Source organism: Rahnella inusitata (genome assembly GCF_965118895.1).
GTDB lineage: Bacteria > Pseudomonadota > Gammaproteobacteria > Enterobacterales > Enterobacteriaceae > Rahnella > Rahnella inusitata_A.
This window is the reverse complement of the sequence record NZ_CBCPJJ010000027.1, coordinates 56,637-102,650: the sequence shown is the minus strand read 5'-3', so window position 1 is coordinate 102,650 and position 46,014 is coordinate 56,637. Positions and strand designations below refer to the sequence as shown.

General features: G+C 53.8%; 33 protein-coding genes. 21 read left to right on the top strand and 12 right to left on the bottom strand.

Going from position 1 to position 46,014, the window contains the following annotated elements:
* The 5 genes from ACMHLI_RS21955 to ACMHLI_RS21935 all read left to right on the top strand — a co-directional run.
* Positions 1-958: type VI secretion system Vgr family protein (locus ACMHLI_RS21955; protein ID WP_413531315.1), on the top strand; the 958-nt coding region annotated here is incomplete at its 5' end.
* Between the two features lie 22 nt (positions 959-980).
* Positions 981-2,270 carry a DUF4123 domain-containing protein gene (locus ACMHLI_RS21950; protein WP_413531314.1) on the top strand — a complete coding sequence of 430 codons (1,290 nt, stop codon included), beginning with the start codon at positions 981-983 and terminating at the stop codon, positions 2,268-2,270.
* Positions 2,270-2,959 (top strand): hypothetical protein, encoded by a 690-nt coding sequence (locus ACMHLI_RS21945; RefSeq protein WP_413531313.1) that lies wholly within the window; start codon positions 2,270-2,272, stop codon positions 2,957-2,959. Before ACMHLI_RS21950 ends, ACMHLI_RS21945 begins: the two co-directional genes overlap by 1 nt.
* A complete protein-coding gene (locus ACMHLI_RS21940; protein WP_413531312.1) occupies positions 2,940-3,404 on the top strand; it encodes a hypothetical protein in 465 nt (154 codons plus the stop codon). The genes ACMHLI_RS21945 and ACMHLI_RS21940 overlap by 20 nt, the downstream gene beginning before the upstream one ends.
* 82 nt (positions 3,405-3,486) lie before the next feature.
* On the top strand, positions 3,487-3,756 hold the full coding sequence (locus ACMHLI_RS21935; protein ID WP_413531311.1) for a PAAR domain-containing protein: 270 nt from the start codon (positions 3,487-3,489) through the stop codon (positions 3,754-3,756).
* A 288-nt stretch (positions 3,757-4,044) separates the two neighbouring features.
* Here the strand turns inward: ACMHLI_RS21935 and ACMHLI_RS21930 are convergent, their stop codons facing one another.
* Genes ACMHLI_RS21930 through ACMHLI_RS21920 form a run of 3 tightly spaced genes read right to left on the bottom strand, consistent with a single transcriptional unit; the run spans position 4,045 to position 7,778 of the window.
* On the bottom strand, positions 4,045-6,534 hold the full coding sequence (locus ACMHLI_RS21930; protein WP_413531310.1) for a fimbria/pilus outer membrane usher protein: 2,490 nt from the start codon (positions 6,532-6,534) through the stop codon (positions 4,045-4,047).
* A 10-nt stretch (positions 6,535-6,544) separates the two neighbouring features.
* Complete coding sequence (locus ACMHLI_RS21925) at positions 6,545-7,243, bottom strand: molecular chaperone (RefSeq protein WP_413531309.1); 699 nt, start codon at positions 7,241-7,243, stop codon at positions 6,545-6,547.
* Between the two features lie 49 nt (positions 7,244-7,292).
* Complete coding sequence (locus ACMHLI_RS21920) at positions 7,293-7,778, bottom strand: hypothetical protein (protein ID WP_413531308.1); 486 nt, start codon at positions 7,776-7,778, stop codon at positions 7,293-7,295.
* Positions 7,779-8,512: 734 nt separating this feature from the next.
* Between ACMHLI_RS21920 and pqqU the strand changes: the two genes are divergently transcribed.
* The 3 genes from pqqU (at position 8,513) to ACMHLI_RS21905 (ending at position 24,229) form a co-directional block, all read left to right on the top strand.
* Positions 8,513-10,666 (top strand): TonB-dependent receptor PqqU, encoded by a 2,154-nt coding sequence (gene pqqU / locus ACMHLI_RS21915; RefSeq protein WP_413531307.1) that lies wholly within the window; start codon positions 8,513-8,515, stop codon positions 10,664-10,666.
* 186 nt (positions 10,667-10,852) lie between these two features.
* Positions 10,853-13,252 carry a glucose/quinate/shikimate family membrane-bound PQQ-dependent dehydrogenase gene (locus tag ACMHLI_RS21910; RefSeq protein WP_413531306.1) on the top strand — a complete coding sequence of 800 codons (2,400 nt, stop codon included), beginning with the start codon at positions 10,853-10,855 and terminating at the stop codon, positions 13,250-13,252.
* Positions 13,253-13,921: 669 nt separating this feature from the next.
* Positions 13,922-24,229 carry an autotransporter outer membrane beta-barrel domain-containing protein gene (locus tag ACMHLI_RS21905; RefSeq protein ID WP_413531305.1) on the top strand — a complete coding sequence of 3,436 codons (10,308 nt, stop codon included), beginning with the start codon at positions 13,922-13,924 and terminating at the stop codon, positions 24,227-24,229.
* Positions 24,230-24,325: 96 nt separating this feature from the next.
* On the opposite strand, the gene ACMHLI_RS21900 is transcribed toward ACMHLI_RS21905, so the two are convergent.
* The gene (locus ACMHLI_RS21900; RefSeq protein WP_413531304.1) at positions 24,326-25,738 is read right to left on the bottom strand and encodes an MFS transporter; all 1,413 of its coding nucleotides are present in this window, start codon (positions 25,736-25,738) and stop codon (positions 24,326-24,328) included.
* A gap of 134 nt (positions 25,739-25,872) precedes the next feature.
* On the opposite strand from ACMHLI_RS21900, the gene ACMHLI_RS21895 reads away from it, so the two are divergent.
* Positions 25,873-26,811: a LysR family transcriptional regulator gene (locus ACMHLI_RS21895; protein WP_413531303.1), complete on the top strand. Its 939-nt coding sequence runs from the start codon at positions 25,873-25,875 to the stop codon at positions 26,809-26,811.
* 9 nt (positions 26,812-26,820) lie between these two features.
* On the opposite strand, the gene exoX is transcribed toward ACMHLI_RS21895, so the two are convergent.
* Complete coding sequence (exoX, locus tag ACMHLI_RS21890) at positions 26,821-27,483, bottom strand: exodeoxyribonuclease X (RefSeq protein ID WP_413531302.1); 663 nt, start codon at positions 27,481-27,483, stop codon at positions 26,821-26,823.
* A gap of 402 nt (positions 27,484-27,885) precedes the next feature.
* Between exoX and ACMHLI_RS21885 the strand changes: the two genes are divergently transcribed.
* From ACMHLI_RS21885 to ACMHLI_RS21860, 6 genes are read left to right on the top strand one after another with little or no spacing between them, the layout of a single operon-like run.
* Positions 27,886-29,040, top strand: coding sequence for a mandelate racemase family protein (locus ACMHLI_RS21885; RefSeq protein ID WP_413531301.1), 1,155 nt, complete (start codon positions 27,886-27,888; stop codon positions 29,038-29,040).
* Between the two features lie 52 nt (positions 29,041-29,092).
* Positions 29,093-30,739 carry an ABC transporter substrate-binding protein gene (locus tag ACMHLI_RS21880; protein WP_413531300.1) on the top strand — a complete coding sequence of 549 codons (1,647 nt, stop codon included), beginning with the start codon at positions 29,093-29,095 and terminating at the stop codon, positions 30,737-30,739.
* Positions 30,736-31,779 carry an ABC transporter permease gene (locus ACMHLI_RS21875; RefSeq protein WP_413531299.1) on the top strand — a complete coding sequence of 348 codons (1,044 nt, stop codon included), beginning with the start codon at positions 30,736-30,738 and terminating at the stop codon, positions 31,777-31,779. The genes ACMHLI_RS21880 and ACMHLI_RS21875 overlap by 4 nt, the downstream gene beginning before the upstream one ends.
* The gene (locus tag ACMHLI_RS21870; protein WP_413531298.1) at positions 31,776-32,681 is read left to right on the top strand and encodes an ABC transporter permease; all 906 of its coding nucleotides are present in this window, start codon (positions 31,776-31,778) and stop codon (positions 32,679-32,681) included. Before ACMHLI_RS21875 ends, ACMHLI_RS21870 begins: the two co-directional genes overlap by 4 nt.
* Entirely contained in the window at positions 32,653-33,519 is an 867-nt protein-coding gene (locus ACMHLI_RS21865; RefSeq protein ID WP_413531297.1) for an ABC transporter ATP-binding protein, read from the top strand. Before ACMHLI_RS21870 ends, ACMHLI_RS21865 begins: the two co-directional genes overlap by 29 nt.
* Positions 33,520-33,544: 25 nt before the next feature.
* Positions 33,545-34,315 carry an ABC transporter ATP-binding protein gene (locus tag ACMHLI_RS21860; RefSeq protein WP_413531319.1) on the top strand — a complete coding sequence of 257 codons (771 nt, stop codon included), beginning with the start codon at positions 33,545-33,547 and terminating at the stop codon, positions 34,313-34,315.
* A 54-nt stretch (positions 34,316-34,369) separates the two neighbouring features.
* On the opposite strand, the gene ACMHLI_RS21855 is transcribed toward ACMHLI_RS21860, so the two are convergent.
* The 6 genes from ACMHLI_RS21855 to ACMHLI_RS21830 form a co-directional block, all read right to left on the bottom strand.
* On the bottom strand, positions 34,370-34,849 hold the full coding sequence (locus ACMHLI_RS21855) for a tellurium resistance protein TerW (protein WP_413531296.1): 480 nt from the start codon (positions 34,847-34,849) through the stop codon (positions 34,370-34,372).
* 161 nt (positions 34,850-35,010) lie between these two features.
* On the bottom strand, positions 35,011-35,967 hold the full coding sequence (locus ACMHLI_RS21850) for an HpcH/HpaI aldolase/citrate lyase family protein (protein ID WP_413531295.1): 957 nt from the start codon (positions 35,965-35,967) through the stop codon (positions 35,011-35,013).
* A complete protein-coding gene (locus tag ACMHLI_RS21845) occupies positions 35,967-37,046 on the bottom strand; it encodes a cysteine protease StiP family protein (RefSeq protein WP_413531294.1) in 1,080 nt (359 codons plus the stop codon). The genes ACMHLI_RS21850 and ACMHLI_RS21845 overlap by 1 nt, the downstream gene beginning before the upstream one ends.
* Before the next feature lies 1 nt (position 37,047).
* Positions 37,048-37,821 (bottom strand): hypothetical protein, encoded by a 774-nt coding sequence (locus ACMHLI_RS21840; protein ID WP_413531293.1) that lies wholly within the window; start codon positions 37,819-37,821, stop codon positions 37,048-37,050.
* On the bottom strand, positions 37,818-38,966 hold the full coding sequence (locus ACMHLI_RS21835; RefSeq protein ID WP_413531292.1) for a phosphoribosyltransferase domain-containing protein: 1,149 nt from the start codon (positions 38,964-38,966) through the stop codon (positions 37,818-37,820). Before ACMHLI_RS21835 ends, ACMHLI_RS21840 begins: the two co-directional genes overlap by 4 nt.
* Entirely contained in the window at positions 38,963-40,051 is a 1,089-nt protein-coding gene (locus tag ACMHLI_RS21830) for an ATP-grasp domain-containing protein (RefSeq protein WP_413531291.1), read from the bottom strand. Before ACMHLI_RS21830 ends, ACMHLI_RS21835 begins: the two co-directional genes overlap by 4 nt.
* A 322-nt stretch (positions 40,052-40,373) precedes the next feature.
* Here ACMHLI_RS21830 and ACMHLI_RS21825 point away from each other — a divergent pair, with 322 nt between their 5' ends.
* The 6 genes from ACMHLI_RS21825 to ACMHLI_RS21800 all read left to right on the top strand — a co-directional run bounded on the left by ACMHLI_RS21825 (position 40,374) and on the right by ACMHLI_RS21800 (position 44,979).
* On the top strand, positions 40,374-40,964 hold the full coding sequence (locus ACMHLI_RS21825; protein WP_413531290.1) for a TerD family protein: 591 nt from the start codon (positions 40,374-40,376) through the stop codon (positions 40,962-40,964).
* Positions 40,964-42,124 (top strand): TerD family protein, encoded by a 1,161-nt coding sequence (locus tag ACMHLI_RS21820; protein ID WP_413531289.1) that lies wholly within the window; start codon positions 40,964-40,966, stop codon positions 42,122-42,124. Before ACMHLI_RS21825 ends, ACMHLI_RS21820 begins: the two co-directional genes overlap by 1 nt.
* A 43-nt stretch (positions 42,125-42,167) precedes the next feature.
* The gene (locus ACMHLI_RS21815) at positions 42,168-42,623 is read left to right on the top strand and encodes a tellurite resistance TerB family protein (protein WP_056779881.1); all 456 of its coding nucleotides are present in this window, start codon (positions 42,168-42,170) and stop codon (positions 42,621-42,623) included.
* Positions 42,624-42,651: 28 nt separating this feature from the next.
* Complete coding sequence (locus tag ACMHLI_RS21810) at positions 42,652-43,695, top strand: TerC/Alx family metal homeostasis membrane protein (RefSeq protein WP_413531288.1); 1,044 nt, start codon at positions 42,652-42,654, stop codon at positions 43,693-43,695.
* Between the two features lie 50 nt (positions 43,696-43,745).
* Positions 43,746-44,324 (top strand): TerD family protein, encoded by a 579-nt coding sequence (locus tag ACMHLI_RS21805; RefSeq protein ID WP_112163966.1) that lies wholly within the window; start codon positions 43,746-43,748, stop codon positions 44,322-44,324.
* 79 nt (positions 44,325-44,403) lie between these two features.
* A complete protein-coding gene (locus tag ACMHLI_RS21800; RefSeq protein WP_413531287.1) occupies positions 44,404-44,979 on the top strand; it encodes a TerD family protein in 576 nt (191 codons plus the stop codon).
* Positions 44,980-45,187: 208 nt separating this feature from the next.
* Here ACMHLI_RS21800 and ACMHLI_RS21795 read toward each other — a convergent pair whose 3' ends face one another.
* Positions 45,188-45,859, bottom strand: coding sequence for an oligogalacturonate-specific porin KdgM family protein (locus tag ACMHLI_RS21795; RefSeq protein ID WP_413531286.1), 672 nt, complete (start codon positions 45,857-45,859; stop codon positions 45,188-45,190).
* Positions 45,860-46,014: the final 155 nt, after the last annotated feature.

Sequence of the window (46,014 nt, the reverse complement as noted above, 5' to 3'; positions counted from 1 at the left end):
CATCGACGGCCCGCAAATCGCCATCGTCACCGGCCCGCCGGGGGAAGAAATCTTCTGCGACGAGCACGGTCGCGTGCGGGTGAAGTTCGCGTGGGATCGCTATAACAAAGCTGACAACTACAGCTCCTGCTGGATCCGCGTTTCACAGGCGTGGGCGGGCACCGGCTTTGGCAATATCGCCATCCCGCGCGTCGGGCAGGAAGTGATCGTCGATTTCCTCAACGGCGACCCGGATCAGCCAATCATCACCGGCCGCACCTACCACGCCAGCAACCGCTCCCCCGGAAGCCTTCCGGGCACCAAAACGCAGATGGCGATCCGCTCGCAGACGTACAAAGGCAACGGCTACAACGAGCTGATGTTCGAGGACGCAACCCGGCAGGAACTTCTGTCGATGCATGCGCAGAAGGATATGCGCGTCACCATACTTCATGACCTGACGGCTTCGATAAAAAATGATGAAAAACGCCGTATTGACGGCAAACGGACAACGCATGTCGTTAAAGATGAGCATGTTTATGTTGAGGGGGAGAAACGCGATCATTTTGTCAAAGACTATTCCTTGTCACTGGATCAGCAGTTTCATCTGAAAGTTGGCGATGCAATGCTGGCTGAGGCAGGTAAAGAATTTCACTTCAAATCGGGCTCAAAAATTGTTCTTGAAAGCGGTTGTGAAATCACGCTGAAAGCGGGCAGTACTTTTATTAAACTGGATCCTTCGGGGGTTACTCTCAGCCCGATGTTGAACGTTGGTGCAGGGATACCCGGCAGGGGCAGCGGCTGGGCTGGCCAATTCCCAGACCAGCTGACGGGAAACCATGACGCATCGCCGGCGTCCGCTCCTCCGCCCTTCAGTCCGTTAATAATGTCAGATAACCAGCGTCAGTCTTTGCAAAATGAAGAACCGTTTTGTGAGGAATGTGAAAAATGCAAACAACAGGGAGGGTGTTCGATCTGATTGATCGTCCGCATAAACTCACATGGAAAAATCATACACACGACTCAGTATCAACGACTGGCTTAACCTTCATCCCGGCACACATCGGCTTTATGCCGTGTTGTCGGGGCCTGGAATATCTGAGGCTCTCGCACAGTTTTATAAACGAGATGGGCGTTCAACGCCTGAAGGACTTTGGCTCAACACGCCGTGGCAGGAGTGGCACAGCGTAATGCCGTATCTGGTGCCATTGCGTGCTGACAGCCTGTTTCTCAACTGGGTCGCCGAAACGTCAGTTACTCACTGGGGATGGCTGGCATTGTCTTCATATCCTCAGCAACAGTTGGCCGGACAACTTAAAAGCATGACTAAAGTGAATCTGCACGGGGAGAAAGACGTTTTTTTCAGGTTTTGGAATGGTGATTATCTCTCTTCCGTTCTGATGTCCTCAACGGCGGAGCAACAAAGAGATCTGATGCAAGGTTTTGCCTCAATATGGACCTGCAAAACCGCAATTGATTTACCATCCTGTACTGAAATTCACCCAGTGACTTCCCCTGTCACACTGACGCTGACGCTGACACAACTGAATTCGCTATATCAACAAAAACAATCCCAGCGCTGGCAAATGTTAAGGGACTATTTTGTACAACGTTATCCTAAACGTAGCCGAAGTTTGGGAGAGCAACAAACTCAGTTATTTATCACGCTCATGCTGGATAACAGCGGTAAATACGGAATAACCCGCAACGATCAAACCAGACAATATCTCGACCTGGCACTCATGCTGGGTAGCTATTTTGATAGCGATCCGATGCTGGCGCCTTGGGCAAATGTACGACTAAAGAATGCTGCGGAGGATGTCACCAGCCTTGATTTACTGAGAGACGATTTAGCACCAGCTTTGCAAAAGAGTATGGGAAATGACCTGTCAGTTTATTTGATGCGTTTAAACGATCTTGCCGGTCGTGACGTCGATAATCTTACGGTAATTACTCACGAGGCAGATATTCCAAATGTCGTCAGGGGTTACTATCCAGAACGTCATGAGCAATTAGCCGAAGGTACACTCCAGCGATTATATCATAACTCACTCCCACTTTATTACCAATTTGGATTCTTCAACCTTACAAGCCATAGTATATTACTCTCATTGCAGTTGTTCTTAGGCTATCAGGTGTTTAGCGATCCGTTATATCCGTGGGTAACGAATTTAGTTACGGAAAAAGAAAGGGTGGCAGAAAATAACCGGTTACGTGAACTTTTATCTTATGCAAAAAAGAGAATAAACAAGGAGATTGTAATGGTCAATAAATCATTGGAGAAGAAATAATGTGCGCTACAGATGGAATTATTTACCCTGGCTTTCCTTACAAAAATAAAGATGATAACTCTATTATTTTACCTGATATTGAGGAGCAGATGGGTCATATAACTACAGAGTGTCTAAGGACATTGGTTGTATTCATCGGTGGTGCTGCAGATGATGACTATCAGCCCATGTTAAAAGGTGTGTTCTCAAGGTATGCTCAGGATTATGGTCAAGGTAAAGAACGTAAACAAGATGTTTGCTATTCCGAGCATGGTGGAGGGAACGTCCCGCCTGTAATGCAAAAGTGGCACGATGCAAATCAGAAAATTGTATTGGTCGGCCACAGCTGGGGAGGTGACCGGGTAATCTGTTTGGCAGAAGACAATACAAGTATCCCCATTGAATTGCTGGTAACGCTTGACCCTGTTTCAAGAGGTAAGAGCGGTAAACAAACAAAACCCGTAAATGTTAAACGCTGGATGAATATATATGTAGATTATAAATTTGCTGATTACAGTAGCCCGAATGATATTGCACGAGCTGGTGGGGCCTGGGAAGAATGTTCATGTGCTGATATGAACAAAGCAATTAATGTTGGAGAGATTCAAAATGAGAGTGGAAGAAAAATAATTTCAAAGATAAACGATTACGGACATGCAGATGCAGATGTAATGTTTAGTGAAGTGATTGGTGACGTCAATGTTATGTAAGAAAATTCATATCTTAGTTTGCTCTATGGCATTATCTGGTTGTATGTACGGTGATATGAATAAAAGGTCAATTGAACATTTTAGTGATGATGCAGAAATGTATTGTAAAGCAACAACAGGTAGGGAATGTGAAAATTATAGTAAATGCTATGAAAATGTATACTCGAGCTACCCAGTAAAATTCCTTAGAAACAATTTATTAATGTATTCTGTGATAAAAAAAGAGAATAATGCCAGCAGCCACAAGAATCTAATGGCGGATGTGCACGATAAGTTTGTAAGGTTAGAAAGGGAAGGACGAACCGACTTGAGTAAAGAATACAGTTACATGCTCTATGCTCACAACTATTGTGCGATTATCATGACGGGTGAAAAGTATGATATTTCAAAATACGAGCCATACATAAAAGAAGAAATTAGGCGGAAGTTTCAAAGCAATTTATAAGAAGAAGGAGTGGCGAGTAGAAAAATATGCCAAAATTCGAACAGATACCTTGAAATATTTAAATATAATCAGGAGTTAAACTATGCCATATTTACCCGTAATCCTTAAAGGTGACAAAACCACCCATGGTGGTACCGTTTTAGAAGGATTTGAGCAGGTAACATGTTTGGAGATTCCCGTGGCAGGCATCGGGCATAAGGTTGCCTGCCCGATGTGCAAAGGAATATTTCCCATCATGGAGGGAACGCCGCAGATTTCATTCAGTGGTGTAGCTGTAGCTGTCGCTGTTGAAGGGATGGAAACCGCCTGTGGCGCAAAGTTAATGGCTTCACAGCGGATTTTCACCGCATAAATATGTTAATGGCTGATAATTGCGCCGCCATAATTGTGGCCGACCAGAATCGTCAGACCATTTTGCATCGCCAGAATACGTTTGCTCGCAGCCTGAGAAGCGAAACGATAATGCATGGCAAATACCTCGTGGAGTCGGAAATAACATCAGGGTGTACAGCCACGATGCGCGCCGGGCTCTGACAGCAGCGTGACGTACTGATGACATAAACGACATTGATTGCCTGTTGTTTCGGTACTCCTCATGTTGAAGCTCGGTATCAATGCGGCACGCGCGGGTGAATTACCATTACCGGCATTCAGTCTTTTGCACATACAACCCGCTATGGACGGTGGCGTCTTTTTTGTTGAATTTCACCCTGCATTGATTTGTATCGCTAATTCTGACCGTAAGTATTTGCCCGTCTTTGACGCCGCTGACATACATTTCGCCGTCACTGTTAGCGATGCTGTTGGCGTCGGTGGTCAGCGTTGAGCCAAAGGGCAAAGGTTTCCCGTGCCGCGTGAGTTCGAAAAGCACCCGATAACCCACGCGGGTTTGGAACTCGGCTAAAGCCAGCGCACCGTGGGTTGGGATCACCGTTTTTTGCGTATCCAGTATTTCGGTGTGATCACCAAAAGAACCGGCGTCCAGATGCACGTTGCTTTGGCGATATGCCTGCGCGGTGGGAACGATAGCGTGACCACTTCGATCGGTCACCACGTCCCGCCGGTTTTTGATTTTAATCCCGGAACTGCCCTCGGTTTTAACCAACACGGCGGAGGTGGTTTCAGAAAGTGTGTTTGGCGCGAGGGTGATGCCATAAGGATGTGCCACTACGGCACTTTTCCAGCGCCATTGATAACTCTGACTTTCATTATTCAAGTTGCTGTAACCCAACATGCCTTGCCCGACCGGTGAGGAATAGGTCGCGCTGATGGCCTGACTCTGGGTGTGACGCCCGCTGGTGGTGCGGTCAACGCTCTGAGAAACGTTGTAATCCAGCGGAAAGTCTTTGGCAGAACCTGTCACACGACTGGTCAGCGAATTATTGCCACGGCTGGACTGCGTGTAACTGTTGTAAAGCCTTGCTGAAGGAGCATTTTTCGAGAAAATGCTGAACGGAATACTGACCGTGGCGCCCATAATATTTTCTGTCACTTGCGTATAGCGGTTCTCACTGCGGTTCGCACTGAGCGTCAGTGAGGAACCCAGGACTTGTGTGTTCCAGCTTGCTGAGTAACTCAACCGGTTGCTCTGCTTATTGTAATATTTCTTGTCATAAGCGCTAAGCCGCAACGTACCCCAGTCAGCCAGATTTTGCGTGGCGGAAAGAGAGGTAGTGCTTTTTACCGAATTCTTTTTAGATGTCGTGGAATACTTGTTGATGTCGTCGAAGCTGTAAAAACCAGTGGTGTAGTTTGCCCGCGTCAGGCTCAGTTGAGTCTGAGTCGGCAACAGGTACTTCTGATAACTCAGCTGCGTAAAATAGCCTTGCTTGCCGCTGCCATCGGCGAGCACAGATTTTGCGCCGCCAACCAGCGGCGTCAGCGATCCCAGATTCCCTAAGTTAAGGCCCATGCCAAGCGCGGCGTGTTGATAGTCTTCACTCAGCAAAGCACCGCCCAGTACAGTCGCGGTGTTACTCGCGCCATATATCAGTTCACCCTGCACGAAACGTTTTCGCGTATCACGATGAGTCACGTCGCGGGAACTGCCGTCTGACCAGGTATCCGTATCATTATCATGCTGCCCGATGCTCAGGCTGTATTTCATATTTCCGGGGCGCAGCAACGTGGCCGATGTGGAGACCGGAACGGTGAAGGTACGCACGGTGCCATCTTCTTCCGTCACACTGACTTCCAGCTCTCCGGCATTGGACACGTTGACATCGCGAAGAACAAAATCTCCCGGTGGCACGAAGGTCTGGTAAATCATGCGGTTGTTCTGACTCACCTGAACGGTGGCATTGCTTAATGCGGTGCCCTGAATTTGCGGCCCAAAACCATTCTCCCGGGAAGATTGCATTGCGGAGACCGATTCCAGTTTGGCGCCGATAAAGCGAAAACTGTCGATGACCAGCCCTGTGGTTTCCGTTTCCCCTGCACTGAATCGTGATAGCAGGCTCTGAATGTCGCGGCTGATCCAGGTTTTATCGGAAGTAAAATCCGAAGAGTTTGCGGTTTTCTGATAGTAGCTTTGGTTGCGCAGTCGCCATGCACCCAGATTTACGCCGTTAGTCAGATTTACGTACTGGTTTTCACTGTCACGCCCGTTCTGGCGTTTGGTCTGATAACCACTGGCATTGATGTTAGTGAAAACCATCGGGATCCCATGATCCCATTCCTGCGGCAACGTTTCGCCTTTCGGCAGCAAATAATCAGCGGGCACGGTAATGTTGAGGCGTCCGGCCAGCACATTGGCTTCCACACGGGTTCCCGGCAGCGTCTTAGTGATGTCTGTTACAGGCTGATCGTCTGTCAGGTTTTTAATGGCTGGCAAGGTGTGGGTTCTGAGCTTCATTTGCTGCAGCAACTGCCGGGTCAACTGCGGGATAAATTGTTCCCCTTGCTGGAGGAATACCACGTTCTGGTGCGTGACAAATTTCCGGTTCACATAAATGTTGACCGGATAACTGCCTGGAATTTGCTTTCCCGCGCTCATGCGTAAGTTACTATCCAGATGACGTTTTTCCTCTTCGCTGATCTTCAGACTGTTGAGATCGAAGAATGCGTCATCTGCCCATGCCAGCGGGGAGGTCAGCGTGCAGGCCATCCATAGTCCCGTTCTAATCTTCACACTTCAGTTCTCAGGGAAGCTGAACGGAGCGCGGCGTGAGCAGGGCTCCACGATCGCCGATGGCCGTCAGCGTGACATTGCGTAGCGTGACGTTGTAGGGCAGCGTGACGGTTCCTGAGGGTGGAACCGTCCCCATAGCAGACAGATCGTTTGCACTGAGACGGGCACCGTTGAGCGAGATCTGACCGATATTGACGTAATAGGGGGTAGGATTCGTTAACGTCAGATACTTACCGTCGGTTTTGATCTGTAATTTTTGATATGCCAAAGCAGCATCGTGATCGCTAAGTGATGCAGGGCGGTAGATAAATTTAATGATGCTCCGATTATTCACCACGAGTTTGGCACCTTCTGCATCCGTTTGTGATGGGATGCTTAAGATATTCAACCGAAACAGCGTTTCTTTGTCCTGAGCAAAGCTTTGTCTACCGGAATTAATTACCCGTAAGTTTGCTGAGCTGTTTTGTGTCATCTTGAATAGCGGAGGTGTCAGTAAAAAAGGTGATGGCGTCAGTTTGTTGTTATTAACGTCAGACAGCCAGGTCTGAACAAGGAATGATTGATTTGATGCCGTATTTCTCATAGTAAGCGTGGCTTCTTTCTGTCCTTCCTTGAATATAATACGGCTGGAGGATAATTGTACAGCGGCACTCACGCTCATGGATGAGCATAATAATAGCGCGGTAAGAATACTATTACGTTTCTTCATTATGTCATCAACCGGGGAAATAAAGGCATATTTCCCCGGTTATCCCTCATCAGTTGTAGGAGTGGGCTAACGTCAGCGTGAAGGTATGATCTTCGACCGCATTGGTGTGGGTGATACCTGCCTGAGGTGTGATTTGATAAAACAGAGTGGCAGTGGAACTGCCGCCAGCATCAGCCGTGCTGCCGGTCAGTGCAACTGTTTCACTGGACGGGTCAGCGTAGGTTCCCTCTGTGGATCCAACAGCCATGCTAAGTGCCGCTGAGCTGGTAGTCAGAGATTCGACGGAAACCAGAGGTGTTTCACCTGCGGCGCAGTTCTCAAGCGTCAGTTCCAGTGAATCACTGACCGAGGCCGCGCTGATGAAATCATTGTAACTCATTGCCTCACGCTGATGAGTCAGGCTGTCGGTTGCGACTGAGCACATGCTGGCGGTAATTTCCTGGGTGATATTCAGCGTATCTGCCGCTAAGACAGGGGCTGACATCATTGCGGTGGTCGCCAATAGCGGTGTGAACATGACAGCGAGCTTTTTCATATAAATACTTTCCTTTACTAAGGTATCTAAGACTACGTGTATAAAAATAAGACCTGGTGTGGTCGCTTAAAATATATTCATGCATGATTTTATTTTCGACATAATGAGTATGCCAGTGAATATCTGCGTGAAATTTACTGATCACCTGCAAGAAGTTTTAATTAATCTATAAATGAATATCAGTATTATTATCAGCGTGGTGGTGATAATTAATTCCCCTTTCAGACTTCGGGGGAAGAATAACAATATTAACCCTGTGGCGCATCCAAAATAGATTATCTTCTTTTTTGTTTACCTTTCATTACTTAACTTAAGGCATTTCTCTCAAATGATGTTTTGTAGTTAACTTTGTTGTTACGAGACGTAGTTATTTTCGTTTATGTCCCTGGGGAATATTCTCAATCTCCTTATAAAGTGGCGAAAAGCCTTAACATATACGATGCTCAATAAGTGCGCACTGCTTGTAGCGGTCAGGATGACTGACCCTGAGCAGGGATATCGGAAGATGAAAATCCGTTTCAATGCACCATGCGTGCGGAATTTTGTTAAAAAATTACATTCGTAAAGTTACGTATGTACTAACAGGAAGAAAATAACTATAGTTAGCACCTTCCTGATTCACCATCAGATTGATGGTTTTTTGTCTACTCCTAAAGTCTAAAAGTGAGATGTGCGTCGTATTTTAGCGCGACCCTTAAGCTCCCACTTTTAGCTAACAAGAAAGAACGCCTAAAGTGAACGCCAAAACCTCTGCTTTTATCATCACCTTTTTGTCATTTTGTAGCCCTGTTTCAGTCAGTTACGCACTGTCAGCCACCGATACGCCGAAAAGCGACACCGACGACACTTCAGACTCGTCTTCACTGATGATCATCAAAAAACAGGGTGCAACCGGCCTGTCCGAGCTGGACACCCCGGCGGCGGTAAGCGTTATCGACGGTGAGGATTTCCGTAACAGTAAAGCGCAGGTCAATCTCTCCGAAAGCCTCGGCAGCGTGCCTGGCTTACAGGTGCAGAACCGTCAGAACTATGCGCAGGATTTACAACTTTCCGTTCGTGGCTTCGGCAGCCGTTCGATGTACGGCGTGCGCGGCGTGCGAATTTATGTTGATGGTATTCCGGCCACTATGCCGGACGGGCAGGGGCAGACGTCGAATATCGATCTGAACTCGGTTGAGCGCGTTGAAGTTCTGCGCGGGCCGTTCTCGGCACTATACGGTAACGCCTCCGGCGGCGTAGTTAACGTTGATACCCAAACCGGCACGCAGCCAGCTACCCTTGAAGCGGGCACCTATTTCGGCAGCTACGGATCCTTTCGTAACAGCGTTAAAGCCAGTGGTGCAACCGGTGACGGTACCCACGCGGGCGATGTGAATTACCTGATCTCCGGTTCGCGCTTCACCACCGACGGTTACCGCGATCACAGCGGTACGCAGAAAAACCTCGGTAACGGCAAACTGGGCGTACGTATTGATGACGCCAGTACCCTGACGCTGATGTTCAACAGCGTCTCCGTTGATGCTAACGATCCGGGCGGCCTGACAGAATCCGAATGGCACGATAATCCGAAACAGGCGACGCGCGCCGATCAGTACAACGCCCGTAAGAGCCTCGATCAGACACAAGTCGGTCTGCGCTACCAGCGTCAGATGACCGAAAATGACGAATTCAGCCTGATGACTTATCACGGCGAACGTCACACCACGCAATACCAGACCATTCCGGCCACGGCGCAGAAAAATCCTCTTAACGCGGGCGGCGTGATCGTGCTTGAACGTAAATACTCCGGTGTCGATACCCGCTGGAAACATGATGACCAGATCGGCTCCGTGCCGTTCTCGGTCACCGGCGGTGTGGATTATGAAACCATGACCGAGCGCCGTTTCGGTTACGAGAACTTCAACGACCAGGGTGATTTGGGCGTGAAGGGCAACGAGCGCCGTAACGAAAAGAACGTGATGTGGAACCTCGACCCGTATCTGCAAACCACGTGGAATCTGACGCCGCGCTGGACGCTGGACGTCGGCGCGCGCTACAGCACGGTTAACTTCGATTCCACGGATTACTACATCACCGGTACTAACCCGGATGACAGCGGTTCGCGCCGTTATCACAAGCTGCTGCCGATGGCGTCTTTGAACTACGCGGTGACACCGGCGCTGAACACTTATATCTCTGCCGGTAAAGGTTTTGAAACGCCGACAATTAATGAACTTTCTTACCGCACCGATGGCAACTCTGGCCTGAACCTTGGCCTGCAACCGTCAACCAGCAACACCGTCGAGCTTGGCAGCAAATGGCGCGTCGGCAATGGGCTGGTGACCGCCGCCGTCTTCCAGACCGATACCGACGATGAGCTGATCGTCGCGCAAAGCGCCGGTGGACGTTCGAGTTATACCAACGCCGGAAAAACCCGTCGTCGCGGGCTGGAACTGTCATTAGATCAACAGATTGAAGAGAACTGGCGTGTGAAAATGGCCTGGACCCTGCTCGATGCGACCTTCCGCAATGAGACCTGTGGATCCGGCGACTGTACGCCTGCGGGCAATCGCCTTCCGGGTATCGCCCGTAACATGGGCTACGCTTCATTAGAGTGGGCACCGGTTGATGGCTGGCACGCCGGGGCGGATGTCCGTTACATGAGCGATATTGAAGTGAATGACGAAAACAGCGAACAGGCTGCCGCGTATACCGTGGCAAGCGTGAACGCGGGTTATCGCTTCAACTGGGACAAAGTGACGCTCGACCTGTTCACCCGCGTCGACAACCTGTTTGACAGAAATTATGTCGGATCGGTCATCGTTAATGAAGGGAACGGACGTTACTTCGAACCAGCGCCGGGCAGAAACTACGGTGGCGGCGCGACGCTGTCTTACAGCTTCCAGTAAGTTCGTATTCGTAAAGTACAGGATTTTCAGTCAGTAAAAGTAAAGCACCACGCGACGCTGCCAACGGCCTGCAATTATCAAAGCCCGGCAGCGTACGCACGGAATGACACCCGGTGAAAACCGGATGTTCTTGAAGATTTAGCTCACCCTAAATCGACGATTATAAAATCAGTAAGGTCATCAACTATGGAAACGAAAGCCTCGTTATCACGCATCGTCGTAATAATTACCGCTTTGTTCGCCGCGTTAAGCGGGATTTATCTTCTTGTCGGCGGTATCTGGCTGGCAAAATTAGGTGGTTCTCTTTATTACATAATTGCCGGTGTGATATCGCTGGTTACTGCGTGGCTGCTGTTCCGCCGTCGCTCTTCTGCATTACTGCTTTATGCAATCTTCCTGTTTGGCACCACGGTGTGGGCCGTCTGGGAAGTGGGCACAGACTTCTGGGCACTGACGCCGCGTTTAGACGTCACCTTCTTCCTGGGTCTGTGGATTTTATTGCCGGTTGTTTACAACCAGATGCTGGCCAAAAACGCCTTCGCACGCGGTGCACTGGCGCTGTCACTGGTCTTCACCGTGGCGGTACTTGGTTACTCCATCTTCAACGATCCGCAGGTGATCAACGGCACGATTAAAGCCGCTGACTCTGCGCCGGCGAAATCTGATTCCGGCATTCCTGACGGTGACTGGCCTGCCTATGGCCGTACTCAGGGCGGTACCCGTTACTCGCCGCTCAGCCAGATCAACGATCAAAACGTCAGTAAGCTCGACGTGGCATGGACTTTCCGTACCGGCGACCTGAAAACGGCCAACGATCCGGGTGAAATCACTGACGAAGTGACGCCAATTAAAATCGGCGACATGCTGTACCTGTGTACGCCGCACCAGAAGCTGTTTGCTCTGGATGCCGCGACCGGTAAAGAGAAGTGGAAATTCGATCCGCAGCTCAAGCCGAACCCGACCTTCCAGCACGTGACCTGTCGTGGTGTGTCTTATCATGAGACCACACCTGCCGCAGAAGGCAATGCAGCGAACGGCGCAGCACCTGCTGTGTGCGCACGCCGCATCATTTTGCCGGTCAACGATGGCCGTCTGTTTGCGCTGGACGCTGAAACCGGCGCACGTTGCCCGGCATTTGGTAACAACGGTGAACTGAACCTGCAAAGCAATATGCCTAATGCAGTGCCGGGCCACTACGAACCGACTTCACCGCCAATCATCACCAAATCTGTGATCATTGTGGCCGGTGCGGTCACCGATAACTTCTCTACCCGCGAGCCTTCCGGTGTTATCCGTGGCTTCGACGTCGAGAGCGGTAAACTGCTGTGGGCCTTCGATCCGGGTGCGGCTGAGCCAAACAAACTGCCAGCAGACGGTGAGCACTTCACACCAAACTCCCCGAACTCATGGGCGCCTGCGGCTTATGATGACAAACTGGATCTGGTATATCTGCCAATCGGCGTCGCGACACCGGATATCTGGGGCGGCAACCGTACTCCAGAAATGGAACGTTTTGCGAGTGGCCTGCTGGCGCTGAATGCCTCCACCGGTAAACTGGCCTGGTTCTACCAGACCGTCCATCACGATCTGTGGGATATGGACGTTCCGGCGCAGCCAACGCTTGCGGATATCACTGATAAATCCGGCAACAAAGTTCCTGCGATTTATGTACCGACCAAAACCGGTAACATCTTCGTGCTCGACCGCCGTGACGGTAAGCTTATCGTTGATGCGCCAGAGAAGCCTGTGCCACAAGGCGCGGCGAAGGGCGACCATGTTTCTCCAACTCAGCCATTCTCAAAACTGACGTTCCGTCCGGAAGCCAAACTGACGGGCAAAGACATGTGGGGCGCAACGATTTACGACCAGCTGATGTGTCGTGTGATCTTCCACAAACTGCGTTATGAAGGCACCTTCACACCGCCATCCGAGCAGGGCACTCTGGTCTTCCCAGGTAACCTCGGGATGTTCGAGTGGGGCGGTATCTCCGTGGATACCGATCGTCAGGTAGCTATCGCTAACCCGATCGCACTGCCGTTCGTGTCTAAATTGATCCCGCGTGGGCCGGGTAACCCAATCGAGCCAGACGCTAACGATAAAGGCGGTTCCGGTTCTGAGTCAGGTATCCAGCATCAGTACGGCGTGCCATTTGCCGTGACGCTGAATCCGTTCCTGTCTCCGCTGGGCTTCCCATGTAAACAGCCTTCATGGGGTTACATCTCCGGCGTTGATCTGAAAACCAACGACATCGTGTGGAAAAAACGTATCGGCACCGTGCGCGACAGCTCACCGCTTCCGTTACCGTTCAAAATGGGTATGCCAATGCTTGGCGCACCGATTTCCACTGCCGGTAACGTGTTCTTCATCGCAGCAACCGCAGATAACTACCTGCGCGCGTTCAACATGAGCAACGGTGACAAACTTTGGGAAGCAAGACTGCCAGCGGGCGGCCAGGCAACCCCAATGACTTACTCTGTGAATGGCAAGCAGTACGTTGTTATCGCAGCCGGTGGTCACGGTTCGTTCGGCACCAAACTGGGCGATTACATCATCGCTTACGCACTGCCAGACGCTGACGCTAAATAACTCACCGTCACACGTTCTGACATATGCTCTGCAATCTGAGGCCGCGAAAGCGGCCTTTTTTTTTACGTATCTATTACAAGAGAGAGATTCTGAACTCTGAGGTTCAGTGCTCTTAATCCCTTCCAAGCTGAATGAGTTATCGCGCTTAACATTTCACTGGCCGCCATTTGTGCTGATGATTTTTTGCACAACCCCGTCCTGACTGGAAAATCTCCGGGTAAACGCAGTTTTGTGTCAGATTTATATAAGTATTTTATAAAAATGACATTAATAATATTAATATATAAAAATCATTTCGTTCCTCATTATATTATTTTTATATTAATTTATTTCCGCCAATTGAACGGTATGCGTATTTTTGACTGGCAATCTTTCACACATTAGCTATAACTCTTAAGGCAAATTACTTAAGAAAGTTCTTAGGTATTCATTAATCCTCGTGACATTTCTGCATGGCTTTCCGGTATCTGCGTTGTTGCCGATGAATTCTGCACCTGGCTTGCCAAGGTGTGGGGATATATTTCATTGCGTGAATAAAATCATATCTCATGGAAAATAACTGAACTTATACAGGGCGAGAAAATTATGCTAAGGACACAAAATGACGTTCTATCAAATAAGAAAAAACGTGAGCTTAAAGATTATTCCTTAAACAAATTGTATATCGCCATGAAGATCATCTTATTTTCCTCTGCCTTCGGGATGCAAAATGTCTATGCCGTAGATTTGCCCTCGGCGGATGCAGGGTGTGCTGGCGGCGGAACGACCTGTAATGTGACCAGCGCGCTCGGCACCGACTTTGATATTACCAGTAATATCACCTCGCCGACCGACGCTGTCAGCGCCGATGCTACGGTGACGGGCAGCACCTTCACCCTGGAAAGCGGGGTGAGTGTCACGGGAGGAACTAGCGGTTCAGGGTTTAATTTTGATACCGGCAGCAGCGCCAACACCATCACCAACAGTGGCACTATTCAGGGCGGTAACGGCATCAGTTTCAACAACGGCGCAGATTTCACCATTATTAATAATGGCCTGATTAACAGCAACGGTGGCGCATCGTCCTATGCCTTGAACAATTTTGGCAGCGGTCTGACCCTGACGAATAATGAAACTGGGACTCTTTCTGCCACGAATACCGTTATTTTGGGGAGCGCCAACTCTGCGGGTGGGGCAACAATCAATAATGCCGGGACAATAACGTCTGGTGCCGGGACTTCAGGAACGGCCATCTCACTTTTTGGCGACAATAATACCCTTAATTTTCACACCAGCTCTCTTATCACCGGCGGGATTACGCTCGAGAGCGGGCAAACCAATAACATCTTAAATTTATTAGACGGAACGGCAGCGAGTGCCGTTTTTAATAACAGCGTGACTGACGGCGGAATTAACTTACTCAATGTTGATGCTAACGATAAAGAATGGGACATCACCGGGCCGCTGACGGTCGCTGGTGCGATTCATGTACTGAGCGGGAATGTCGTTATCACCGGCGACGTAGCTAATACCGGTTCGGGCGGCACTACACTGGATACCGGATCGTCGTTGTCGATTGGCGACGGGGGCACCGAGGGCTCTCTGACTGACGACGTCATCAACAACGGCACTCTGACCTTTAATCGCAGCGATGATGTAGGGTTCAATGACAATATCAGCGGCACCGGTGTGGTGATACAGGCAGGAGAGGGTCAGACCAATCTGGCGGGGAGTGGCACCTGGAGTGGCGGAACACAGGTCATCTCCGGCACGCTGAACGGAATGTCTGCCGACAATGCGCTTGGCACTGGCCCGATAAGTGTGACCAATGGCGCTGTCCTGCAACTGGGTGACGCCTCGACTTTTTTCACTGATTACAATTTCTCCGCGAGCGCACTCACGCTCGAGGCTTCAACCCTGCGCATGAACGGTACGCAGGCCACACCCCTCAACGGTGCTGTAACGTACAACTTCGATAATCTGACTACGCCAATTTCCCTTTCAGATTCGTCGCTGGATTTCGAGCAATCAGCCGCTGCGAACATCGTTTTTAACGGCGACGTCAACGCCATCGCTACCAGTTCGCTGAACTACAATGCAGATACCGGCGCTCACTCGCTGGCAATGAACGGTAGTCTCACCGGTTCGGGCACGTTCAGCGTAAATATGTCTGAGGGCACGCCAGATTCACTTGGCCTCTCGTTTAACGGTGCGGCGAATAATTACACGGGTACGATAAGCCTGAACGGTGATGCCTACACCGTAGACGTCAATACCCTGTTGGGACAGGCTTCCTGGACGCTGACAGGCGCACAAACGTTGAACTTTAACGGTAATAATGCGCACGCCGCCACCGCGATAATCACTGTCGACAACAGTGTTGTGAATATCACCGATGCGGACACGAGCTTACAGATTGGTGCGGGGACGATGAATGGCGTGATTGGTGGACTGGGGAGTCTGTCGAAAAGCAGCACCGGCACTTTGGCGCTCAATGCTGTGAATACCTACACGGGTACGACCGAAATCACCAGCGGCACAATCAATCTCGGCGTTATTGATGCTATTGCTGCCAGTTCCTCGGTAACAATGGATAGCTCCACCATTCTTGGTTTTAAGAATTACGACCAGACATTACAGAATCTCAACGGGACGGGAACCATCAACCTGGGAACCGGCAGTCTGACCTCGCTTAACAGTACGGATACTGCGTTCAGCGGCAAAATTAGCGGCACCGGTGATCTGATTAAAACCGGTGCCAGCGCACTGACGCTTTCCGGCAACGCCAATTCGGTCGGCGCAACGACAGTGGAGGCGGGTAATCTGCACCTGGCTCAAAACGGCGCTTACGCCACAACCAGTCTGACGGTGAATACCGGCGCAACGGCGCAACTCGACCAGAGTGCGCAAATCACTTCTACGGGCGCGGCGGATATTGAGGGCACGCTGAATGTCGCGCTTGGCGGCACGACCCCAAAAATCACCGCCGATAGCGCTACGCTCGGTTCAGGTTCTGCGCTGGAAGTGAGCGGCTTTAGCCCGGTGGCGGCGACCAAAGCCAGTGATCTGAATGGTGCGCGTACGGTGGTACTGCAAACCACGAACGGGATCACTGGCGATTTTGGCACGGTGACAGGCGTAACCGGCAGCGGCGTAGACTATTACTTTAACGACGCTAAACTCTCTGCCGATGGCAAAAACTATAGTCTGGGCAGCGAACTGGCCTGGACGTCCGGCACCTCGCAGGCGACGGGGAATTTCACCCTGACCGCAGCGGGAGACGCGTTTAACGTCGATGTGGCGCTGGGCGATGAAACTGCCAACGGCTCAACCTGGGACGGTAAATCCCTGACCAAACTGGGCGCGGGAAACCTGACGCTGTCGCAGGCCAATACCTACACAGGCACCACTGATATTGAAGCGGGCACGCTGACTGCGGGCATCGAGAATGCGTTTGCCACCAGCAGTTCGGTGAATGTGGCTACCGGCAGCACGCTTGCGCTCAACAATTTTAACCAGACTGCACAGGATCTCACCGGCGCGGGCGCTGTCACGCTCGGCACCGGCAACCTGACCGTGCAGAACAACAACGACACAGCATTCGACGGCGCGATCAGCGGCACTGGCGGACTCACCAAAACCGGCGCCGGTACGCTGACGCTGAGCAACACCGGTAACAGTGTAGGCGCGGCAGAGGTCGCTGCCGGTATTTTACATCTCACTCAAACCGGCACCTTCAACGCCGCCAGCTTGCTGGTTGATGCCGGTGCCACGGCGCAACTCGACAGCGCGTCGCAGGTCGTCACTACTGGAAACGCCACCGTGAACGGCACGCTGGACGTCACCCTCGGCGGCACCGGCCCGATGCTGACGGCCTCTGATGCCACGCTGGGTGACAGTTCGGTGCTCAATGTCGCCGGCTTTACGCCGGGCACGGCCAGCAAAGCCAGCGATCTCAGCGGCGCACGCACTGTGATCATTGATACCACCGGCGGCATCACCGGAGATTTCAGTTCGGTGACCGGCATTACGCCAAGCGATGTCGATTACATTATCAACGATGCGCGTAAATCCACCGACGGCAACAGCTACAGCGTGGGCAGTGAACTGACGTGGAACGCAGGAACGACGCTTTCCAACGGTAATTTCACTCTGACCAGCGCCTCTGACGCGTTTGACGTAGATGTCTCACTGGCGGACCAAGCAGCCAGCAGCACCGGCTGGGACGGTACGTCGTTAACTAAACTCGGCGCAGGCAACCTCACCCTGTCTGCCGCCAATAGCTACACTGGCCCGACCAGCATTCAGGCGGGGACGCTGACCACCGGCATTGAAAACGCCATTGCCACCAGTGACAGTGTCACCGTTGCCAGCGGTGCGACGCTGGCGCTGAACAATTTCAATCAACGGGTGCAGGATTTGAGCGGTGCCGGGATCATTGCGCTCGGCACGGGGACGCTGACGACGCAAAACAACAGTGACACGGCGTTTGACGGGACGGTCACCGGCACCGGCGGTCTGACCAAAAGCGGCACCGGAACACTGACGCTTTCTGCGACCGGCAACTCGGTCGGTGCAACTGACGTCAACGCGGGAACGTTGCATCTGACCCAAAACGGCATGTTTAACGCGACGAGTCTGAGTATCGACAGCGGCGCAACCCTCAGGCTGGATGCGAATTCGCAGATGACCGCCAGCGGCAGTGCGCTTATCGACGGTACGCTGGATGTGACGTTGGGCGGCACCGCACCACTGCTCACCGCCGCCGATGCCACCCTCAACACCACCGACTCTGTACTGAATATTTCCGGGTATAGCAGCGGTCCGGTCGCGAAAGCCAGCGATCTGGAGGGGGCGCGGACGGTGGTCATTCACACCACCGGTGGCATTACCGGCGATTTCAGTGCAGTGACTGGCGTAGGTGCGGGTGACGCGGATTACATTGTGAATGATGCGAAAAAATCCGCCGACGGTCTGGATTACAGCATCGGCAGCGCGCTTGCGTGGAATGCCGCAGCCCCGCTTTCATCGGGAAAATTCACCCTGACCAATGCCAGCGATGCTTTTGACGTCGACGTGGTTTTAGCCGATCAGGCGGCGAATGGCAGCGCCTGGGACGGACAGTCACTTGACAAGCTCGGTCAGGGAACATTGACGCTGTCAGCGGCTAACACTTACACCGGCGCTACACGCCTGCTGGCGGGAACGTTAAAAACGGGTGTTGAGAATGCCTTTGCTGACAGTTCATCCCTGCTTGTCGGGGTAGGCACCACGTTTGATCTGAACAACTTCAATCAGCAAGTACACAATATCGCCGGCGGAGGGAATATTGCGCTGGGAACCGCCACCTTAACGATGGATATGGAAGATAACCTCGGGCTGGGCGCGGTCATCAGTGGTACTGGTGGCATTGTGAAAGAGGGAGCAGGATCGCTGACGCTCACAGGTGACAGCACCTATACCGGAGGCACGCAAATTAATGCCGGGAAATTGACAATTACGTCTGACAATTCGCTAGGTTCAGCAACCAGTAACGTGGCTATCAATAATAATGCCACGTTTGATATCAGTAAGGCGGGCGAATTAACCAATAGCATCACGCTGGGCAGTGGCGGCGGAACCATTATCGGTACGTCGGGAATCAACCTCAGCGGGCTGATCGACGGGACCGGCCAATTGACGACCAGGGGGATTATCGATCTCACCGCAGAGAATACTTACAGCGGGGGGACGACGATTAGCAATGGTGCGACCCTGTCTTTGGGTCGAAACACCACGACGGGCAGCATAGTAGGTGATGTTACCAACAACGGGACACTGGCCTTCACCCGCACTAATGATTTCACCGTTGATGGCATTATCAGTGGCACCGGAAAGGTCGATGCACTCGGTGCGGGCACCGCGACGTTAACCGGCGCAAATACCTACACCGGCAGCACCAATGTTTACGGCGCACTGCGAGTGACCGGGGGGGGATCGCTGGGCAGCGGGGCCGTGGCTATCGCCGCACCGGGTTCTTTGCACATTGATGCGCCGACGGCTGGCAGCTATAGCTTCACCAATGTACTCACGGGTGACGGGACCTTACAGGCTACTCTGACGGCGGCCACCGACACCTTCGCTTTTTCTTCTGCGACCGGCAACGCCTTCACCGGCACGGTCGCTTTAGGTCAGGGCCAGTTTACGCTCGACGGTGATAACACCTCGGCGCTGACTAACGCAACGCTGCAACTTGATACCGGCAACACGACTACCGTTGCAGCGGCAGATCAAAACATCGGCAATTTAACCCTGAACGGCGGCACCATGGCGTGGAGCGGGCAAACTCCACCGCAATCGCCAGTAGGGATCGTCAACGTGACTGACCTGACGATTAACAGCGGCACCGTGCAGGTAGACATTCCGGTAACCAGCGGTGTGCCTAACCCGGCACCTGCGCCGGGGTTGAACCTGCTGGCCCAGGACGACGGTGAGATCCAATCTCAGCTGGTCGCTGCCAGTGGTTCAGTGACCGGCGACGCCTCTTCCCTGGGGCTTGTCGACAGCAGCGGTCAGGCGATCAGTAATCCGCAGACGCTGGCGATCACCGAAGGCACGACCACGGTGGCGAACGGCAGCTATGATTTCATGCTCTCCACCGGCAGCGGTAACGACGGGTTGTATGTTGGGTACGGCCTGAAAGGGCTGGATCTGCTGAGCGGTCAGACGCTGCATCTGGCAACGGACAGCAACTCGGCATCCAACGGCGCGGTGCTTAATGCACAACTGACCGGCAGCGGTAATCTTGACGTCAATGGCAGCGCCTCTGCCGGTCAGACGCTGACCCTAAGCAACGCCACCAACAGTTACACCGGCACCACCACGGTCAGCGGCGGTACGCTGGTGGCGGGCAGTGATAATGCCCTCGGCGCGACGTCTGAGCTGGCATTGCAGGATACCACCGGCTTTGATCTCAACGGTAAAACGCAGACTGTCGGCACGCTGAGCGGCGCAAGCGGGTCCACGCTCAACGTCAATGGCGGCAACCTGACGCTGAGTCTGGGCGGCCAGAGTGAGGGTACGCTGACCGGCGCAGGGAATCTGACGGTGAGCGACGGCACCCTGACCGTCAACGGCGCGAACAGCGGCCTGAGCGCCGCAGTTGTCCTCAATAATACCGCGCAGGCACTGCTCAGTGACGTGGCGGCTCTTGGTACCGGCAGCATCAGCCTCAGCGGCGCAACCACCGGTGTTCAGCTTGACGCCGCAACCGGCACGCTGGCGAACGCCCTGAGCGGAACTGGCGTGGTCGGGTTACAGGGAGCCTCGGCGGTGACGCTTTCCGGCGATAACAGTGGTTTTGGCGGCAGCTTTACGGTCGATAACACGAGCAGCCTGACGGCAGGCACGGCGCAAAACCTGGGGACGGCCGCTGTCAGCAACGACGGCGCGCTGGTACTCGACAGTGCCACCGACTGGACATTCACCAACGTAGTCAGCGGCAGCGGTACGCTTGAAAAAGCGGGCAGCGGCAACGTGTCTATTGGCAGCAACAACACCTACACCGGCGGCACGACGGTCAGCGCAGGTACGCTGACGCTGACCAACGCACAGGGTGCAGGTACGGGCACGGCAACCATCGCCGCGCCGGGCACGCTGGCAGTCAATGTCAGCGGGGGTAATTTCAGTAATGCGGTCGATAACAGCGGATTACTGAGCGTAAGCGGAGCCGGTAGCGAGCTGAGCAGCACCATCACCGGCAGCGGCACCAACCGGATTTCAGCCACCGATCTGACCCTCAGCGGGGATAACAGCGGATTTACAGGCGTGTGGGATCTGGCCTCCGGCAGCTCTTCCACCGTTGCCGCCGCGCAAAATCTTGGCGCGGGCAGCGTGCTGCTTAACGGTACGCTCAACGTGACACCGGCCAGCGGCGATTTCGCCTTTGACAATGCGCTGACCGGGCAAGGTGCGATGAATGTCGCGATGGCGACGGCGGCGGACCGCTTCTCCTTAAGCGCGGGCAGCGGCAATGCCTTTGCCGGGCAGGTGAATCTCGGTCAGGGCACGTTTGTCCTGTCCGGTACGGATACGCAGGCATTGACCAGTGCTACGCTGCAAAATCAGTCAGCCAATATCGTGGTGGGCGCGGGAACGCAAGCCATCGGTAATCTGGCGCTGAACGGCGGCAGTACGACGTTTGATGTGCTGACTAACACGCTGATTACCACCAATCAGCTGGCGCTGAACGGCGGAGAAGTGCGGGTCGGCGGGCTGGAAACCCTGCCGGATCCGGCGAACACCGTCGGTGAACCTTTATTACAGCAGGATGACATCATCGGAGATCCGCTAATCCTCTCGCAGGGCAATACCGGTTCTTCTGCCAATCTGACCCTGACCGATGCCGCAGGTAATGTGCTGGCCCCGACCACCGCCGATGTGACGCAGTTTGGCAATGTGGTGGGACTCGGGACATATAACTACGGCCTGACAGGCAGCAATCTGCAAGGGCAGACCGGCTTGTTCCTTTACTCTGGCCTGGTGAAACTCGATTTACTGGCAGGCCAGCAGGTTTCTCTGGTGCAGAACTCCAGCGCACCGCTGGGGGGTAACGAAATGCACGCGCTGATCACCGGTGCCGGTGGGCTGAATGTGGATGTGGCGACAACGGCCACCCTCAACAACCCGCGTAATGATTACACTGGCCGGACGACGGTCACCAACGGCACGTTGCGTCTGGGCTTTGATCACACGCTGGGCAATACGTCGTCATTGGATCTGCTCGGCACCAGTCAGGTTGATCTGAACGGTAAAACGCAAAGTATCGGTGCACTCAACAGCATGGCGGACACCGTGGTGGATCTTAACGGCGGTACGCTGACCATCACTGACAGCCAGCGTGCGGCGGGCGACACCAACGGCGGCACTATAACCGGTCGCCTGACCGGCGGCGGTCAGCTGATTGTTGACCCGAGCGTGCTCAATATCGATGGCGCTAACCCGAATCTGTCAGCCTCAACGCTTATTACCGGCGGCTCCCAAGTCCGTCTCAACAATGTGCAGGGTCTGGGTACCGGCAGCATCACCATGGACGCGGCGGATGACCTGCTGACTTTCGATACCTTCAACGGCCAGACCGCCAGCGGCGCGCTTAACAATGCGCTGCTCGGTGCGGGCTCTGTGCAGCTCGGCAGCACTGAAGTCATCAGCCTAGCGGCGGATAACAGCACCTTCAGCGGTAACTTCACTATTGGCAATGACGCCACGCTGATCGCCTCTGAAAATGCCAATCTCGGCACGGCAAGCATCACCGATAATGGCTTATTGCAGATCGACAACGCCGCCGACATGACGCTCTCCAATAGCGTCACCGGCACTGGCGGATTGTTGAAAACGGGCGCAGGCGCGTTGACGGTTTACCAGCCTGCGTACTCCGGCACGACGGAGATTAACAGCGGCGCGCTGATCGTTGGCAACGGCACGCAGGCCGGGGCAAAACTGGGAGCGGACGGTGCCGGTGAAGTCAGCGTGGCATCGGGCGCAACGCTTTCGGGGGACGGGACGGTGAGCGGCAATGTTACCAACAGCGGTACCGTGGCCGCCCTTAACAGCCTCTCGGCCTACGGCTCGGCGGCAGCCAGCGTGTTCAACCTCAGTGGTAATCTGACCAACAACGGCTTGCTGCAACTGGCGGGCGGCACGGTAGGTAATACCTTAGCGGTCGGCGGAAATTACATCGGTGGCGGGGTGCTGGCGCTGCAAACCGTGCTCGGTGGCGATAACTCGGTGACCGATAAACTGGTGGTGGCGGGGGATACTTCCGGCACTACGCAGGTGACGGTGAAAAATGCCGGAGGCAGCGGGGCGCAGACCAACACCGGGATTCAGGTGGTGGATGTCGGCGGGCAATCGAACGGCGTGTTCAGTCTCAATGGTCGTGCGGTGGCCGGGGCGTATGAATATCATCTGGTGAAAAGCACCACCAACGGCGACTGGTATCTGCAATCTGGCACTGATACACCGACGCCACCGCAGCCACCAGAACCGCCAACGCCTCCGACGCCGCCCTCGAACAGCTTCCGTCCTGAGCCGGGCGCCTATCTGGCGAACCAGCGTGCGGCACAAAACATGTTCCTGCACACACTTTATGATCGTTCCGGCGCAGCGCGCAGCAGTCAGGACACCGACATGGCGAAAGGTTGGGTGCGTCTGGGCGGTGATTACACCAAACAGAAAAGTAACGGCGGTCTGTACAATGAGAAAACCCATACCACGCTGGTACAGCTGGGCAGCGATTTGTATCAGCTCGACGGTGCAAACGGTGACCAGATTAACGCCGGTGTGATGGCGGGCTACGGCCACTCGAGCAGCAATACCAGCGTTAAAAACAGCACGTATGAAGCCAGCGGGCAGGTGAACGGTTACAGCATCGGGGCTTACGGCACCTGGTACGCACAGCCTGACCGCGTGACCGGTACCTATGTCGACAGCTGGATCCAGCACGCATGGTACAAAAATGACGTCAACGGCGACAGCCTGCCGCAGGAGTCTTACGACAGTCAGGGGACGGATGTCTCGCTCGAAACCGGTTACGGCTTCGCGCTGAAACAATCTGATGAAGTCCGCTGGGTGGTCACGCCTCAGGCGCAGCTGATCTACAGTCACTACGAAACCGACGGGCACACCGAGCAAAACGGTACCCGCATCAACGCCAACGGCGACGACGGCATCAGAACCCGTATGGGGGTGCGCCTGAGCCGTCAAAACACGGTGGTCATTAACAGTGCTCAACCGTTCCTTGAAGTGAACTGGTACAACGGCCAACCGGCATCAGACAGTGTGGACTTCAATCAGGTCCGCTTTGAAAATGCCACTTCGGTAAACCGTTACGAAGTCAAGGCCGGGGTGACCGGCTCTATTAACCAGAAATGGCAGACCTGGGGACAAGTCAGCAGTACTTGGGGCGACAACAACTATCAGGGCTATCAGGGAATGGTGGGCGTGAAATACCAGTGGTAAAACACGGAGTCACTGCAAAGCCGGGCGCGAAAGTGCCCGGCTTTTTTTTACGTGGCGTGAGCTGCGGCCCGGTGATGTCCGGCAGCCGCTCAAGTCTTATCCAGCGGACAATCTATCACTGCGCAACCGGCTCACGCTGATCACCGTCGCCAGAACAGTCGCGATCACTGCTACCCATAAGCTGACCTTCACCGCCTGTGCTTCCTGTAACACACTGCTGGCGGAGTAAATGGTCAGGATCACCCCGACGCAGGCCGCGCCCAGACACTGACCGAAGGTGCGCATAATTGCCAATACGCCGGAAGCGTAACCGCTGTTTTCCCGCGAGGCGTTGGAGAGCATTTCACGGTTATTCGGGCTCTGAAAGCAGCCAAAACCGATGCCGCAGACGAAACTTCTCAGACCGATATCCCAGAACGGCGGCTGCGCAGGCAGTTGCGCCAGTAACAGTAATCCCACTGCAAATATTGCCAGACCCACAGTCGAAATAATGGCGGCAGGATAGCGGTCAGCCAGGCGTCCTGCATGCGGGGCAGCGAGAATAATCCCCAGCGGCCACGGCGTGAAAAGTAATGCGGAAACGAACGCGCTGTAACCGTAAACACTTTGGAACAGGAACGGCAGTGCGACAAAGGTGATGCCCTGGCTGACAAATGAAGCCAGCGACGTGAATGCCGCCAGTGTAAACCGGGTGGAGGCAAATATACCCAGCGGCAACAGGGGTTTAGGCGCGCGACGTTGACGCCAGACAAAGGCCAGGCCTGCAATAATCGCTGTCAGGCCATACGTCATGGCGGTAACAAGTTCGCCTGCGCCGGGATGTGAGAAGGATTCTGCCGCCATAATCAGCGCACCCAGTGCCACCGCCGATAACACAGCGCCCGCGCTGTCAAACGGCTGACGCGTACTGGCAGGGTTTGAAGGCACCGCCCGCAGCGTGAGAATGACGGCAAGAATGCCGAGCGGAATGTTTATCGCGAACAGCCACTGCCAGCTCATCGCGGATAATATTGTGCCGCCAAGCACAGGCGCCACGGCGGTGCTGGTGGCGATCATCAGAGCATTCAGCCCCAGTATTCGGCCCAGCAGCCGATTGGGAAAAGCGGAGCGCAATATCGCCGGTCCGATACTCAGCGTTGCCGCCGCGCCGATGCCCTGAAGCACTCGCATAACGATCAACATATCGAGGGATGTTGACAGGGCGCAGCCCAACGAGGCGAGTGTGAATACCGTCAGCCCGGAGAGAAAGAGCGGGCGGAAACCAATGTGGCTGGCCAGTGCGGCGAAAATCGCCAGCGTCATGGACGCGGACAACAGATAACCATTCGATACCCAGACCGCATCGCCAGCGGATATATTCAGCGCCCGTGCGATTTGCGGCAGCGCAATGTTGACCATCGAGCCATCGAACACTGACATTGTCGCCATGATCATCACGGCAGCCATGGCAAAACCGCGTTCGCGGCCGGGTAATCCCTCATCGCCTGGTTTATCGGAAAATAACTCCATAATGCTATCGCTCTCATTGATATTTAGTGAAGTCACTATACCGGTGGGCAATATAGTGCGGAAGGCGCAGCGTTTGCACTTAATACCTGCACCAGACGCCTTCTCTCGAATTTCAGCCTGAGTTATCATGAGGCATGACTGAACCCGATTTGAACTTACTCATTGCGCTGGACGTGCTTCTTGCTGAAGGAAGTGTGGCGGGTGCTGCCCGTCGTTTAGGCCTGAGCGCCTCGGCCATGAGCCGGACACTGAGCCGCCTGCGCACGACGACCGGCGATCCGCTGCTGGTGCGGGCAGGGCGTCAGATGGTACTGACGCCTTACGCCGAAGAGATCCGTGAACGCACGCAAAACGCTGCGCACGAAGCGCGCGCGTTGCTGCGTCCTTCGGCATCGGTACTCAATTTACCGATGCTTGACCGTACCTTTATCCTGCGCTCTAACGACGGTTTTGTGCTGGCCTTTGGCGCAACGCTTATCGCCGAAGTGGCGGCGGTGGCGCCGCGGGTCTGTCTGCGATTTGCACCGAAGCCGGAAAAAAGTTCCACACATCTGCGGGAAGGGCGGGTCGATCTTGAGATAGGCGTGCTGAGTAATATGGGGCCGGAAATCCGTATTCAGACACTGTTCCGTGACCGCTTTGTCGGGGTGGTCAGAAAAGGCCATCCGCTCGAACTGAAAGGTGAGATTACCGCTGCCGACTATGCCGCGTGCGGCCATGTAGTGGTGTCCCGTCGCGATGGTATCCGCGGGCCGGTGGATGATGCGCTGGCTGAATACGGCTTAGAACGTAAAATCTCCACCGTCGTGCCCGGTTTCTCCGCCGCTCTGGCGATCGCCCAGGCGTCGGATCTGGTGGCGCTGGTTCCGGCTTCTTTCCTCATCAGCCAGCCGGTTATCGAAAGTAACGGCGCGCAGGCCACGCTCTGGATTTTTGATCTGCCGGTAAAAACCCGCGAAATCACAATCTCGCAGATGTGGCACCCGCGCTCTGAGGTGGATCCGGCGCACCGCTGGTTGCGGCAGTTGGTACTTAACGTATGCCGGCAGAAGCTGTCGGGTCAGGAAGATTAAGAATCAACGCTACCGGGCATCAAGGTAATGTTTAAGCGTCATCCGTAAATCTGGGGTTAACTCTTTGATGTTATTTAGCATCCAGCGTAAATACATCGGGTCATCCTGGGCGATTTCCTCAATTTTCATACCCCGGTATTTACCAAACATCATGGTGGTGACCAGCGCTGGACGCCCGGTAATGCCGACCATTTCTTCCGGCGTCCAGTCTGATTCCTCCATGATACGGATCAGTAATGCTGCGGTGATGTAACAGTCAAACAGCGCGCGGTGGTGATGCAATTCCGCGGGGGTTGTTACATTGAGTTTGAGGGATTTGTATAACGCCATGTTGCTGTACTTGATCCCCGGCCACAGGCGACGCGCCAGTTTCACGGTGCAAATCCAGTCACCCGGCATTTCCGGCAGCATACGCTGGTCGAAACTGGCGTTGTGGGCCACATAATAAGGGCTGCCGTGGTAACGGGGGATCACCTCTTCAATCCAGGGTTTGTCGGCCACCATCGCCTCAGTGATTTTGTGAATAGCCATCGCCTGATGGCTGATAGGGCGATCGGGACGTACCAGATCGCTCATCGGGTTGACGATTTGTCCATCCACAATATCGACCGAGGCCACTTCAACGACGCCACCCTGCAATCCACAGGTTTCCGTATCAATTACTCGCAACATATTCCACTCCAGAGGGGCATCCGACGCTCGTCAGATAGTGAGTACGATCCTAATTTATCTTGCCTTTCAGTTCAATCTGGGCAGGCCGGGCTCCTGACAGCGTGTATCTGGTATATTTCCACACAATCGATCCGCCTATTTCCTGTACAGATCACACTTCACCCTGCTTTCGTGAAAATGCTCACATTCCCCCGTGCAGATGCCCAAACATACGACGAAATTTTCGGCTTTTAGCCGTGGAAATGTGCAAATAAAGTGGCTAACTTCGATAATGAAACGCTATTTTATTAATGTTGGATTACGGTTTTAACGAAGTGTGAGTGCGCTCACAAAGCTGACGGAACCCGTAATCCCGGAGCGCCCTGACGGGCAGTCACTCTCTCAGTAATGGCAGGTATCGCTGTGAAAATAAGTTCTGTTGAAGTTTCTGTTTTTACTTATCCGACGCGTCGTGTATCAGACAGCGCGGGTCATTCGCATCCGGGTGAAGAAAGTCTGGCAAAAATGGCGATGTTGACCATCTCCACCGATGAAGGCGATTGCGGTTATTCGTTCGCGCCACCGGAAGTAGTGCGTCCGCACGTGGTCAATGCCTTCTTTAGAAAAGTACTGATTGGTCAGAATCCGTTCGACCGGGAACGTCTTTGGCAGGATCTGGTTCACTGGCAGCGCGGCAGTGCGCACCAGCTGACCGAGCGCGCGCTGTCGTTTGTCGAGCAGGCGCTGTGGGATTTAATGGGCCGTAAACTGAATATGCCAGTGCATAAGTTGCTGGGCGGCTTCCGTGAAAAAGTGCCCGCCTACGGCAGCACCATGTGCGGCGACGAACTGAAAGGCGGGCTGTCGACGCCTGACGAGTTTGGTCAGTTTGCCGAAAAGCTGGTGGCGCGCGGTTATCAGGCGATAAAACTGCACACCTGGATGCCACCGGTGGCGTTCGCGCCGGACCCAAAAATGGACATCAAAGCCTGCGCCGCCGTGCGTGAAGCGGTCGGGCCGGACATCGAACTGATGCTCGACGGCTATCACTGGTACAGCCGCAGTCAGGCGCTGATCATCGGCAAAGCGCTGGAAAAACTCAACTTCGCGTGGTTCGAAGAGCCGATGGAAGAAGAGAGCATGGCGTCTTACGCCTGGCTGGCGGAAAACCTGTCGATCGACGTGATTGGGCCGGAAAGCCTGGGCGGTAAACATCACAGCCGTGCGGACTGGGTAAAAGCCGGAGCCTGCGACATTTTACGCGCCGGAGCGAACGGCGTCGGCGGGATCTCGCCATGCATGAAAGTCGCCAGTCTGGCGGAAGCGTTCGGTATGGACTGCGAAGTTCATGGCAACGGCGCGGCAAGTCTGGCGGTGGTCGGCGCAATCCGTAACTGTCGCTGGTACGAACGCGGCCTGTTGCATCCGTTCCTTGAATACGACGAACCCGCTGCGTATCTCAACAGCATCGTTGACCCGATGGATGAGCAAGGTTTTGTACATCTTTCGAATCGCCCCGGCCTTGGAGAGGACATTAATTTTGAGTACATAGAAACCCATACCGTCAGCCGAGACTGACCTGCGGGCAGAAAAAAATAATAAACCTCTGACTCTACCCGGAAGGTACATCATGAACACAGGCACACCCTTCGGGGCGTGGATCCTCGCGCTCCTGCTCACGGTGAGCGGCGGGGCGGTACAGGCGAAAACGCCCCCCGACCAGCTGCTTATCGGCATGAACATGAACAACCTGCTGACACTCGATCCGGCTGCCATGACCGGCAATGACATCGTCGGCATTGTGGTGAATCTGTATGACCCGCTGATTGAGCTGGATCCGCAGGAGCTGACCAACGTCCGCCCGGCGCTGGCGACCTCGTGGGAAGTGAACGATGCGCGGGATCTGATCACATTCCATCTGCGCGACGGCGTGAAATTCCACTCCGGCAATCCGGTCACCGCGGATGACGTGGTGTGGTCGATGCGCAGGATCCTGCACCTGAATCTGGCGCAGGCATCGGTGTGGAAATCTTACGGTTTCACCAAAAAGAATGTCGATGAGATGGTGCGCACGCCGTCACCGGGCATTGTCGAAATTCAGCTGCCTAAACCGAACGATCCAAAACTGGTGATTTACTCACTGGCCGCGCTCGGCAGCGTGGTGGCGCTGGACAGCAAAACCGTTAAGGCGCATGAAGTTAACGGCGACTGGGGCAACCGCTGGCTGACCACCAACGAAGCCGGTTCTGGGCCGTTTCGCCTCGACAGCTGGCAGGCGAAAGATGTGCTGAACATGAGTCGCAATCCACAGTACTGGCGCGGCGAACCGCGTCTCTCCCGCGTGGTGTTCCGTCATTTTCAGGAATCTCAGACCCTGCGTCTGATGATCGAAAAAGGCGATCTGGATATCGCCAATAATATGGCGGTGTCTGACGTCACCGCTCTGAGTCACGATCCGGCGATGACCGTCGATACGGTGAAAAAAGGAACCATTTATTACGTGGCAATGAGCATGAAGGAGCCGCATTTTGCCAATCCTAAAGTGCGCGAAGCGGTGCGCTATCTGATTGATTATCAGGGAATCGGCAAAGCGCTGATGAACGGTTACGGCATTGTGCATCAGCGACCGATTCAGGTCGGGATGCCTGCTACGCTGCCGGATCCGGGTTATAAACTGGATATTCCACGCGCAAAAACGCTGCTGGCGGAAGCCGGTTATCCTGACGGTTTTGACACCACGCTGCGGGTGCTGGCCGATCAACCCTTCCTCAACATTGCCATTGCGGTGCAGTCCACGCTGATGCAGGCCGGGATTCGCGCCAAAATCGTTACCGGCACCGGTAACCAGATTTACGGTGCGATGCGCGAGCGCAAGTTCGACATGCTGGTCGGGCGCGGCGGCAGCGGTGTGGAACCGCATCCGCATTCAAGCCTGCGGGCGCTGGTTTACAACCCCGATAACAATGACGCTGCGCGCCTGACCAATTTCCAGGGGTGGCGCACCGGTTTTTACGATAAACAGCTGAATACGGATATCGATCAGGCGCTGCTTGAACGCGATCCGGAAAAGCAAAAGCAGGATTACTTCGCGATTCAGGAACGCTACGACGCGCTGATCCCGGCGCTGGTGCCGCTGTCGCAAATGGTGGATTCCATCGTGGTGCGCAAAGACGTCAAAAATTACCTGCCGCATCCTTCCGCCACCACTTTCCTGCGTGACGTTTATAAAGATGAAAGTCAGGCAACTGATCCTTCATCCGGAGGTAAAGGGTTATGACCACGCAAACGCAAACCTGGCACGCGAACATTCCTGCCGGACGCATCGGTAAACGGCTGGTGCAGGTGGCCGTAACCCTGTTCGGGTTGTTGCTGCTGACGTTTTTCATTGGCCGCGTGATGCCGGTGGATCCGGTACTGGCGATTGTCGGGCCGGACGCCGACCACAGCACCTATCAGCAGGTCTATCACCAGCTGGGCTTCGACAAACCGCTGTGGACGCAGTTTGGCATCTATCTTTCCGGGCTGGCGCAGGGTGATTTAGGTAATGCGCTGCTGACCGGTAAACCGGTGACGCAGGACATTGTCCGCGTCTTTCCGGCAACCATGGAGCTGGCGACGCTGGCGATCATTCTCGGCGCTGGCGTCGGCATTCCGCTGGGCGTGCTGGCGGCGGCGAAACGTAACAGCGTCGCGGATTACGTGGTGCGCATCATCAGTCTGGCCGGATATTCCACGCCGATTTTCTGGGTCGGGATGATGGGGCTGCTGGTGTTTTACGCCTGGCTCGGATGGGTGGGCGGCGCGGGGCGTCTGGATTTCAGCCTTGACGGACAGGTGACGCGGCACAGCGGTTTCATGCTGATTGATTCGTTGATCGCCGGTAACTGGGAGGTGTTTCGCAACGCGCTCAATCACCTGATCCTGCCCGCGTCACTGCTCGGTTTTCATTCGCTGGCCTACATCAGCCGCATGACCCGCAGCTTTATGCTGGCGCAGCTCTCGCAGGAATTTATCATCACCGCCCGCGTTAAAGGCCTGAGCGAATGGGATGTGCTGTGGAACCATGCGTTTCGCAACATTCTCGTTCAGCTGCTGACCGTGGTGGCGCTGGCCTACGGCTCACTGCTCGAAGGCGCGGTACTGATCGAAACCGTCTTCTCATGGCCGGGCTTCGGTTCGTATCTCACCAGCAGCCTGATGCTGGGCGACATGAACGCGGTGATGGGCTGCGTGCTGGTGGTCGGCATGATTTTCGTGGTGCTGAATCTGCTCTCTGACCTGCTGTACCAGGTCTTTGACCCGAGGACAAAAGTATGACGATTTCCCTCGATTCTGTGACGCTCAGCGCGGGCGATGAAAAACGTCAGCGCGTGAAACGGGCATTTGGCCGCATCGGCCATTTCCTGTGGCAGATGGCGTGCAATCCGCTGACCGCCATCGGTGGGGCGATTGTGCTGGTGCTGATGATTGTGGCGCTGTTCGCACCGTGGATCGCGCCGTTCCATCCGCTGGTACAGGATTTAAACAATGCGCTGAGCCCGCCTTCGGCGGCGCACTGGTTCGGCACCGACGAATTTGGCCGCGACATCTTCAGCCGTCTGGTGTACGGCTCGCGGATCACGCTGTACATCGTACTGCTGGTGTCGGTGACCGTCGGCCCGCTGGGTTTGCTGCTCGGCGTCACAGCCGGATATTTCGGCGGTAAAACCGACATGGTGCTGATGCGCGTGACCGATATTTTCATCTCTTTCCCGAGCCTGGTGCTGGCGCTGGCTTTTGTCGCCGCCCTCGGTCCCGGGCTGGAACACGTGGTGATCGCGATTACGCTGACAGCCTGGCCGCCGATTGCACGTCTTGCGCGCGCCGAAACCCTCTCGCTGCGTCAGGCCGATTTCATCTCGGCGGTACGTTTGCAAGGGGCGTCTCCGCTGCGGGTGCTGTGGCGTCACATTGTGCCGCTGTGTCTGCCGTCGGTGATCATCCGAATCACCATGAATATGGCGGGCATTATCCTGACTGCTGCCGGTCTCGGCTTTCTTGGACTCGGTGCGCAACCACCGGATCCTGAATGGGGCGCAATGATTTCCAGTGGCCGTACCTACATGATGGAGTGCTGGTGGGTGGCAACGATCCCCGGTCTGGCGATCCTGATTAATAGCCTTGCGTTCAACTTTTTAGGAGATGGCCTGCGTGACATCCTCGATCCCCGAAATGACTGACGCTCCGGCGTTACTCGACGTGCGCGATCTGCACGTCAGCTTTGTGAATGGTCGTCAGGTCACGCAGGCGGTGCGCGGCGTGTCCTTCCAGCTCGGGCGTGAAAAACTGGCGATTGTCGGTGAATCCGGTTCGGGAAAATCTACCGTCGGGCGCGCATTGCTTCAGCTGCATCCGGCGAAAGCCAAAATCACTGCCGAACGGATGCAGTTCGGCGATGTAGATTTGCTGAACGCCACGCCGAAGCAGATGCGTCAGGTGCGCGGCAAGCGCATCTCGATGATTATGCAGGATCCGAAATACTCGCTGAATCCGGTGCTGTGCGTCGGCGACCAGATAGCCGAAGCCTGGCGTTCGCACCACGCCTGCTCGTATCAGGATGCCAAACGCAAAGTGCTGAACATGCTCGACGTGGTACGTATTCGCGACCCGGAACGCGTCTACGGCCTGTATCCGCACGAGATTTCGGGCGGGCAGGGGCAGCGCATTATGATCGCCATGATGCTTATCACCGACCCGGAAATGGTGATTGCCGATGAACCGACGTCGGCGCTTGACGTTTCCGTGCGTTTACAGGTGCTGGCGCTGCTTGATGATCTGGTGAAAACACGCGGTCTGGGGCTGATTTTTATCAGTCACGACATCAATCTGGTGCGCAGTTTCTGCGACCGCGTACTGGTGATGTACGCCGGCCGAGTGGTGGAGTCCATCGCTGCGACCGATCTCGATAATGCGCAGCACCCTTACACGCGCGGCTTGCTGAATGCGCTGCCGGACATGGATAACCGCCGTTATCCGCTGCCGGTAATGCAACGTCAGGCCAGCTGGCTGACCGATTAAGGAGACTGAAATGTCAGTAAAAACCATGATCGACGTTCGTAATCTGAACCTGACGTTTGGTGAGGGGGCGAAAACCACACAGGTGCTGACCGACGTGAACATTGCCGTGCGCGAGGGGGAGATTTTCGGGCTGGTGGGCGAATCCGGTTCAGGTAAAACGACGGTGCTGAAATGTCTGGCGGGGTTGTTCACTCACTGGAAGGGTGAACTGGAAATCGACGGGCAACAGCTGGAGCATAAGATTGGCCGCGACCGCTGCCGTCTGGTGCAGATGGTGTTTCAGGATCCGTACGGTTCATTGCATCCGCGCCATACCATCGGTGACATTCTGGAAGAGCCGCTGCAAATTCACCGCATCGATCAGCGCGATCAACGCATTAACACTATTCTTGAAAAAGTCGGCCTGAATCGTGGGTTCCGTAGCCGGTATCCGCATCAGCTTTCCGGCGGTCAGCGTCAGCGCGTCGCCATCGCGCGTGCGCTGATCCTCAAACCGCGCGTATTGCTGCTCGACGAACCAACGTCGGCGCTGGATGTTTCAGTGCAGGCGGAAATCCTTAATTTGCTGTTCGATCTTCAGAAAGAGGAAGGGCTGACGTATCTGATGGTGACGCATGATTTGGGGGTTATAGCCCATCTCTGCCAGCGCGTTGCGGTGATGAAGTTCGGTAAAATCCTCGAAACCCTGGAAACCGACGCGCTGCTGCGCGGTGATATTGAACAGGATTACACCCGCGTGCTGGTGGATGCCAGCCGGGATTACAGCCGGGAAATGGCGGCGAAAGTAATGTTGTAACGCAATATCCTGTCGTTCCGGTCAGATGCCGGAACGACACAAAAAAAGTTCCGGCTATTTTTGCGCGATACTTTGCGGCTGTCGCAAGTCTTTCATGACATCAGCGATACAGCGATCAACCAGCATTTCGACGGCGTCACTGCGCGAAGTCTCCACCAGCATTGCCAGCCGATCAATTTTTCGCAAAACAGACATACGTAGCGAGAGCGAAACCGGCTTCTTCTTTTCTTTATCCAGCGACACATGGCTGACGGCCTGCCCGCTTTTATGATCCTCACTGGACTGAAGTGCCTGAGTCATCTGACGTAAAGCTTTTTTATCCAGCGTACCTTGTCCGGTGAGCTGATAAGAGTGTGTCGCCTTACTGTATTTAATCTCAGCCGAATAGGTTTCGCGTATTTGCTTTAAAGCCCGGGTCAGCGTGGGTTCGGAACAGGCAAGCTCGGTGAAAATTTTGGTCGCCGACACGGGGTGTCCGGCACCAAGCAATTGTGCCAGTCGGAAAATACGTGCTTGTCGTGTACTGAGTTGCATGATTAGTCAGTGCCTGTCGTCGTTTAATGGGCGATGGTGCATGGAAAATATGCTTATTTATCATTAGCATCCCTCTGATTACCTTTCCATGGCGCCTGCAGGGCTGAAAATCCTATCAGGTCTATGTTCAACATCATGTAAATGAATGTGTGTGAAACGTCTTAATTCAGATGGTTGGCCGTGAAAAACCGCACGCCATCCTGTGTTTCCTCCTGCGCAATGCCGTAAATTTGCGCCTGTTCGAGCACGCGGGCTGCCCAGCGACGATGGGTTGCAGGTTCACACATCGCGCCCTGAGATTTAAAGACCGCCTGACTGGAGTTCAAAATGCGCAGCGCATCGGCGTGATCGGCAGACGTGACCATCAGCGCACGTTCGATTTTGGCGATCTGATTCGGATGAATAGCCGTTTTGCCCACCAGCCCGTGCGCCATATCCAGCGCCAGCTCTTTTTCCATTACATCGTGATCGTCAATGTGCTCACACACCGGAGAGGTCAGGGCGAAATCACGCGAGCCAAACACTGCGACCAGCATTTTGATCACATAACCCATCGGGCTGTCATAGAGCGTGAGGTTGCGTGGACGGCGCAAAGAAATCACGTTCATCAGATCATTACCGCCGATGCGCAGCGCGATAATACGGGAATGACACGGATGCTCCAGCAGCGCTGTCGCGAGCTTGCGCATTTGCATCACGTCAAACACATCTTCGGTTTCCAGCGTCGGCATCATGCACAGGTGCGTGGCTTTCATGATGTCCCACCAGACCGGCAGCGATTCCAGCGTGAACTTTGGTAATACCAGCCCGTCAGCAGGGGTGAGATCTGCCGTGGCGGTGAGAAACTTACCCATCTCAGGGTCCCGCGGACGGATAAATACCAGCGGCCAGTCAGCGCCCAGACCTGCGTCTTTCGCGGATTTCAGCGCGACCAGAACCTGACGAAGATTTTGCAACGCCGCAGGCACGTCTGCGTCACTGACCGCATCTTCCAGACAGATCACGATAGAACGTAATCCGTCGATTTCATTATTCAGAATGCTGCCCGCAATATCGTTACGGGTGGCGGGCATGTAAAGCGTGGCGCCCAGCCGGTAGGGAGATAGTCTCTTTGTCATCAGTGAACCTTTTTGATAATGGTGACGGCGCGGTACTGGCCGATGCGGTCACCGACTTCAGTGATGGTGATGTTTTTTTCACGTGCCAGATAGACCAGCAGCGCAACGTCCGGATCGTTCACGGATCGCACCAGAACGTGTTCCGGCACGCGGCGCAGCACGGCGCGCGTGGCCTCGGCAATACCCGGTTTGATCCGGTTGATGCTTGAAATGTCGTATTCTGCGGCGAGGGACGAAATCACCTGTTCGCTCTGGGTTTTCAGATGCACGTAATCTTGGGGTAGCCACTGGCTGGCAGGGATAGCGTCGAGATCCAGTGAATTGCGACAATCTGCCACGGTATCGACCAGCAGGCGGCTGCATTCGAACTGGCTCAGATGATCGCACTTCACGCAGCCATGCAGCCCAGTAGATGACCAGATCGAGCGTGAAATTAGCCCGGAAACCGGTGCGCCCATGATGCCAAACGGGATCAGCCAGTCGTCGTCGCTGGCGGAAAGCCAGGAAACGCCGCACGGATCGGCCAATACCACCAGTCGCGGATCCTGCGGATAACCGCTGCGGGAGGCGAGCGAGCGGCGCAGTTCGCCAGTGATCGCACCTTTGCCGGTCCAGCCATCAACAAATACGATGCCTTCGGTGCCGTGTTGCGTTTCAATCCAGTCCATCGCTGTTTCGTCGATGCCACGGTCACGGATTATGCTTACGCCGTAATGGTGAGACTGTTTGCCCATTGCCCGCAGGGTTTGTTGCAACATGACACCCAGCGGCACACCGGCACGCACCAGACTGACCAGCACCACCGGCGTATCGCCAAAGCGGGCGACCAGCGCTTTGGCCAGCATCACCACTTCTTTCGCCAGGCGAACCGCGCCCTGATCCAGTGCGCGGGAAAATAAGTCCAGATGCCACGCAGTTGGCTCCGGTTCCTGACTCAGCATCTCGGAATAATGTTTTTCACCGGACTGAATCAGCCGTTCTTTCTGATCAACCGGCGTCATTTCGATTTCCACCGGCGTTAACAAAAAATGCACGTCTTCCGGCAGATATGAGCCGGAAAAAGGAGTAAAAAGCTGCATATTATTTCTCCCCGAAGATGCGCTGGCTGATCTTCTCAGCGAACTGGCTCTGTTGTGGCATGCCAAACCAGTTACAGAGTTTCATAAACCGATGGTCGCTCAGACTGTCACCCAGCCCGATGACCGGGAACACACCGCGTTCTTCCCGCAATTTTTTCAGCAGGAACTGCGTCGCCAGGCCTTTTTCGACCGGCGTCGGCAGCCACGCAATGTTGTTGCTGTTGCGGTGAATGTAAAAACCTTCCGTCGGGAACGTGGCTTCGATCTCGTCGCCGATGGCGTAGAGTTCTTCGAGGCGCGTGCTGTCAGTGTGCTTCATCACCAGATACACCGGCGTGTCGCCGTATTCGTAATTAATGCGCGCCCAGCCGCTGATCTTGCGCTCTTCCATCAGTTCGGTGATGCCCTGTTGCATAGAGATCAGGCGCTCGCGGTAGGCCGCCAGACTGTCCAGCATATGCGCTTTCCACTCTTCATCCGGTTCACCCTGCGGGGTGAGGATCACTGCGCCGTGGGTGGCAATTGCCCATGAGCTGAACGGAATGGTCACCCGGCCAATTTCTTCCGTGCCGCGTGCGGTGACCGGGATAAAATCAGCATGTTCAAGCAGCCAGTCCACCAGCATGGATTGTTCTTCGGTCATGAAGCTGCGCGCGGACATTGAACGATCCAGCGCGCCTGGACGGAACGGCTCAAGCGCCAGTTCATCGACCATCTTACGGCGCGTCTGAAACAGCGTATCGTCCAGATCGGAAAAAACCACCGGCTTATTCATACAGACTCACCTTCATAAACCACTACCTCAACGGTATTTGCCACTTTTTTCAGGGCATCGAGCAGGGCAGGATCCACACTGTCCGCAGGCGTTTCCACACACAACAGAATGCGGTCGAAACGCTGATGCGCCACGTTATAGACAAAGTTTGGAATGCCGAGCCCGTAGTTGTCCGTAAAAGCAATAGCAGATTGGATGGCATAACCGGTAGAAATCGGTGAGCGGGTCGTGCAGCTGAATTTCACGTCAGCCCCCGACTTTTCAAGGCGCTCCGCCAGCAGCAGCGGTTCCCAGACGAATTCACCCGAACCGAGCACCAGCACTTTATCGCCAGCAGCAGCGGTGATCGCTTTACCCAGATCGCGCGCAGGAATCGCCATCCCCAGGCGGCCCCAGCTCTGTTTGCCGGTGATGGCGACGCTGCCGGTGGCGGTGACGTTAACGGCGGGCATGACCGGAACCGGCGCATCCGGTCTCTTTTCCCAGTGCCAGTCGCCTTGCACCAGAGAAACCGGCGTGACCGGCAGAGGGCAATTGGCCTCAATGGCGTTGCCGCTCCAGTCGGTCAGCGTGACGGTCACCACGCGTTCAAGCTGCGAAAGCCCGGCGTCAGCGCGCAAGGCTTTCAGCAGATTAATGAAAGTATTACCGGTGGTGGCTTCGTCGTCGATCAGTACCAGACTTTTTGCATCCTGCACCAGGGCGCGAAGGACCGGATCTGCCGGGTGATAAAGCAGGTGATCCGTCGCGTGGCTATGATTTTCTTTAAATTCGCACAGCAGATCGCCCGCCACCGGATGGCGCGTTGAAGTCAGATAGACAGAGTTTTTATAATGGCTCAAGGCTTCATCATAGACGCCTGCACCCAGTCCCACCGCCGTTTCCGCCAGGCCGACAAACAACACCGGCTCGGGTAAATCCGCTGGAATTTGCAGGGCGAGCTGACGATAGGCAGAGCGCATCACGGAGGGGGCGATCGGAATATGCCGCCCGAGCACTTTGCTGACGAATAAAAACGCGCGCTTAGGATTGCGGCGCTCGGCGATATCAAACAAAGCGTCCAGCGAATGCTGTCCGCCGGTCGGGGTCACGGTCAGCGTACCGCCGGAAAGCTCACGGCGATAAACAGCGTTTGGGATAATCATGTGTTTCCTTGTCCTGAAGACAGGTTGTCGAGCGTGGTGTTGTAAGGGATCACATCTGTCATTGACCTTACAACGGCCTGTGAGAAATGCCCGTTTGCCGCGATCATGGCCTGAGCTTCTGACATCAGACCGAGCTTACGGGCGGCAAAAAGGCCGGGAAGATTGACGCCGCTGTGGCGGGTATAACCGATGCCGCCGCTTGGGCGCATGTTAATTTCCAGCAAGACCGGCTCGCCGTGATCGTTATTGCGGGTTTGCACATTCACCAGACCGTCGGCCTGCATCACTTCGGCACACATTTTGCCCAGTTCATATGCCGGGCCAGACTGTTCGAGATATTGCAGTGCCCCTTCTTTACGACGGGCTACGGCCGCGATGACTTTTCCGCGCTCGACCACCATATCGACAGAGTATTCCGGACCGGGCAGATAAGGCATTAACACCAGCGGTTCAAACGTTTCCATCTGTTCTACCGCATGCAGATACATCTCCGGACGCACTTTGCGGCTGTCCGGATGGGTGAAAGCCGCCATGTGGCTGACGTTGTCATCAAATCGCCAGAATCCCATGCCATAAATACCCACAACGGGTTTCACGCACAGCATAGTGGTACCGGACAGGGATTCGGAGCTGGTGTTATTGGCAAGCTGTGCCCGTAATTCTTCAGCTGATTCAATGCGGATGGACGGCACAACCGGCAGGCCGTGTTGCTGCATCGTGCTGGCGAAATCCACTTTATCGTCGGCCAGTTCAAACATGGCGTTGCTGACCGCGCCAGTGGTGAGGGTGACGCCAGAAGCGACAATTTCTGCACGGTGCGTTTCAAACCACTGACAGTTGCGGCCGGTGTGGATGGCGTTAACACCGTACTGTGCGACGGTTGACGTAATAAACGCCAGGCGGTCTTCATCCTCTGCGGGTTCAATGAGCGCGATATCTGCCAGAGAAAGAATTTCATTTCTGTGAAAACGATGTGAGGCAATGACGGTGACATCTTTATTTTCGAATTTAAAAAAGTCTTTGATGCCCAAAATAATGTCGCGCTGTGACGACAGACCTTCCATTAACCAAATTACGTGACTCATCGGCGTATATATTCCAGAAATGAAGAGGGGAAGAAGAACTCTCTGAGAGTCTATGTAGGGATTTTCAACATGTCAATCATAACATGATTAATATGACTATGTTGTAAAATTGTGATTTTTAGTCAGGCGTTGTTGCTGGTGAATCGTCAAAAAACGTAAATTATCAAAAAATAAATATTTAATTTCAATGCATTATCTTTTGTTAAGCAAATTAGGGGTAAATTGTGGGTTGTGCAACTACTTCGTCATGATATGATTTTTAAGTACATGGAATTCTGATGCAAAAAAATAATGATTTAACCTATCTCTGAAGGAATATCTAATGGTTTCATTAAGCAAGAACCAAACTGTTTCACTCAGCAAACAAACGTCTTCGTTAAATCAACTTCAGTTCGGGTTGGGTTGGGATCCTTTGAAAAAGAAAAAGGGATTCCTGGGTGGTCTTTTAGGGGGCGGCGGTAACGATTCAATTGATTTAGACGCAGGATGCGTGTTGTTAGACCGCGCAGGTCAGACCATCGATACCATCTGGTTCCGTAAACTGAAATCAAGCTGCGGCTCCGTTGTCCATATGGGCGACAACCTGACCGGTGAAGGCGATGGCGACGATGAAGTGATCACCGTTGATCTGACCCGCCTGCCAGCACAGGTAGAATATCTGGCGTTCACCGTGAACAGTTTTCGCGGTCAGACCTTCAACGAAGTCGACAACGCATTTTGCCGCGTGGTGGATCAATCCCGTAAAGAACTCGCCCGTTATCAGCTGACGGAGCAGGGCTCGCACACTGGCATTATTATTGCCTCGCTTGCGCGCAACAACGGCGAATGGGATTTCACTGCACACGGTAAGGCCTCAACCGGCCGCACTATTGACGACATGCATTCCGATATCGTGGCTACGGTGGTGCGCTAATGACTATGACGCCGGGAGGCAATGCCTCCATTCCTTCACAGGTTCTGACGGTGCGCGTGCTTTCTGGCGTCCCGGTCGATGCTTCTTCCTTCAGACTTTATGCCTCGGGCAAAGTGAAGGGCGATCCTGACATGGTGTTTTACGGCCAACCCGTCAATGACGATGCATCTGTAAAACTCACCGGCGCGGGCACCGATACTGCGTTTACTGTGGACATTAATCGCCTGCGTCCTGACGTCGAAAAGCTGGCTTTCACAGCCACCTGCGACGGCAACATGACGCTTTCCGGCCTGAAACGTCTGACGATTCAGGTTGAGCAGAACGGCAGCGTGCTGCTGACCGGCGATGTCGATGTTAACGGACGTCAGGAAGCTGCACTGATTCTGGGTGAAATCTACCGCCGCAATGCAGAGTGGAAATTCCGCTTTATTGCGCAGGGATTCAACGGCGGCCTGAAACCGCTGGCCGAGCATTTTGGTGTGGATATTTCAGATGCGCCCGCTCCGGCACCTGCTCCGGCCCCAACGCCTGAGCCTGCTAAAATTAGCCTGAGCAAAGTATCGCTGACCAAAGAAAAACCGACCATCAGTCTGGCGAAGCGGGACAACTTTGGTGAAATTAAAATTAACCTCAACTGGAATCAGGAAAGTAACACCGGTTCCGGCGGGGGGATGTTCGGCGGCATGTTCAACAAATCGAAAGGCATTGACCTGGATTTAGGCGCATTTGTTGAATTGCAGGATGGCACTAAAGGCGTGATCCAGGCACTCGGTAACACTTTTGGCCGCCTGAACGCTGAGCCGTTTGTTCAGTTGCAGGGCGATGATCGTACAGGTCAGGTTCGCGACGGCGAGTGGTTGCATATTAATGGTCGCGAGTGGAAGAAAATCCGCGAAGTCCTGATTTACGCTTTCATCTACGAAGGTGTGGCGAGCTGGGATAAAACCGACGGCGTGGTCACGATGCACATTCCTGAACAACCGCCGATTGAAACGCGCTTAACCGAGGGATCGAACCGCCACAATATGTGTGCGATCGCCCGCCTGGTGAACGAAAACGGGACGATCAAAGTTGAGCGTCTGAACCAGTTTTACAGCGGCCATAAAGATATGGATAACGCGCTCGGCTGGGGCTTTCGCTGGTCAGCTGGTTCCAAATAGTAGTGATACTCAACATAATTTTAATAATCCGAGGGCAGAAAAAATGAGTTTCTTCGACAAAGTGAAAGGCGCATTCAACAGTGGTCGTGACGAGCTCACCAAACAGGTTGGCCGTTTCAAAAACAAAAAATTCATGCAGGGTACGGTGGCCGTGTGCGCACGCATCGCCGTCTCCAGCAATGGCGTGAGCTCTGAAGAAAAGCAAAAAATGATCGGCTTCCTTCAGGCCTCTCCTGAACTGAAAGTGTTCGAAACCAAAGAAGTGATCGCGTTCTTCAACGAACTGGTCACCAGCTTCAGCTTCGATTACGAAATCGGTAAAGGCGAAACCATGAAATACATACTGGCGCTGAAAAGCCAGCCAGAAGCTGCACAGCTGGCGGTTCGCGTCGGTATCGCCGTAGCGAAAAGCGACGGTGACTTCGATCAGGACGAGCAAACCGCAGTCCGCGAAATTGCTCTGGCATTAGGTTTCACCCCGGCCGAATTCGGTCTTTAATTTTAACACTCTGGCTTAAGGGCTATTTATGGTATCCACGCATATCGGTTTCCCGGCTGAAACCGTCACGGTATTTGTTGTTCTGGCGCTCGGTGCGATCTTCATCGACCTGTTCATGCATCGTCATGACAAGCCGATTTCGCTGAAAAGTGCTGCGCTCTGGACGGTCTTCTGGATCGTCGTGGCGATGGCATTTGCCGGTTTCCTCTACATTCATCATGGCTCTGAAGTGGCCAGCCTGTTCATCACCGGTTATGCGCTGGAGAAAGTCCTGTCGGTTGATAACCTGTTTGTCATGATGGCTATCTTCTCGTGGTTTGCCGTACCGGATAACCTGCGCCACCGCGTGCTTTACTGGGGCGTGATCGGGGCGATTGTCTTCCGTGGTATCTTCGTTGCCATCGGTGCGAGCCTGTTAACGCTGGGGCCGTGGGTCGAGATTGTCTTTGCAGTCGTCGTATTGTGGACGGCAGTGATGATGCTCAAAAGCGGCGGGGATGATGACGAGATCGAAGATTATTCTCAGCACATCGCATACCGTATGGTGAAACGCTTCTTCCCAATCTGGCCAAAACTGAAAGGACACGCCTTCCTGTTAAGCCAGAAAGAAGTCGACGCAGAACTGGCAAAACCTGAGAACAAAGACATTAAAGTCGGCCGCGTAGGGAAAGCCGCGCTGTACGCCACACCGCTGATGCTGTGTCTGGCCGTGGTGGAGTTGTCCGACGTCATGTTCGCATTTGACTCCGTTCCTGCGGTTATCGCCGTAAGCCGTGAACCGCTGATCGTTTACAGCGCCATGATGTTCGCCATCCTTGGTCTGCGTACGATGTACTTCGTACTGGAAGCGCTGAAACAGTACCTGGCGCACCTTGAGAAAGCGGTTATCGTGCTGCTGTTCTTCATCGGTGTGAAACTGGGTCTTAACGCAACTGACCATCTGTGGCATCACGGTTACAATATTTCTGCTAACGCAAGTCTGTTTGTTGTTCTGGGCGTGCTGGCAGTGGGGATCATTGTCAGCATATTGTTCCCTGGAAAACCTGATACAGAGGAAGGCAAACAGGGCTAAGCCCTTGCCTTCCCCCTTGAAAATTAACGTTAACTATAGAGGCTATTATTATGGGCGTTTCACTCTCTAAAGGCGGTAATGTTTCTTTAAGCAAAGAAGCACCAACAATGAAAAATGTGCTGATCGGTTTGGGTTGGGATGCCCGCTCAACTGACGGCCAGGATTTCGACCTTGATGCTTCTGCATTCCTGCTGACCAGCGCAGGCAAAGTGCGCGGTGACGCAGACTTCATCTTCTACAACAACCTGAAATCTACCGACGGTTCAGTCCTGCACACCGGCGACAACCGCACCGGTGAAGGCGATGGCGATGATGAAGCACTGAAAATCAAACTGGATCAGATCCCAGCTGAAGTCGATAAAATCGTCTTCGTGGTCACCATCCATGATGCGACCGTGCGACGTCAAAGTTTCGGCCAGGTTTCTGGCGCATTCATCCGTTTGGTGAATGACGACAACCACCAGGAAGTGGCGCGTTACGATCTGACAGAAGATGCCTCCACCGAAACGGCGATGCTGTTTGGTGAGCTGTATCGTCATAACACCGAGTGGAAATTCCGCGCGGTGGGTCAGGGTTATGCGGGCGGCCTGAGTTCTGTGTGCGCACAGTACGGCATCAACGCTTCGTAATTGAGCAAATTTTTGGCAACCCGGCAGGCGGCATTTCGCTGCCTGCTGTAATGAACATCACGTATTACAGGAGTTTTAAATGGCAGTTTCTCTGATTAAAGGCGGCAACGTATCCTTAACTAAAGAAGCCCCAACCATGAATGTGGCCATGGTCGGTCTCGGCTGGGATGCACGCGTAACAGATGGCGCAGAGTTTGACCTCGACGCTTCAGTGTTCATGGTCGGTGATGACGGTAAAGTCATTTCTGACGCGAGCTTCATCTTCTTCAACAATAAAACCAGCACCTGCGGTTCCGTGACTCACATGGGTGACAACCGTACCGGCGCAGGCGATGGTGATGATGAGCAGGTCAAAATCGATCTGTCCAAAATCCCTGCTGAAGTCAAAAAACTGGTCTTCGCCGTAACGATTTACGATGCAGAAGCTCGTAAGCAAAACTTCGGTATGGTCAGCAACAGCTTCATGCGTGTATTCAACAACGAGAACGGCACCGAAATCGCCCGTTTCGACCTGTCTGAAGATGCGTCCACTGAGACGGCCATGGTGTTTGGCGAGTTGTATCGCAACAACACAGAATGGAAATTCAAAGCCGTCGGTCAGGGCTTCGCAGGCGGCCTGTCCGCACTGGCCTCTCAGCATGGCGTGAACATCTAAATCACGTGTAAGTCTGACAGCCCCGCTGGTTACGCCGCGGGGCTTTTTTTATCTATATCTACTCTGATTTTTATATTAATTAATGAGTAACGCTCTGGAGTGTTGGCGATACATTGACATTTCTTGTTATTTTAAAACAACTAACATTTTAGTTACGCGCATTAGATGTATTTCATAATGAAATGGGTAATGGATATTTTGCGTGAAATTAAAACGTATAACCCAACCCTACACGAAAACGCGTCTGGCGTTCATCGGTGGTGCTTCGCACTGAAACATTCCCAACTTCTACAAAGGGTGACCAGGGGCCGATGAGATAAGCGGTTCTGAAATTATATTCGTAGTTATATTTACTGTTGTTGTAGAGGTCATACTTATCGGCTTTTTTATAGATCCCCTCAACGGTCCAGTCGAAGCTATTCCATTTATATCCTGCCCAGACATCCATACGATTTACCGTGTCATCATCGCGCGAGTCGGAAGATCGGCGGGTGTATTCAAACCGGTAACGGGCGCCCACCCACCATGCCTGATTGATTGTCCAGATAGAACGTAAATAGGGTTTGTAGGTTGAATAACCGCTACCCGTCTCCAGCACGAAACCGGGTTGCCAGGCGACTGCGCCACTGTTGAACTGGTAATTGACTGTGTACTCATTCCCCTGAACCTCAAGGTCATTGAACGCTTTGTTGGTGTCATCACCGCCTGATTTAGAAATTGCTTCAACAGCAAAACCGAAGCCGTTACTAAAGCGATTGGAGATATACACACGGTCATAGTTTGCTTTACTGTCATCAAGATATTCATGACGTACATCCATATATACCGCATGTGCATTTGTGGCTGCCAGAGAGAATAAAACAATAAGATATTTTTTCATGTCAAATCCATTTTAATAATTACAAACAAAAGGTGCTTAAAGTGGGTGTGCACGAAAATAGCCTTATTGAAAAGGCGTTTCAATAATTTAATTTTGTTTTTATATAAAGTTGAATGCTGGTCACAAGTGCAGAAGAAGTATAGTTTTGAGTGATA

Coding starts and splice junctions, on each gene's coding strand:
- ACMHLI_RS21815 (WP_056779881.1), top strand. CDS start 42,168: ATGAGTTTCTTCGACAAAGTGAAAGGCGCATTCAACAGTGGTCGTGAC.
- exoX (WP_413531302.1), bottom strand. CDS start 27,483: ATGTTGCGAGTAATTGATACGGAAACCTGTGGATTGCAGGGTGGCGTC.
- ACMHLI_RS21875 (WP_413531299.1), top strand. CDS start 30,736: ATGACCACGCAAACGCAAACCTGGCACGCGAACATTCCTGCCGGACGC.
- ACMHLI_RS21950 (WP_413531314.1), top strand. CDS start 981: ATGGAAAAATCATACACACGACTCAGTATCAACGACTGGCTTAACCTT.
- ACMHLI_RS21795 (WP_413531286.1), bottom strand. CDS start 45,859: ATGAAAAAATATCTTATTGTTTTATTCTCTCTGGCAGCCACAAATGCA.
- ACMHLI_RS21850 (WP_413531295.1), bottom strand. CDS start 35,967: ATGACAAAGAGACTATCTCCCTACCGGCTGGGCGCCACGCTTTACATG.
- ACMHLI_RS21840 (WP_413531293.1), bottom strand. CDS start 37,821: ATGAATAAGCCGGTGGTTTTTTCCGATCTGGACGATACGCTGTTTCAG.
- ACMHLI_RS21870 (WP_413531298.1), top strand. CDS start 31,776: ATGACGATTTCCCTCGATTCTGTGACGCTCAGCGCGGGCGATGAAAAA.
- ACMHLI_RS21800 (WP_413531287.1), top strand. CDS start 44,404: ATGGCAGTTTCTCTGATTAAAGGCGGCAACGTATCCTTAACTAAAGAA.
- ACMHLI_RS21835 (WP_413531292.1), bottom strand. CDS start 38,966: ATGATTATCCCAAACGCTGTTTATCGCCGTGAGCTTTCCGGCGGTACG.
- ACMHLI_RS21810 (WP_413531288.1), top strand. CDS start 42,652: ATGGTATCCACGCATATCGGTTTCCCGGCTGAAACCGTCACGGTATTT.
- ACMHLI_RS21920 (WP_413531308.1), bottom strand. CDS start 7,778: ATGAAAAAGCTCGCTGTCATGTTCACACCGCTATTGGCGACCACCGCA.
- ACMHLI_RS21910 (WP_413531306.1), top strand. CDS start 10,853: ATGGAAACGAAAGCCTCGTTATCACGCATCGTCGTAATAATTACCGCT.
- ACMHLI_RS21925 (WP_413531309.1), bottom strand. CDS start 7,243: ATGAAGAAACGTAATAGTATTCTTACCGCGCTATTATTATGCTCATCC.
- ACMHLI_RS21805 (WP_112163966.1), top strand. CDS start 43,746: ATGGGCGTTTCACTCTCTAAAGGCGGTAATGTTTCTTTAAGCAAAGAA.
- ACMHLI_RS21935 (WP_413531311.1), top strand. CDS start 3,487: ATGCCATATTTACCCGTAATCCTTAAAGGTGACAAAACCACCCATGGT.
- ACMHLI_RS21845 (WP_413531294.1), bottom strand. CDS start 37,046: ATGCAGCTTTTTACTCCTTTTTCCGGCTCATATCTGCCGGAAGACGTG.
- ACMHLI_RS21895 (WP_413531303.1), top strand. CDS start 25,873: ATGACTGAACCCGATTTGAACTTACTCATTGCGCTGGACGTGCTTCTT.
- ACMHLI_RS21880 (WP_413531300.1), top strand. CDS start 29,093: ATGAACACAGGCACACCCTTCGGGGCGTGGATCCTCGCGCTCCTGCTC.
- ACMHLI_RS21830 (WP_413531291.1), bottom strand. CDS start 40,051: ATGAGTCACGTAATTTGGTTAATGGAAGGTCTGTCGTCACAGCGCGAC.
- ACMHLI_RS21945 (WP_413531313.1), top strand. CDS start 2,270: ATGTGCGCTACAGATGGAATTATTTACCCTGGCTTTCCTTACAAAAAT.
- ACMHLI_RS21825 (WP_413531290.1), top strand. CDS start 40,374: ATGGTTTCATTAAGCAAGAACCAAACTGTTTCACTCAGCAAACAAACG.
- ACMHLI_RS21900 (WP_413531304.1), bottom strand. CDS start 25,738: ATGGAGTTATTTTCCGATAAACCAGGCGATGAGGGATTACCCGGCCGC.
- ACMHLI_RS21905 (WP_413531305.1), top strand. CDS start 13,922: ATGAAGATCATCTTATTTTCCTCTGCCTTCGGGATGCAAAATGTCTAT.
- ACMHLI_RS21855 (WP_413531296.1), bottom strand. CDS start 34,849: ATGCAACTCAGTACACGACAAGCACGTATTTTCCGACTGGCACAATTG.
- ACMHLI_RS21820 (WP_413531289.1), top strand. CDS start 40,964: ATGACTATGACGCCGGGAGGCAATGCCTCCATTCCTTCACAGGTTCTG.
- ACMHLI_RS21860 (WP_413531319.1), top strand. CDS start 33,545: ATGATCGACGTTCGTAATCTGAACCTGACGTTTGGTGAGGGGGCGAAA.